Raw genomic sequence first — 55,775 nt, 5'->3', positions numbered from 1 at the left:
CGTCCTCGCCAGGTCGCCCCGCGGGTAGGCGGCGACCGACGGAAGGAGCCCTTGTGAACCTCGGACCGCTGGAGATCGGCCTCGTCCTCCTGGCCATCCTGCTGCTCTTCGGCTACAAGAAGCTCCCCGACGCCTCCCGTTCTCTGGGGCGCTCGCTGCGGATCTTCAAGGGCGAGATGAAGGGCATGAAGGACGACGACCGGCCCCGGCCGGCCGACGCCCCGGCGCTCCCGGCGGGAACGCCGGCCGGCGTCGACGGGAACGGCCGGCTCCCGGGCGCGGAGCACCACACGCCGTCGCCCGACGCCGGGCGCTGAGCGGGACCGCGAGGGCGAGGGCGACGGTGACACGCCGTCGGCTGCCCGGACGGCGGCGGCCGCCCAGAGACCCGTCGGGCGACATGACGCTCGTCGCCCACGTGCGCGAGCTGCGGGCCCGGCTGGTCAAGGCGCTGCTGGCACTGGCGCTGGGCACGGCCGTCGGGTTTCTCTGGTACGACCGCGGCCTGCTCGAGTTCCTGAGCGAGCCGTACTGCGCCCTCCCGGCCGAGCTCAGGTTCGAGGGGGACGGTGAGTGCCGCCTCGTGGTCCTGGACGTCTTCGGCGGGGTGCTGCTGCGACTGAAGATCGCCGTCGTGGCAGGCGCCGTCCTGTCGGCGCCGCTGTGGCTCTACCAGCTCTGGGCCTTCATCACTCCCGGCCTGCGCCGGGGGGAGCGGCGCTACACCGTCGCCTTCGTCGCGGCGTCGAGCCTGCTGTTCGCCCTCGGCGCCTGCCTGGCGTACCTGACGCTGCGGAAGGGGCTGGAGCTGCTGCTGTCGCTGGCCGGCGACGAGGTGGCCTTCCAGCTCACCGCACCCGACTACGTCGGGTTCGTGCTCAGCCTGCTCGTCGCCTTCGGGCTCTCCTTCGAGCTGCCCCTGATCGCCGTGGCGCTCAACCTCGTCGGGGTTCTCTCCCATGCGGCGCTGGCGGCGTCCCGCCGGTGGATCTTCTTCCTGACGATCGTGTTCGCCGCCTTCATCACGCCCACGCAGGATCCGTTCACGATGCTCGCCATGGCCCTCCCGATGCTGGTCCTCTTCGAGGGGGCGATCCAGCTGGCGCGCGTGGTGGACCGGCGCCGTGCCCGCCGGGAGGCGATCGAGTCCTTCCACGACATCGGGGACGACGAGGCCTCGCCGCTGGACGCCGCGCCGTCGGAGGTCGCGGCGCCCTCCTGGGCCGAGCTGCACCGGTACTAGCGGACGTTCCGGGTCCGGTTGTTCCGGTGCTGTTCACCGCGAGGTGGTGACCGGGCACTCGGACCGTCGTCTTCACCCGGTCGGGTGGACCTGCACCGCCCATCGAGACAGGGAGATCCACCGTGACATCCACGCATTCCCGCCGCGGCTTTCTCGGCCGCGGCGCCGCGGTCGGCCTCGGCATCACCTTCGCCGGGAGCATCGACGCCATCGCGGGGACCGCGGCCAATGCCGCTACCCGCAGCGCGCAGGGCTACGGCCCGCTCGTGCCCGACCCGGCAGGGATCCTGTCGCTTCCCGAGGGCTTCTCCTACCGGATCCTGGCCACGTCGGGGGAGACCCTGATGGAGGACGGCGCACCCACGCCCGCCGACATGGACGGCATGGCCGCCTTCGCCACGGGGTCCGGTACGGCTCTCGTCTACAACCACGAGATCAGCGGCTCGGAGGCGCCGCCCGTGCCGGACGTCCCGGGCCTCACCTACGACCCGAAGTCCAACGGCGGCACGACGACCATCGACCTGGACCGCGCCGGCAACCGGGTCCGCGAGTACGTCAGCGTCGCCGGCACGGAGAACAACTGCGCCGGCGGGGTCACCCCCTGGGACACGTGGCTCACCTGCGAGGAGACGGAGCGGCGGGCCGCCACCACGGGCAGCAACCTCCGGGACAAGGACCACGGGTACGTCTTCGAGGTCTCGCCGGTGCAGAGCCAGAACCCGGGCAACGCCAACGTCCCCCTGAAGTTCCTCGGCCGCTTCGCGCACGAGGCCGTCGCCGTGGACCCGGCCACGAACACGATCTACGAGACCGAGGACGCCGGCGGTCCGAACGGCCTGTACTTCCGCTGGGTGCCGCCGCAGGCCTTCACCGGCGGCCTGCACGCGCTGGTCGACCTCGCCCGCTCGCCCGGCGGTGACACGGCCGGCCTCCTGCAGGCCATGAGTTGCTGGCGAGGCAGCCGGCACATCGGCGACCTCTCCGAGGCGACGCAGCCGGGCACCCAGTACAAGGTCACCTGGGTCGACGTCCCGGACCGCGACGCCCGCACCGTCTCGGTCCGCCGGCAGTTCACCGACGACCAGGTCACCCGCTCCCGCAAGCTCGAGGGCCAGTGGTGGGCCGACGGCGGGGCCTACTTCGTGGCCAGCTTCGCGCGCCTCTCCGACGGCAGCCGGAACGAGCACGACGGCCAGGTCTGGTTCTACGACCCGGCCAAGGAGACCGTCACCCTGACGACCATCTTCGGCGTCAACCCGGACCCGGACGTCGACGCCGACAACTACGACGGGCCCGACAACATCACGGTCAGCCCCTACGGCGGCGTGATCCTGGCCGAGGACGGCAACGGGGTGCAGCACCTCGTGGGCGTCACCGACCAGGGCAAGTCCTACGCGATGGCGCGCAACGACCAGGGCGGCAGCGAGTTCACCGGCCCGGTCTTCAGCCCCGACGGCACGACCCTGTTCGCCTGCATCCAGTCCGGGCCCGGCCGGGTCTTCGCGATCACGGGTCCGTGGGGCCGGCCGAGCAACGCCCGCTGACGGACCACCCGGCTGCGCCCTCCCCGGAACCGGAGCGATCGGCGCGGCCGGAGCGCGAGGTGGTCACCGCCTGCACCCCGCGGTGGCCACCTCGCGTCGCCCGACCTTCCCGGCCCGCCCTGGGGCGGCTTCCCCCTGAGGAGAACGATGTCCCACCGTCCCGACGGACGCGCACCGCGGGTGCTCGTCGCCTTCGCCAGCCGGCACGGCAGCACCCGGGAGATCGCAGCCGCGATCTCCCGCGGCCTGACCGGCAGCGCGGCCGGGCGCGCCACCGGGCTGACCACCCGCCTGGCCCCTGTCGAGCAACGGCCGGACCCAGTGGGCTTCGACGCCGTGGTCCTGGGCAGCGCCGTCTACGACGGGCGCTGGCTGGAGCCCGCGGTGTGCTACGCACTGGAGGCCGCCCCGGTGCTGCACGGCCGCTCCACCTGGCTGTTCTCCAGCGGTCTGGCCGCCGGTCCGGCCCGGCTCCCGCAGGGGGTCGCCGACGCGGACCGGCTGGCGGTGGAGGTCGGCGCGCGAGGGCACCGGCTGTTCGCCGGCCGGCTGGAGCGGCACGTGCTGTCGGCCGCCGAGCGGGCGGCATGGCACGCGCCCCTGACGGGCGCGGGGGACTTCCGCGACTGGCCCGCCATCGGCACCTGGTCCGAGCAGGTCGCGGCCGACTGCGCGTTGGGGGCAGCTCTGCCCGTGGCCGGGTGACTGCGGGATGTTCAGCTCCATCGGCTGGGGGGAGATCGTCGTCCTGCTCCTGGCGGCCCTGTTCATCTTCGGGCCGGAGCGGCTCCCCGACCTCGCCAAGGACGCCGCGGTGGGGCTCCGGCGGGCTCGGGGGGCGATGAGCGGGGCGCGGGACGGGCTGCACGAGACCCTCGGCCCCGAGTTCGACCACCTCAAGGGCATCGACCTGCGCGAGTACCACCCGAGGTCGCTGCTCCGACGGGCCCTGCTGGAGGAGACGGAGGCACCGGGCCCGGCGGAGGCCGCCCCGGACCACCTGGCCGGGGGACGGGCCCGGGTGATCGGCGTGCGGCCGGACCGCCCGGACGCCGGCTGAGCCCGCTCGCCTGGCCGACACCGGGCACCTGGGTGATCATGGCCGTGGGGGCCGTGGTCATTCGGGACGGCGGCGCCACAGGGACAGCCCCCACCGCGCGAGTCGACCCGACGCGCGCGTCCCGGGCTGACACGGAGGGGAGCCATGGCCGACTCGAGCACTGCGGACCTGGGCAAGGGCAAGCGCATCACCGGCGGCGACCGGAGCACGCTCGCCGACGAGCTGCGCAAGCGGTACGACGGCGGCGAGAGCATCCGTTCGCTGGCCGAGTCGACCAAGCGCTCCTACGGCTTCGTCCACCGGCTGCTCTCCGAGTCCGGCGCCACCCTGCGCAGCCGCGGTGGGGCGAACCGGAATAGTAAGAAGGCGTGACCTCAGCGAACACGAACGACGGATTCGTCCGCACCGCTCAGGACGGCGCCGTCCTCACCGTCACCCTCGACCGCCCCGAGCAGCTCAACGCCCAGACGCCGGCCACGTGGTCGGCGCTGGCCTCGGTGGGCGACTCGCTCGGCGACGACGTGCGGGTGGTCGTGCTGCGCGGCGAGGGCCGGTCCTTCTCCGCCGGCCTGGACCGCAGCATGTTCAGCCCGGAGCCGGGGACGACCGGCGGACTGGGTGACCTCGGCCGACGCCCGGCCGAGGCGGCCGAGGAGCAGATCCGGGAGTACCAGCGCGGTTTCCGCTGGCTGCGCCGGCCCGGCATCGTCTCGATCGCCGCCGTCCAGGGCCACGCGATCGGCGCCGGCTGCCAGCTGGCTCTCGCCTGCGACCTGCGGGTGCTCGCCGAGGACGCCCAGCTCCGGCTGCCCGAGCCCACGCTCGGCCTGGTGCCCGACCTGACCGGCACCAGCAACCTGGTGGAGCTGGTCGGCTACTCGCGGGCCATGGAGATCTGCCTGACCGGCCGCCCGGTCGGCGCCGCCGAGGCGCACGCGATGGGGCTGGCCAACGTCGTCGTGCCGCGGGAGCAGCTCGACGACGCCGTCGCCCAGCTGACGCAGGCGCTGCTCGGCCCCCCGGTCGGGGCGAGCCGAGCGACCGCCGCGCTGGTGCGGTCCGCGGTGCGCAACGACCCCGAGACGCAGGACGCCGCCGAGCGCCGGGCGCAGGTGCTGCGCCTGCAGGAGCTCGCCGGCGGGCGCTGAACCGTCGGTAGCTGCTGAGAGGCTGGACCGGTCGGGCCGTTCCGGCCCGCCGGAACAGCTCCGTGCCCGAGCACGTTCGGCCGGAGGCCGACGTCGGGGACGTCGCGGCAGAAGGAGGCAGCACCAGGTGAGGTCAGAACCATGAACCCCAACATGACCTCCATGGCGGCGATGCGGTCGTTCCGCCGCGACCCGTCGGTGGTCGGCCGCCGGCTCCCCCCGGGCACGGTGCGCCGGATCCTGGGCGTCGCCCGCCCTTACCAGCGTGACCTGGTGTTCTTCCTGCTGCTCGTGGTCGGCTCCTCGCTGATCGGCGTCATCACCCCGCTGCTCGCGGGCAACATCGTCAACCGGATCGCCTCGCTCGACGGGACCTCCGGCGACATCGTCCGCATCGCCCTGTTCATCGCCGGGCTGGCCGTCGTGGACGCCGCGATCTCGCTGGGCACCCGCTGGTACTCCGCCCGCATCGGGGAGGGGGTCATCTACGACCTGCGCAGCCGGGTGTTCGCCCACGTGCAGCGCATGCCGGTGGCGTTCTTCACCCGCACGCAGACCGGTGCGCTGGTCAGCCGCCTGAACAACGACGTCGTCGGCGCCCAGCAGGCGTTCACCTCGACGTTGTCCGGCGTCGTCTCCAACGTGATCGGCCTGGTGCTGACCGCCGGCGTCATGCTCACGCTCTCCTGGCAGATCACCCTGCTCTCGCTGGTGCTGGTGCCCCTGTTCGTGCTGCCCGCACGGCGCATCGGCAGCCGCCTGCAGGAGATCACCCGGGAGTCCTACGAGCTCAACGCGTCCATGAACACGTCGATGACCGAGCGGTTCAACGTCGCCGGAGCGCTGCTGGTCAAGCTGTTCGGCCGGCCCGAGGCGGAGGAGCGGTCCTTCAGCGACCGAGCCGCGCGGGTCCGCGACATCGGCGTCCTGTCGGCCATGTACGGCCGGTTTTTCTTCACCGCGCTGACCCTGGTCGCTGCCCTCGCGACCGCGCTGGTCTACGGGCTCGGCGGGTACCTGGCGTTCACCGGCTCGCTGAGCCCCGGTGACGTCGTCGCCCTGGCCCTGCTGCTGTCGAGGCTCTACGGCCCGCTCACCGCCCTGGCCAACGTCCGGGTCGACGTGATGAGCGCGATGGTGAGCTTCGACCGGGTCTTCGAGGTGCTCGACCTTCCCCCGATGATCCGCGAGGCCGACGACGCGGTCCCGGTGCCCGCCGGCGACCGCTCGATCGAGTTCGACTCCGTCGCCTTCAGCTACCCCGCGGCCGAGGACGTCTCGTTGCCGTCACTGGAAGAGGTGTCGCTGCCCGAGCACGGCGGTCCGGTGGACGTGCTGCACGACGTCTCCTTCCGGGTCGAGCCCGGGCACCTGGTGGCACTGGTCGGTCACTCCGGCGCCGGCAAGTCGACCATCGCGAGCCTGGTCTCCCGGCTGTACGACGTCACCGGCGGCTCGGTACGGGTGGGCGGCGTCGACGTGCGGTCGGCGACGATGGCCTCGCTGCGCGACGCCATCGGGGTCGTCAGCCAGGACGCGCACCTCTTCCACGACACGATGCGCAACAACCTGCTCTACGCCCGCCCGGAGGCGACGGAGGAGCAGCTCTGGTCGGCGCTCGAGGGAGCGCACATCGCCGAGTTGGTGCGCTCGCTGCCCGACGGCCTGGACACCGTCGTCGGCGACCGCGGGCACCGGCTCTCCGGCGGCGAGAAGCAGCGGCTGGCCATCGCCCGGGTGCTGCTCAAGGCGCCGGGCATCGTGATCCTCGACGAGGCGACCGCGCACCTGGACAGCGAGTCCGAGGCCGCCGTCCAGCAGGCCCTGGACGCGGCGCTGACCGGGCGCACCTCGCTGGTCATCGCGCACCGGCTCTCCACCGTGCGCAACGCCGACCGGATCCTGGTGATCGACGGTGGTCGCATCGCGGAGTCGGGCACGCACGCTGAGTTGCTGGCGCTCGGGGGGCGCTACGCGGACCTGCACCGCACCCAGTTCGCCGACGGCGAGCGTCGACCGGTCGCCGCGACCTGACCACTACCGTCACATCCGTGACATCCGCGCATCCGCACGACGCCCAGGTCCGATCCCTCTACGCCGCCTACCTGGACGGCTGGAACCGGCGCAGCGGTGCGGCCGTGGCGGCCTGCTTCGCGGACGACGGCGACATCATCGGCTACGACGGCACCCACCACCACGGTCGCCTGGCCATCGCCGCCGACCTCCGCCAGATCTTCGGCAGCCACCAGACCGCGGCGTACGTCGCGGTGATCCGCTCGGTGCGCGCGGTCGCGCCGGGGACGGCGCTGCTCATCGCGCACGCCGGGATGATCCCGCCGGGCGCCAGCGACGTCGAGGACAGCTTCCACACCGTGCACACGCTCGTCGCGGTCGACGAGGGTGCCGGCCGCTGGCGGATCCAGTTGCTGCAGGCCACGCCCGCCGCCTGGCACCAGCACCCCGAGGCGCGCGCCGCCCTGACCGAGGAGCTGCGCGGACTCCTGGCCCCCCAGTGAGCGTGCTGGTCTCCGCCGCGGAGCTGCTGGCGGCGGCGGAGCGGCCGGTGCTGCTCGACGTCCGCTGGGCACTCGGCGACGCCTCCGGGCGGGAGAAGTACCTGGCCGGTCACCTGCCCGGAGCGGTGTACGTCGACCTCGAGACCGAGCTCGCCGACCCGCCGAATGCGTCGCTCGGACGGCACCCGCTCCCGTCGTTGCAGCGACTGGAAGCAGCAGCGCGACGCTGGGGGATCACCGCCGGCCGCCCCGTGGTCGCCTACGACGACGCCGGTGGTCTGGCCGCCGCGCGTGCCTGGTGGCTGCTGCGCTGGGGCGGGCTGGGCGAGGTCCGGTTGCTCGACGGCGGCCTGGCCGCCTGGGTTCGCGCCGGCGGAGCGCTGGAGTCCGGGGACGTCGTGCCGCCGCCGGGCGATGTGGACCTGCCCGGCGGCGGGCTGCCGGTCGTGGAGGCCGACGCCGCCGCGGCGCTGCCGGGTCGCGGGGGCGTCCTGCTGGACGCCCGGGCGGCCGAGCGGTACCGCGGCGAGGTCGAGCCGGTGGATTCGCGGGCCGGGCACGTCCCGGGCGCGACCAGCGCGCCGACGACGGCGAACCTGGCCGGCGACGGCACCTTCCTCCCGGCGGAGGACCTGGTTGCCCGGTTCGCCGCGCTGGGCGTCCGGCCCGGCACCCAGGTGGGCGTCTACTGCGGCTCCGGCGTCACCGCCGCGCACGAGGTCGCCGCGCTGGCCGTCGCGGGCGTCGAGGCGGCGCTGTGGCCGGGCTCGTGGTCGCAGTGGTCGGCCGAACCGGACCGTCCGGTGGCGACCGGCGGGAGCTAGCGGCCGCGCACCAGGCTGTCGATGGAGAGCTCGTCGGACTGGGTGACCGAGGCGGTCCCCCCGGTGCGGGCGACGTCGGCCACCACGCCGCCGGAGACGTTCAGCGCCACCTCGAGGTCGGTCGGCGGCCCGATGGCCAGCACCTCGTACGGTGCCGAGAGCGCCCGGCCGTCCACGGTCAGCTCGCCCGGGGTGCCGCCGACGTAGCTGGACACCACGACCCGGACGCCGTCGATCTCGATCGCCTCGGCCCCGGCGCCGCGCAGCTCCTGGATGGCGTCGAGCAGCACGGCGGGGGTGACCGCACCGTCGGGGTCCTCGACGACCAGCCGCAGACCGGGTCCGCGGGCGGGCAGGGTGCCGTTGAGGATGCCGATCGTCTCGGCCCGCCGCTGCGCCTCGGCCAGCGCCGAGCCGGACTGGTTGCGGGTGCCGCTGAGCTCCTCGACCGCCTGCTCGCGCTCGGCGAGCTGCGAGCGCAGCTGCTCCTCGCGGGTGTCGAGCTCGTCGAGGATGCGGACCAGGTCCTCCTCGGTGGCCCCGGTGATCTCGGCCTCGCCGGTGCTGCGGATCTGCACGACGAGCCCGAATCCCAGGGCGAGCGCCAGTCCCGCGGTGACCATCGCCGACACGGTGCGGTTCCACCGGCGGCCACCCGACGGCGTCGTCGCGGGGATCGGCTGAGCGGGCTCCGCCGGCTCGGGGGTCGCGACGGGCTCCGGGCGCTGCTCGTCGGGGGAGTCGGTCATGACGACCCGACCGGGGCGGTGCCCGCCGCCGTGGCGACGGCGGCGTCGTAGCGGTCCAGCAGGACGGCGGCGATGCGGGGATCCGGCAGCAGGGGAGCGGTGACCAGGTCCGCGCCGGCGCCGGCCAGCTTGTCGTGGAAGTGGCCCGGCGCGAGCAGGTAGGCGGCCAGGACGACGCGCTCGGCTCCTGCGGCGCGGGCCGCGGCGACGGCGTCGGGCACCGGAGGCCGGGCGGCGGAGCCGTAGCCGGTGGTCACCGGTCCGGCCCAGGAGCGCTGGAGGAGGGCGGCGGTGCGCTCGACGTCGGCGACCGCCCGCTCGTCGCTGGACCCGGCGGCCGCCACCACGACCGCGGTGCCCGGATCCTGCGGGTCGGCGCCGGCCTGGACGAGCCGGTCGTGCAGGACGGCGGCCAGCCGCGGGTCCGGCCCCAGCGGCCGCGCCGCCACGGTGCCGTCGGCGCCGGCCACGGCGCCCGCGATGTCGACGTGCACGTGGTAGCCGCCGGACAGCAGCAGCGGCACCACGACCGCGGGACGGCCCCCGGCGGCCAGCTCGGCCACGACGTCGACCACCGTGGGCGGCTGGACGTCGACGAACGCCGCCGTCGTCACCAGGCCGGGGCGGAGCTCTCTCGCGGCCAGCGCCAGCTCGGCGATCAGCCGGCGGCCGGTGGGGCTGCGGGTGCCGTGCGCGCAGGCGACGAGGACCGGATGTGCACTCATCGGGGCATCCTGCTCCGGGAGACCCCGGAACGCGCACGGTCGGTGCAGGTTGCTCTCACAGCGCCCGGGTCATGCCGCCGTCGACGGCGATCATCGTGCCGCTCAGGTAGGAGGCGGCGGGGGAGAGGGCGAACGCGGCGACCCGGCCGAACTCCTCCGGCCGGCCGACGCGGCGCAGCGGGATCCCCGCCTCGGTGCGGGCGCGGGCCTTCTCGGGGTCACCGGACGCCGCCTCGATCTCGGCGATCCGGTCGGTGGCGATCGTGCCCGGCAGCAGCCCGAGCACGCGGATGCCGCGGGGGCCGAGCTCGTCGGCCAGCGCTTTCGCGGTCATCGCCAGGCCGGGGCGCAGCCCATTGGAGATGGCCAGGTGCCCGATCGGCTGCTTCACCGAGATGGACAGCACGAAGCCGATCGCCGCCCCCTCGCCCAGGTGCGGGACGAGGGCGCGGACCAGCCGCAGCGGCCCGAGCAGCACCGACTCCACCCCGGCCCGCCAGGCGTCCTCCGGGGTCGAGAGCACGGTGCCGGGTGCGGGGCCGCCGACCGAGATCAGCACCCCGTCGACGGTGCCCAGCCGTTCGCACGCCTCGGTGACCAGCCGCTCGGCGGCGTCGTCGTCGGCCAGGTCGGCGGCGATGCCGGCCGCCGCCGGCGCCCCACCGAGGGAGGCGACGGCGGCGTCCACGGACTCGACGGAGCGCGAGCTGATCAGCACCCGCGCCCCGTCGTCGACCAGGGCCCGGGCGGTCGCGAAACCGAGCCCCCGGCTCGCGCCGGTGAGCAGGTATCCGCGACCACCCAGGCCCAGGTCCATCTGTTCAGCCCTCGATCAGGCCGCGGTGCCGCGGAGCGAGCGCAGCACGTACTGCATGATCCCGCCGTTGCGGTAGTAGTTCGCCTCACCGGGGGTGTCGATCCGGACGCGCGCGTCGAATTCCACGTCGCCGGCCTTCACCTTGACCGTGCGGGGCACCGAGCCGTCGTTCAGCGCGGTGATCCCGGTGATCGTGAACTCCTCGTCGCCGGTCAGGCCGAGCGACTCCGCGGTCTGGCCCTCGGGGTACTGCAGCGGCAGCACACCCATGCCGATGAGGTTGGAGCGGTGGATGCGCTCGTAGCTCTCGGCGATGACCGCCTTGACGCCCAGCAGCGCCGTGCCCTTGGCCGCCCAGTCGCGCGACGAGCCGGAGCCGTACTCCTTGCCGGCCAGCACGACCAGCGGGATGCCGGCGTCGATGTAGGCGCGCGAGGCGTCGTAGATCGTCGTCGTCTCGCCGGTCAGGTGGTTCTTCGTGACGCCGCCCTCGGTGCCGGGCACCAGCTGGTTGCGCAGCCGGATGTTGGCGAAGGTGCCGCGGATCATGACCTCGTGGTTCCCGCGGCGGGAGCCGTAGGAGTTGAAGTCGCGGCGGTCGATGCCGTGCTCGCGCAGGTACTTGCCGGCGGGGCTGTCGGCCTTGATGGAGCCGGCCGGGGAGATGTGGTCGGTGGTCACGGAGTCGCCGAGCACCGCGAGGGTGCGGGCGCCGGCGATGTCCTCGACCGGGGTCGGCTCGGCCGGCATGCCGTCGAAGTACGGAGGACGACGGACGTAGGTGCTGTCCTCGGCCCACTCGAAGGTGTCGCCGGTCGGGGTGGGCAGGTTCTGCCACTGCTCGGTTCCGGCGAACACGTCCTCGTAGCTGCGGCCGAACTGCTCCGCGGAGACGGCGTGGTCGATGACCCGCTGGACCTCCTGCGGGGACGGCCACAGGTCGCGCAGGTAGACGTCGTTGCCGTCCGGGTCCTGCCCGAGCGGGTCGTTGTTGAGGTCGACGTCCATCGAGCCGGCCAGGGCGTAGGCGATGACCAGCGGCGGCGAGGCCAGGTAGTTCATCTTGACGTCGGGGTTGATCCGGCCCTCGAAGTTGCGGTTGCCCGAGAGCACCGAGACGACGGCGAGGTCGGCCTCGTTGACCGCCTGGCTGACCGGCTCGGGGAGCGGGCCGGAGTTGCCGATGCAGGTCGTGCAGCCGTACCCGACCAGGTAGAAGCCGAGCTTCTCCAGGTAGGGGGTGAGCTCGGCCTTCTCGTAGTAGTCCATGACGACCTTGGACCCGGGGGCCAGCGTCGTCTTCACCCACGGCTTGCTGGTCAGCCCGCGCTCGACGGCGTTCTTCGCCAGCAGCGCGGCGCCGATCATCACCTGCGGGTTCGAGGTGTTGGTGCAGGAGGTGATCGCGGCGATCACGACGTGGCCGTGGTCGACGAAGGTCTCGGTGCCGTCCTCCATGACCACGCGGGTCGGCTTCGACGGGCGCTCGGTGTCGTGCCCGTTCACCGCGGTGTGCGGCTTTCCCGCCTCGCCGTTGCCGTGCTCGGAGGGGGCGGCCGGGTCGGACGCCGGGAAGGACTCCGCCGACGCCTCGTCCACCGAGGAGACGACGCCGAAGGGCTTCTCCTGCGCGGGAACACCCGGCTTGCGGTCCTCGCCGCCGGTCTCGTCGGCCGCCACGTAGTCCACCAGCGCCTCGCGGAACGCCTCCTTCGCCTCGGTGATGGCGACGCGGTCCTGCGGGCGCTTCGGGCCGGCGATCGAGGGGACGACGCTGCCGAGGTCGAGCTCCAGGTACTCGGAGAACGCGGGCTCGCGGGAGGCGTCGTGCCAGAGGCCCTGCTCCTTGGCGTAGGCCTCCACCAGCGCCACCTGCTCGGCCGAGCGGCCGGTGAGCTCCAGGTAGGTGATGGTCTCCTCGTCGATCGGGAACATCGCCGCGGTGGAGCCGAACTCCGGGCTCATGTTGCCGATCGTGGCGCGGTTGGCCAGCGGCACCGCCGAGACGCCCTCGCCGTAGAACTCGACGAACTTCCCGACCACGCCGTGCTCGCGGAGCATCTCGGTGATCGTGAGGACCAGGTCGGTCGCGGTGGCGCCGTCCGGCAGCTGGCCGAAGAGCTTGAAGCCCACGACGCGGGGGATGAGCATCGAGACCGGCTGGCCGAGCATCGCGGCCTCGGCCTCGATGCCGCCGACGCCCCAGCCGAGCACGCCCAGGCCGTTGACCATCGTGGTGTGCGAGTCGGTGCCGACGCAGGTGTCGGGGTAGGCGATCGTGCGGGTCGTGCCGTCGGCCTGCTCCTCGGCGCGCGGGAAGATCACGCGGGCCAGGTGCTCGATGTTGACCTGGTGCACGATGCCGGTGCCCGGGGGGACGACCTTGAAGTCGCTGAAGGCGCCCTGGCCCCAGCGGAGGAACTGGTAGCGCTCGCCGTTGCGCTCGTACTCGATCTCGACGTTGCGCTGGAACGAGTCCTCGGTGCCGAAGATGTCGGCGATGACCGAGTGGTCGATGACCAGCTCGGCGGGGGCGAGCGGGTTGATCTTCTGCGGGTCGCCGCCGAGCTCGGCCATGGCCTCGCGCATCGTGGCGAGGTCGACGATGCAGGGGACGCCGGTGAAGTCCTGCATGACCACGCGGGCCGGGGTGAACTGGATCTCCTGGTCGGGCTCGGCCGACGGGTCCCAGTTGGCGATCGCCCGGATGTGGTCGGCGGTGATGTCCGCGCCGTCCTCGGTCCGCAGCAGGTTCTCGAGGAGGACCTTCAGGCTGAAGGGCAGCTTCTCGGAGCCCTCCACCGCGTCGAGTCGGTAGATGTCGTAGTCGGTCCCCTCGACGCTGAGCGTCGACCGGGCTCCGAAGCTGTCCTTGCTGGCTGCCACTCTTCTGCGCCTACCCCTCGATGGTTCGTCGCGGCTGGTTCGTCGCGCTCGTGTCCACCCCCGATCATCCCATTTCGCGCAACCACGCACCGGGTGAGGCGACCCTTACCGTGGACGACGTGACCGGCACCGTCCCCGAACCCCTGCCCGACTGGCTGACCGAGGCCACGCGGATCACCGCGCTGACCGGAGCGGGCATCTCGACCGACAGCGGCATCCCGGACTACCGGGGGCCGCAGGGCGTGTGGACGCGCGATCCCGACGCCGAGAAGCTGGTGACGCTCTCCTACTACCTGTCCGATCCCGACATCCGCCGCCGGGCGTGGCTCATGCGCGGGGAGCTGTCCGCACGGGCGCGCCCCTGCCCAACGCCGGCCACGCCGCGCTGGTCGATCTCGAGCGCCAGGGCCGGCTGCGCACGATCGTCACCCAGAACGTGGACGGGCTGCACCAGGCGGCGGGCTGCTCCCCGGACCGGGTGGTCGAGATCCACGGGACGGTGCACGAGGTCGAGTGCCTCGGTTGCGGCGACCGGACGACGATGCGGTCCGCGCTGGAGCGGGTCGCGTCCGGTGAACCCGACCCGGCCTGCCTGGTCTGCGGCGGGATCCTCAAGTCGGCGACGATCAGCTTCGGGCAGGAGCTCGACGCCCGTGCCGTGACCGCCGCCGTCGCCGCGGCCCGGGACTGCGACGTCTTCCTCGCCGTCGGCACCTCGCTGCAGGTGTGGCCGGTCGCCGGGCTGGTGGAGGTGGCGCTCCGGTCCGGCGCGCAGGTCGTCATCGTCAACGCCGAACCGACGCCGTTCGACGACCTGGCCTCCCTCCTGGTCGCCGAGCCGATCGGCGCGTCGCTGCCCCGGCTGCTCACGGCCGGCTGACCCGCTCACCGGGCCCGGCGGCGGGTGCCGTGGCAGCGTGCACGGGTGCCCCCCACTCCCGACGACCTGCCCGACGACCTCACCGACGCCCTCGACCGCGTGGCTGCCGAGGCCCGCCCGCTGGCCGAGGACGACGAGGTCGCCCAGCCCGGGGCCGGGCCCGAGCGGTTCGCCCTGGCGCTGTGCGAGCTCGACGGCACCGAGCACGTCGCCGGCGACGCCGACGTCGGCTTCCCGGTGCAGAGCGTGGTCAAGGTGTTCACGCTGACCGCGGCGCTCCAGCAGGTCGGCGAGGACGTCTTCCGCCGGGTGGGGAGGGAGCCGTCGGGGGATCCCTTCGACTCCCTGATCCAGCTCGAGCACGAGCACGGGATCCCGCGCAATCCGTTCATCAACGCCGGCGCCGTCGTCGTGTGCGACGTGCTCGTGGGGGCGACCGGGTCGCCCGAGGCGGCCGTGGCCGCGGTCACCGACCTGCTGTCCGGCCTCGTCGGGGAACGCCTCGAGCCCGATCCCGCGGTGCTCGCCGACGAGCGCGCCACCGCGGACATGAACATGGCGATGGGCCACCTGATGAGCTCGTTCGACAACCTGACCCACCCGGTGGCCGAGGTGGTCGACGCCTACGCGCAGCTGTGTGCGCTGACCGTGACCACCCGGGAGCTGGCCCGGGCCGCCCGGTTCCTCGCCTCCGACGGGGTGGACCCGCGCACCGGCGACCGGGTGCTGGCCGAGCCGCTGGCCCGGCGGGTCAACGCGGTGATGATGACCTGCGGCACCTACGACGCGGCCGGCCAGTTCGCCTACGACGTGGGCTTCCCCTGCAAGAGCGGGGTGGCCGGTGCCGTGATGGGCGACGTGCCGAACAGGTTCGGCGTCTGCGCCTGGTCCCCGCCGCTGGACCGGGCCGGCAACTCCCGTGCGGGCCGCGCGGCGCTGCACCTGCTCAGCGAGCGGCTGGGGCTCTCCCTGCTGTAGTGCCCCGGGGACGGCTAGCGTGACGGCCACCACGTCGAGCGGCCGGTGCGAGCCGGCCGCGCACCCCAGGGAGCCGGCATGCGCGTGCCCTTGACCACCCGCGACTTCCTCGAACGAGCCGAGCTCGTCTACGGCGACCGGATCGGCATCGTCGACGAGCCGACCCAGCCGGCGCCGTCCTTGGGCGGGCTGAGCTACCGCGAGGTGGCCCGCCGCGGCCGGGCGCTGCAGGCGGCGCTCGACGAGCTCGGCATCGCCGAGGGGGAGCGGGTGGCGATCGTCAGCCACAACGCGGCCCGGCTGCTGGAGGTGCTGCTCGCCGTCCCCGCCTCGGGACGGGTCGCGGTGCCGATCAACTTCCGGCTCTCGCCGGAGGAGGTCGAGTACATCGTCGGCCACTGCGGCGCGCGGGTGCTGTTCGTGGACCCGGAGCTGGAGTCCTCGCTGAAGGGCGTGCGGGCCGCGCACCGCTTCGGCACGGGGGAGGAGTACGAGCAGCTGCTGCGGTACGACGTCGAGCCGCGGCCGTGGGCCGAGCCGGACGAGGACGCGACGGCGACGATCAACTACACGTCGGGGACGACGGCGCGGCCGAAGGGCGTGCAGATGACCCACCGCAACCTGTGGATCAACGCGGTCACGTTCGGCATGCACATGCAGGTCAGCGACCGCGACGTCTACCTGCACACGCTGCCGATGTTCCACTGCAACGGCTGGGGCCTGCCGTACACGATGGCCGGCGTGGGGGCGCAGCAGGTCGTCCTGCGCAAGGTCGACGGCGCCGAGATCCTCCGCCGCGTCGAGGAGCACGGCGTCACGATCATGGCCGGCGCCCCCGCGGTGTGGAACGCCGTGCTGGAGGCGGCGGCGGACTGGGAGGGCGAGATCCCCGGCCGGGACAAGGTGCGCATCATCGTCGCCGGCGCACCGCCGCCGTCGAAGACCATCGCCCGCGTCGAGGCCGAGCTCGGCTGGGAGTTCAACCAGATCTACGGCCTCACCGAGACCGCGCCGCTGCTCACCATCAACCGGCCGCGTGCCGAGTACGACGACCTCGAGCCCGAGGAGCGGGCCAAGCGGCTCTCCCGCGCCGGCGTCCCGGCGCTGGGGACCCGGATGTCGGTCAGCGAGACCGGCGAGGTGCTGGCGCAGGGCAACACCGTGCTGGCCGGCTACTGGGAGAACCCCGACGCCTCGGCCGAGGCCCTGGAGGGCGGCTGGTTCCACACCGGCGACGGGGGCACGATCGACGACGGCGGCTACCTCACGATCTCCGACCGCAAGAAGGACGTGATCATCACCGGCGGCGAGAACGTCTCCTCGATCGAGGTGGAGGACGCCGTGTTCAGCCACCCGGCGGTCGCGGAGGTCGCCGTCATCGGGGTCCCGGACGACAAGTGGGGCGAGAGGGTCACCGCGATCGTCGTCGTCGCCGAGGGCGAGCAGGTCACCGAGGCCGACATCGTCGCCCACTGCCGCGGGAAGATCGCCGGCTACAAGATCCCGAAGCGGGTCGAGTTCCGCGACGAGCTGGCGCGCACCGCCACCGGCAAGATCCAGAAGTTCAAGCTCCGCGAGTCGTTCTGGGAGGGCTCCGAGCGGCAGATCAACTGAACGGAACCGCCCGCGTCACCCGCCGGTGGCGCCTCACCCCTCGGGGTGAGGCGCCCTCAACGGCGCCGTCCGACCGACCGATGCCCTCTGTGGTGGCACCCCTCCGGGTGCCCGCCGTCGAGCAGCCGGAAGAGGTCGCGACGTGGACAGCGGTACCCCGAACAGCCCGGTGCGAGCGACGTGGGGTCGCCGCGCGCTGCGCGTGGGCGGGACGGCGATCGCCGCCGCGGTCCTCCTCGGACTGACCCCTGCGGTCGCCGACGCCACACCCCGCCGGCCCAGTGACGGCGAGATCGCCGCCGCGCAGAGCCAGGCCGACGCCGTGGCTGCGCGGATCGGCGAGCTCAACGAACGACTGGCCGCAGCCGGCGCCGGCGTGGAGACCGCGCGCACCGATGCGCTCCTCGCCCTCGACGAGTTCCAGGCCACCGAGGCCGCCGCCGAGGCCGCCCGCCAGCAGGCCGAGTCCGCCGCGGCCGAGGCCGCGCGGAAGACCGCCGAGCTGGGCGTGGCCCGCGACGACGTCATCGCCTTCGCCCGCCGCAGCTACATGGAGGGCAGCACCAGCCCCGGGGCCACGGCCCTGCTCACCGCGGGCAACCCGTCCCAGCTGATCGAGCGCGCCGCGCTGCTCGAGGCGGCCGGGTCGCACCGCACCGACGTGCTGGGCACCGTCACGGTCCTCCAGCAGCAGGCCACCGCGGCCGAGGTCATCGCCCGCACCGCCGTCGTCGAGGCCGACGGGCTGCAGCAGGAGGCCGCCCGTCAGCTCGAGGTGGCCACGGCCGCCGAGCAGTCCGCCCGTGCCCAGGCAGCGGAGGTGGCGTCCCAGCAGGCAGTGGTGCAGGCGGATCTCGACGCCGCGCAGAAGCAGCTGACCACCCTCGTCGGCGCCCGCGCCGCCGCCGAGCGCGCCGCAGCCGAGCAGGCCGCCGCGGCCGCGCGGGCCACCACCGTCCAGCGGGTCGCGCCCCCCGCCTCGTCGTCCTCGTCCCCCTCGACGCCGGCCGGCCGGCCGACGGCGACCCCGCCGGTCGTCCAGAACCCGGGCGTCCAGAACCCGGCCGGCCCGGGATCCGCCTCCGACGCGCAGACCGCCATCGCGGCGGCGCGGCGCTACATCGGTACCCCGTACGCCTGGGGTGGTGGCGGCCGTCGCGGCCCCGGCCCCGGCCAGGATCCCGACGAGGGTGTCGTCGGCTTCGACTGCAGCGGCCTCACCCAGTACGCCTACGGCCAGGCGGGCATCTCCATCCCGCGCAACAGCCGGGACCAGTACGCCGCGTCGCCGAAGGTCGCCCGCGGGTCGCTGCAGCCCGGCGACCTGGTCTTCTGGGCCACCGACCCGGGCCGGCCCTCGACGATCCACCACGTCGCCATCTACCTCGGCGGCGACCGGATCATCGAGGCCCCGGAGAGCGGCAAGACCGTCCGGGAGACCGCCATGCGGTGGGGCGGCTACATCGGCGCGGTGCGTCCCAGCGCCTGACAGCCGGCCCGGTGACCCCGCCGGCGCGCACGAGAAAGGCGTCGGGCAGCCACGGGGGGAGCTGCCCGACGCACCTCCGAGGCTAGCAGTCGAGAGCCTCCTGGGGCAGCCGTCGCGCGCGCCCTGATCGTGATCGGCCGCGGCATGCAGGTGCCGCCCAGGAAGGTGTAGGACACTGGCGCTGGGGACGGCTGCGCCGCCCCGTCGACGGCCTCCTCAGCCCGGGGGTCGCGGCCCGGCACGACCAGGGAGCCCCGTGACGAGCGCTGCCAGCACGCCGACCGAGAACGCGCCCGCCCAGGCGGGCGGCCCGGTACCGCCGGCGGTCGACGCCGCCCGGCTGGAGCGGGTGCTGTTCGAGATCAAGCGCGTGATCGTCGGCCAGGACCGTCTGATCGAGCGGATGCTGGTCGCCCTGCTGGCCCGCGGGCACGTGCTGCTCGAGGGCGTGCCGGGCGTGGCGAAGACCCTCGCCGTCGAGACGCTGGCCACCGTCGTCGGCGGGAAGTTCGCCCGCCTGCAGTTCACCCCCGACCTGGTGCCGGCCGACATCATCGGTACCCGCATCTACAAGTCCGGGCAGGACGCCTTCGACACCGAGCTGGGCCCGGTCTTCGCCAACTTCGTGCTCACCGACGAGATCAACCGCGCGCCGGCCAAGGTGCAGTCGGCGTTGCTGGAGGTCATGGCCGAGCGGCAGGTCTCCATCGGCGGGGTCACCCACCCGCTGCCCGATCCCTTCCTCGTGCTGGCCACGCAGAACCCGATCGAGTCCGAGGGCGTCTACCCGCTGCCCGAGGCGCAACGCGACCGCTTCCTCATGAAGGTCCTCGTGGACTACCCGAGCCCGGAGGAGGAGCGCGAGATCATCTACCGGATGGGCTCCGAGCCCCCGGTCGCCGAGACGGTGCTGGGCCCCGACGAGCTGCGCCGGCTGCAGAAGACCGCCTCCCAGGTGTTCGTGCACCACGCCCTGGTCGACTACGTCGTCCGCCTCGTGGTGGCCACCCGCACGCCGCGCGAGCACGGCATGGAGGACGTCGCGACGTGGGTGTCCTACGGCGCCAGCCCGCGGGCCTCGCTCGGGCTGATCGCGGCCAGCCGGGCGCTCGCGCTGGTGCGCGGCCGCGACTACGTGCTCCCGCAGGACGTCCTCGACATCACCGCCGACGTGCTCCGCCACCGGCTGGTGCTCTCCTACGACGCGCTGGCCGACGGTGTGCCGGCCGACCACATCGTGAAGCGGATCGTGCAGACGGTGCCGCTGCCTCAGGTGGCGCCCCGGCAGAGCGCCGGCGGCTTCGGGCCCGGCGGCGGACCTCAGGTGCCGCAGTACGGCCCGCCGCAGGGCCAGCCGGTGCAGCAGGGCGCGGGTCCGGGTGCGACGGCCTACGGCGCCCCGGGTCAGGGTGCGACGGCCTACGGCGCCCCGGGCCAGGGCGCGCAGGGCGGTCCGGGCTCCAACGGGCACGGGCCGCACCCGGCGTGATCCGCCGCCGCCGCAGCGCCGACTCGTCCCCGGCGAGCCCGGCCCACCCGGGGCTCCTGCTGCACGACACGGGGGAGAGCCCCGGCGCGGACAGCGGCGCCCCGCCGCGGTTCACCGACGGCCCGACCGACGTGCTGCTCCGCCGGCTGGAGCTCACCGTCCGCCGCAGGCTCGACGGACTGCTGCAGGGCGACCACCTGGGGCTGGTGCCGGGCTCCGGCTCCGAGGCCGGCGATTCGCGCACCTACCACCCGGGTGACGACGTCCGCCGCATGGACTGGCACGTGACCGCCCGCACCCAGATGCCGCACGTCCGCGAGACGATCGCCGACCGCGAGCTGGAGACGTGGGCCGTGGTCGACCTGTCCGCGAGCCTGGACTTCGGCACCGCCCACTGCCTGAAGCGCGACCTCGCCATCGCCGGGCTGGCTGCCGTCGGGCACCTCACCGTGCACGGGGGGAACCGCCTCGGGGCGGTCGTGACGACGGGGGAGCAGGTGGTCCGGCACCCCGCGCTGCCGGGCCGGGTCGCCGCCGAGCGCCTGCTGCGGTCCGTCGTCGCCACCCCGCGGGCCGCCGGTGGGCGCCGCGGTGACCTGGCCGCCGCGCTGGAGACGCTGCGCCGTCCGGAGCGCCGGCGCGGGCTGGTCGTGGTCGTCTCGGACTTCCTGGGCGACAGCGACTGGGAGCGGCCGCTGCGTGCGCTGGGCACCCGGCACGAGCTGCTGGCCATCGAGGTGGTTGACCCGCGGGAGCTCGAGCTGCCCGACGTGGGGCTGCTGACCGTCGTCGACCCGGAGACCGGGCAGACGCTGGAGGTGCCCACGGGCAACGCCGAGTTCCGCGCGCGGTTCGCGCAGGGGGCCGCGGAGGAGCGGGCCCGGATCGCCGCCGCGCTGCGCCGCGCGGGCGCCGGGCACCTGCAGCTGCGCACCGACCGGGACTGGCTGATGGACGTCGTGCGATTCGTCGGCGACCAGCGACGAGCAGGCAGCGGAGGAGCGTCGCGATGACCTTCCAGGCACCCCTCTGGCTGCTCGGCCTGGTCGTGGTCGCGGCGCTGATCGCGTTCTACGTCGTCCTGCAGCTGCGCCGGAAGGCGTACGCGGCACGGTTCACCAACGTCGCCCTGCTCGGCTCGCTGGTGCCCAAGCGGCCGGGCTGGCGCCGGCACGTCGCCTTCGGCCTCGTCGCCGCCGGGATCGCGACGCTGGTCGTCTCGCTGGCGCAGCCGAGCACCGAGGTCCGGGTCCCGCGCGAGCGGGCGACGGTGATCATGGCCGTGGACGTCTCGCTGTCGATGGAGGCCCGCGACGTCGAGCCCAACCGCTTCCAGGCCATGCAGAAGGCGGCCAAGGAGTTCGTCGACGTGCTGCCCGAGCGGATCAACCTGGGGCTGGTCACCTTCGCCGGGACGGCGACGACGCTGGTGCCGCCGACCACCGACCGCGAGCAGGTGCGGGGCGCGATCGACAACCTCGAGCTGGCGGAGTCGACGGCGATCGGCGAGGCGATCTTCACCTCGCTGACCGCGATCCAGAACTTCCAGTCGACGCTGGAGGACGCCGGCGAGGAGGCGCCGCCGGCCCGGGTGGTGCTGCTCTCCGACGGCTACCCGACCGTGGGCCGCCCGGAGACCCAGGCGATCGCCGCCGCGAAGGACGTCTCCATCCCGGTCTCCACGATCGCCTTCGGCACCGACTACGGCACGCTCGACCTGGACGGCGACACCGTGCCGGTGCCGGTGGACCGGGCGACCCTGGAGCGGATCGCCGACGAGACCGGCGGCAGCTACAGCGAGGCGGCCAGCGCCGAGGAGCTCGAGGAGGTGTACGCCGACCTGGGCAGCCAGATCGGGTACACGACCGAGCCCAAGGACATCAGCCCGCGGTTCGTGCGGGTCGGCGTCCTGGTGCTGCTCGTCGGCGCCGCCCTCAGCCTGCTCTGGACCAACCGGCTCGTCTGAACCGCACGTCCTGCACCGGAAGTCCGGGTAGTGACCGGACTTCCGGTGCAGGAAGTCCGCTACCGGCTGGGGTCGAGGACGAGCTTGCCGGTGGTGCGGCGGGCGAGCAGGTCCAGGTGGGCGTCGCGGACGTTGGACAGCGGGTAGCGGCCGCCGGCGATGGGCGTGAGCGAGCCGTCGGCGGTCATGGCCAGCAGGTCGGTCATGGCGGCGTCGAGCATGTCGGGGCGGGCCATGCAGTGGGCCAGCCAGAAGCCGATGACGGCGCGGCTCTTCTGCATGAGCGCGCCCGGGGGCACCGACGGCGTCTCCTGGCGGGCGGCCATGCCGTAGGTGACCAGCCGGCCGAAGGGGGCCAGCGCCGAGAGCGAGCCGGAGAAGACGTTGCCGCCGGTCATCTCGAGCACGATGTCGACCGGCTTGCCCTCGTTGGCCTCGCGGAGGGCGGCGGCGAACTGCTTCGGGTCGTCGTCGGCGAGCGCGGGGTCGACGGTGGCGTGCGCGCGGAGCTCCTCGGTGAGGGCGCGCTTCTCCGGGCTGGAGGCGGTGGCGATCACGCGGCCGGCGCCCCAGCGGCGGGCCAGCTGGACGGCGATCGAGCCGACCCCACCGGCGCCGGCGATGACGACGACGGACTCGCCCTCGGCCAGGTGCGCGCTGGTGCGCAGCAGGTGCCACGCGGTCGAGCCCTGCAGGACCAGCGACAGCGCCTGCTCGTCGGTGACGCCGTCCGGCACGGCCCAGGTGAGCCGGTCGTTCGCGGCCACCCGCTCGGCGTAGCCACCGCCGTCGAGCAGGCCGACGACCCGCTGCCCGCCGCCGACCGGCGTGCCGACGAACTCGGCGCCCGGGATCAGCGGCAGCTGCTGGGCGGCCAGGTAGGAGTTCTCGATCTGGTGGGTGTCGGCGTAGTTGACGCCGGCCGTGGAGACGGTGTGGACGGTCTGACCGGGCCCCGCCTCCGGCTCGGGGACGTCGACGACGTCGAGGACCTCGGGACCGCCGAAGCGGGTGATCTGGACTGCGCGCATGGGGGTGAGGCTATGACCTGCGCACGCCCGGACGTCGTTCCGGCCGGCCCCGCCGGGTCAGCCGCCGGCGAGCCGCTGCAGCCGGGTGGCCAGCGCGGCCCGACGGTCGGCGTTGCCGTGCAGGTCCACGTACCGCTGCCCGAAGCCGGCCAGCAGCGTGTCGTCGAGCCGGCGCACGGCACCCGGGGGATAGCGGTAGTCCATCCGGGCGGTGATGCCGCTGTCGTCGACGCCGCGCAGCACCTCGCCCAGCTCCACCAGGCTGGTCACGCCCAGTTCGAGCAGCAGGCCGGAGATCCACGTGTAGTGGTCCGGGCGCGACCAGTCGGCGTCGGCGTACTGCCCGGCCAGGAACGCAGCCAGTTCCCGGGGCGCGATGCGGGGGTCGTCGGGGTCGGTGTCGTCGGCCTCGTCGCCGGGAGCCGGCGCCCGGAGGCGCTCGCGGATCGCGGTGAACTGCTGATCGGCCAGCTCCAGCAACCCGGCGGCCAGGGTGAACCGGCGGTCGAACTCGGAGGCGTGCTCGTCCGGCACCGTGCCCTTGTAGCGGATGTCGTGCTCGAACTCGGCCCACGCGTGCTGCAGCACCGTGCGCACCTGGACCTGCACCACGCGCCCGACCAACTCCGGCAGCTCGGCCGCCCGACCTGGGTCCACGCCGATCAGCAGGTGCCGGCTGGAGTAACCGAACCGGCCCTGCTGCGCGGTCCGCCGCCCCATGTCGCGGTCGTCGATCACCTGCACCTGCGCGGCCAGCAGCTCGGCGACCGCCTCCACGTCGCTCTGCACGTAGGTGATCACGCGCACGCCGATCTGGTCGGTGATGTCCCGCGCCGGGTCCGGATAGAGAGGCACGCCGTCGACCGCGCGAGCCGCCTTCTCCGCGAACGAGGCGACGGTCTTGGTCCGCCCGGTCACCGACAGGTAGTTGATCCCGGCGTCGTCGAGCAGCCCGGTGACGAGCGCGAGCGCCCGTTCCCCGGCGACCAGGGTCTCGGGCCGGCTGTCGGCGTACGCCTGGATGGCCTGCTGCACCTGGTCGGGCGGGGATGCGGCGACCCGGGGGCCGGGCTGCAGGTCCGGCGGCAGGGTCGGGGTCACGATGGCGCCGCCGGCCGCGTCGCCGTAGGTGGTCACCTCGTCCGGGCGCCGCACGGCGATCCATCCCACGTAGGCGCACACCACGGCGTCGACCTGGTCCTCCGCCACCCGCAGCTCGCTCTTGCGGGTGGCGGCCTGCACCTGCTGCCGCAGCGCGGCGAAAGCTTCACCGAGCTCGAGCTCGCCCACCGCGCCCAGCAGGTCGGTGAGCAGCAGCAGCTCGGCGCGCATCTGCTCGAGCGTCCGGCCCGGCTTGTTCTTGTACTTCAGCGTGCGGCCCAGCCGGAACAGCGCCACCGTCGCCGCGTGCGGGTAGACCTCGATCGCCCGGCGGTCGCGGCCCGAGCGGGGGTCGAGGTCCAGCCCCAGGCGCCGGCCGATCCGTCCGCCGCGGGTGTCACCATCGGTGAACTCGGCTTTGCCGGTGTTCGTCGGGTGCGCCCCGGCCTCGAACCTCGCGAAGTCGGCGTTGAGCGCCCGCTCGGCGGCCCGGTTCCCGGTGGCGTTGGTGACCACCAGCGGGGCGTCGATCGCCACGATGCACGGGCCGGCAGTGAACGGGGCCAGCGCGGTCTCGATCTGCTCGTCGGTGCGCACCGCGCTGACGTGCACCAGCCGGCCGGCGTCGTCCAGCACGGCGAGGCCGGTCGGTTGCCTGAGCCCCCAGGCGAGGTCGATCCCGATGTGCTGCACGGGGTCAGCTTGCCCTGCCCCGCACCTCGTCGGGGCCCGTCCCGCGGGATCTGCCGGGCGTGTGCGGGTGACGGTCTGCCCGAGGTCGCTCGGATGAGCGCCGTTCCACTGGCCGGCCTGTTCTCCGGGTGGACGGACGCGACCGCCCGACGGTGACCACGGTGGGTGCAACCGGGACAGCCCCGCCCCGGGCTCGGGGCCGGGGAGGGCGGTCCAGGACGTCGTTCTCCAGTTCCGCCCAACGGCGGACCCGCGCGCGGACCACTCGTGCGGAAGAGGGGCCCGGGCCGCACCTGCGGGCCGCGGTGCCCCGGTCGCCCTCCGTAGCCTGGCGTCGTGCCCCCTTCGAGCCGGGACCGCAGCCGGCGGATCGCCCGCCTGCCGGACCGGGCGCGGAAGGCGATCGCCGGCTCCGGCCCACCCACGGCTCCCTTCGCACTGCGCGCCCAGCCCAGCCGGGTCGACGCGGCCACCGCGCGCTCGGCGTTGAATCTGGCCCTCCGCGTGGGGGAGTCGATGATGGCGGTCGGGGCGTCGGCCGCCGACGTGACCGCCATGGTGCTGCGAGTGGCGGCGGCCTACGGACTGACCGACTGCCAGGTCGACGTCACCTTCACCTCGCTGACGATCAGCTACGACCCGGAGGACGTGCCCCCGCTCGTGCTGATGCGCATCGTGCGCCCCCGCGGACTGGACTACACCCGGCTGCAGGGCATCACCGAGCTGGCGGCCGCGATCAAGGCGGAGGGTCTCGATCTGGCGGACGCCCACCGCCGGTTGGACGACGTGCTGTCCGCGCCGCACCCCTACCGCCGGCCGATCCACGCCCTCGGCTGGTCGGGGGTGGCGAGCTGCGTCGCGTTCCTGCTCGGCGGCGGCTGGCTGGTGGCACTGGTCGCGGCGGTCACCACCGCCGCCATCGAGCTGACGATCCGCGCGCTCGATCGGCGCGGGCTCCCGATGTTCTTCCAGCAGGTGGTCGGTGCTGCGGTGGCCACGGGGGCGGCCGTCTTCCTCGTCGTGCTGGAGGTCGAGGTCCGCACCTCGTTGGTCGTCGCCGCGGGGATCGTGGTGCTCCTGGCCGGCCTCTCCTTCGTGGGCGCTGCCGAGGACGCGATCAGCGGCTTCCCGGTCACCGCCGCGGCGCGGACGTTCGAGGTGCTGACGTTGACGACCGGCATCGTCGTCGGGATCGCGGGGGTCCTGGACCTGGCGCGGCGGGCGGAGGTCCCGCTCCGCGTGCTCGACCCGTCGACGTTCACCGTGCCCTTCGCCGTGGCGGTGGTCGCGGCGGCCGGCATGGCCGGCTTCTGGGCGGTGGCCTCCCATGCCCGCCCGCTCGCCGTCGGCGTGGCCACGGTGGCCGGCGCGCTGGCCTGGACGACGTCGTCCACGGTGGCCTCGTTCGGTGTCGGCCCGGCGGTGGCCAGTGCGGCGGCGGCCGTGGTCGTCGGGTTCAGCGGTGAGGCGCTGACCGACCGGCTGCGCATCCCACCCCTGCTCCTGGCCATCTGCGGGATCGTCCCGCTGCTGCCGGGGCTCGCGATCTACCGGGGCCTGTTCGGGGTCGTCGTGGAGGACGACGTCCCGGGCGGGGTGAACGCGCTCGTGGGGGCCGCGGCGATCGGGCTGGCGCTCGCCGCCGGTGTCGTGCTCGGCAAGTACTTCGGCCGGCTGCTCGGCGGCGGCCAGGACCGCTTCGACCGACGGGTCCGACGCCGGGGGACCATCAGATCCTGAGACCGGAGCAGCAGCTCGGCCGAGGACCGCCCCCGGGCCCGGTCGCGCAGGCAGCGCGACCGGCACCTCAGGTCATCGGGTCGTCTGCGCCTCGCGCCGGGGCAGCACCCAGTCGGGCCGCACGTAGTGGCAGGTGTAGCCGAACGGGATCTTCTGCAGGTAGTCCTGGTGCTCCTCCTCGGCCTCCCAGAACGCGCCGGCCGGCTCCACCTCGGTGACGACCTTGCCGGGCCAGATGCCCGAGGCGTCGACGTCGGCGATCGTGTCGAGCGCCACGAGCCGCTGCTCGTCGCTCGTGTGGAAGATCGCCGAGCGGTAGCTCCGGCCGATGTCGTTGCCCTGCCGGTCCTTCGTCGACGGGTCGTGGATCTGGAAGAAGAACTCCAGCAGCTCCCGGAACGAGATCACCTCGGGGTCGAAGACGATCTCGACCGCCTCGGCGTGGTCGCCGTGGTTGCGGTACGTGGCGTTCGGGGTGTCGCCGCCCGAGTAGCCGACGCGGGTGGACAGCACTCCCGGGCGCTTGCGCAGCAGGTCCTGCGCGCCCCAGAAGCAGCCGCCGGCGAGGATCGCGGTCTCAGTGGTCACGTGTGCCTCCTTCTTGTCCAGCACGATCGGTGAACACCGCGACCCCGCCCGGTGTTTCCGGCGACGTCACGCACGCGGCGACGTCAGGACGGGGCGCCGAGCGGCGGGCGGTCGAGCACCCGGGGCCGGTACTCGACCAGCTGGATGCCGCCGTCGAAGGTCCGGTGCTCGATCATCTCGAGGGCGACGTCCGGATACCCGTCGTAGATGCGTTCCTCTCCCGTGGCCCCGGTGATCACCGGGAACATCCCGACCCGGAACCGGTCGACGAGCCCGGCCGTCAGCAGGGACCGGCACAGGCTGACGCTGCCGATCGTGCTGAGGATCCCCGGGGCGCTCTCCTTCAGCGCGCGGACGGCGTCGACGGCGTCGCCGCGGACGAGCGTGCAGTTGGCCCACGCCAGCGGCTCCTCGAGCGAGGAGGAGAACACCACCTTGGGTGCCTGCGTGAGCTCGTCGACCGACGCCTCCTCCTCGGGCCGGAACTCCGTCAGACCCTCCGGGACCTCGCCGGCGCGGCGAAGCCCGACATCAGGCGGTAGGTGTTCGCGCCCATCAGGTAGGTGACCTCGGGCTGCTCGGCGAGCCAGGCGAGGTACTCGGGGCTCTCCAGGCCCCAGAACCCGGGCCAGCCGTGGCCCGATGCGTAGCCGTCGAGGGAGGTGATGAAGTCGACGAGGAGCTCTGCCATGGTCGGGTCCCTCCTGGGTGGGTGTCAGGACCTCGGACCGGCGGGGAGCTCCGAACTCATCGGCCGCGCCGTGGGAGCCGTGCCCGTGAACCGGGCGCGGTAGGACGACGGGGTCGTGGCGTAGGCCGCGACGAAGTTCTGCCGGAACGTCACCACGCTCGCGAAGCCGCAGGCAGTGGCGATGCGCTGCAGGGTCCAGGTCGTCGTCTCGAGCAGGCGGCGCGCCTCGTCGAGACGGCTCGCGAGGATCCAGCGTGCGGGCGTGGTCCCCGTGACCTCCGCGAAGCGGCGGGTGAAATGACGGCGGCTCATGCCCGCCCGGGCGGCGAGGTCGTCGACGGACAACCGCCGGTCGAGATTCGCCAGCGCCCAGTCCAGCGTCGATCCGAGGTGGCCGGCATGCGCCGACTCGGGCACGGGGCGGGCGATGTACTGGGCCTGTCCGCCCTCGCGGTACGGCGCCACGACGAGGGAGCGCGCGACGTCGGTGGCAGCGGCCGAGCCGAGATGCGCCCGGACGATGTGCAGGCAGGCGTCGATGGCGGACGCGGTACCGGCCGAGGTGAGCACGTCGCCGTGCTCGACGAAGAGAGCGGCGGCGTCGACCTGCACCTCGGGGCGCCGTCGCTGCAGGGCGTCGGCAGCCCCCCAGTGGGTCACCGCAGCCCGGCCGTCGAGCAGGCCGCTGTCCACCACGGGAAAGGCACCGCGGCACAGGCCGGCGACGCGACCTCCGCGCTCCCGGGTGGCGCGGATCGCCGAGATGAGGCCGGCGTCGGCCGGTGGCAGGTGCGCGGGCCACGACGGGAAGACGGCGAGGTCGGCATCCGCGAGGACGTCGGGCCCTCCGACGTCCTCGATCCGGGGGCCCTCGGCGGTCCGGATCCCGCGGCCGTCGTCGGTCCACACCGTCGGGTCCCACCCGCCGGCGATGCCCTGGCGGCCCACCTCGCCGAAGACCAGCAGGGGTGCCGCGAGATGGAACATGGTGATGCCGTCGAAGGCGTGGACCGCGATGCGCATGAGGCCCGATCCCATCGGTAGGTGTCTTCCAGGCCACTCACCGTAGGCCGCCGCGGGCGAGCAGGGTGGTCTCCGACAGTTCCGGGATCCACCGAGGGAGAGACATGGCCGCGCCGCGCCGAGCACTCGTCGTCATCGACGTCCAGCAGGAGTACTTCGACGGGATCCTCCAGATCCAGGCCCCGCCGCGGGAGGCGACGCTGGCGAACGTCGTCCGCGCGCTCGAGGTCGCCGAGCGCGAGGGGATGCCGGTCGTCGTGGTGCAGCACGAGCTGCCCGAGGGTGCGCCGGTCTTCGCGGTGGGGTCGGACAGCTGGTCGCTGCACCCGGAGATCGAGCGACGCGCGATGCCCACGTGGAAGCGGGTCACCAAGAACAAGGGGAGCGTCTTCGCCGGCACGGACGTCGCCGAGTGGCTGGCCGGTCAGGACGTCGACACCATCACGCTCGTCGGCTACATGACCAACAACTGCGACATCGCGACCGCCGTGGGCGCCGAGGAGCGCGGGCTGGCCGCCGAGGTGCTGTCCGACGCCACGGGCGCGATCCACCTCGCCAACGAGGCGGGCAAGGTCTCCGCGCAGCAGCTCCACGAGGTGCTGCTCGTGCTGCTGCACTCGAACTTCGCGGCGGTGGCCAGCACCGAGGACTGGACCGCGGCCGTGGCCGAGGGGGAGGCCCTGCCGAAGAGCGACCTCGGGACCTCCGCCACGCAGGGGCGCGCCGCCTTCGCCGGCTGACGCCCCGACCCGCGCCCGTTCAGGCGAGCTGCCGGACCAGCTCCTCGGCCACCCGCTCCATGCCGAGCGCGTTCGGGTGGAACGACCCGGTGCTCGACGCGGGATCCGTCAGCAGACCCCTGACCCAGGGTTCGGCGGAGTCCAGGCAGTGCTCGCGGCTGAGGTCCGACATCCGGACGAGTTCGGCACCCGACTGCTCGGCGGCCCGGACGTAGGCACCCTCCAGTGCCGTCCTCATCCGGAGGAAGAGGTCGCGCTCCGCGTCGTCGAACCACGCTCCGCCGCTCGTTCCTCCGCCGACGACCGTCAGGTAGTCCACGAGCACGATGCGGGCGTGGTCGGTGCGGGCGGACACGCCCTCCACGATGCGGACCAGCCCCGACTGCGCCGTCTCGACCATCTCGGCCGAGGGCTCCTGCAGCCCGTCGGGGAACCTGGGCGCGAGGAACCGGCTCGTCGGGTGCGCGGGGTCCAGTCTCCGGAACGCGGCGAACAACATGGAGGCCGTGTAGGTCAGGTCGTTGCCGCCTGCGGTGATCGTGACGACGTCGGCGTCCCGCGGCACGCTCTCGATCTGCGGCGCGTACACCCTTCCGCTGGACGTCGTCTGCGGCTCGTCGAGGATCGTCGCGGTCGTCGCGCCCGACACGGTGAGGTCGACGAGCTCGGCGCCGAGACGAGCTGCCGCCAGCCGGGGATAGTTGCGGCCCGACCGTCCCGCCTCCGCGTCGACGATCGGCGGGATGAAGGGGCCTGCTGCGAACGAGCTGCCGAGGGACACCACGGTGAGCGTCATGGGCAGAGCTTCGCCCCCGTAGGTACGGGAAAGCCGGGTAGGGGTCCGGCATGTCCGATTTCGAGATCACCGCCCTCGTCCTCGCCGAGCACGAGATCTTCCGGCGCGAGTTCGCCGCGCTCGACGACCTGGCCGGCGAGGAGCTCGCCACCGCGTGGGAGTCGCTGCACGCCAGGCTCGAGGTGCACGCCGTCGCCGAGGAGCAGTTGTTCTACCCGTTGCTCGCCCAGGAGGCGGACGGCGAGCAGGAGACCGCCGAGGGCGTGCACGACCACAACGAGATCCGGCACGCCACGGCGGCGGTGGCGGAGCACGAGGTCGGCAGCGAGGTGTGGTGGGAGGCGGTGCGCAACGCGCGGCAGGTCAACGCCGACCACATGGCCGAGGAGGAGACGGACTTCTTCCCTCCGTTCAAGGAGGCCGTCGACGACGAGCAGCGCGAGGCCCTCGGGCTGCGCTGGCTGGCCTTCCACGACGACCACGAGGAGGGCGAGGGGCTCTCCGGCGCGGACGCGGAGGTGGCCGAGGTGGTCGCGACCGAGGTGCCCGAGGGCGAGCCGTCCCGCTAGGGGGCGTGCCCGGACGGCGGACCGAGGCCGCCGGTGAGGGTCAGGCGACGTCGGTGCGGGCGCCGGCCAGGTAGTCGCGCACGGCCGGCTCGGGGACCCGGAAGGACCGGCCGACGCGCACGGCGGCGAGCTCACCGGCGTGCACGAGGCGGTACACGGTCATCTTCGAGACGCGCATGATCGCCGCCACCTCGGTCACCGTGAGGAAGCTGACCGGGCGCGGGGCGGGCCGCTGCATCACCGGGCCGGCGGTCATCGGCTGGCCGGGCGCCGGGCGCATCGCCATGGGGTGCGCAGCCAGAGGACGAGCGGTCATCGGACGCTGGCCGTAGCCGACCGGGCGGGCAGGGGTGGCGGTGCGCTGGGGCATGGACACGTCGGTCTCCTCGTGGTGGTCCTCGACGCGGAGCCGGCTCAGTGCCGACGACGGTGCGCGCCTGTGTTGCTACCGACGGTAAGCGAGATGTCGGCATGTCGATGCGGCTGGCGGGGACGAGACGGACCGGTCCGGTTCGTCAGATGTTGCCCTTGGGCCGCGCGTGGCCTGCGGGCCGACGCTCGACCGGCGTGCCGAGTTCGCGGGCACCGACGCCCGCTGCGTCGGCCCGCCGTCAGGGCCGGGCGACGGCGTGCGGCGCGACGAGGCCCAGGAACGTGCTCGTCAGCCGGCGGCTGAACTCCTCGTCGACCGGCAGCCCGGTGAGCGCGACCCGCGCCAGCAGTGGTGAGAGGAGCAGCTCGACCAGCATGCCGACGTCGGTCTCCGCCGGGAGCTCGCCGCGGGCGATCGCCCGCTCGAACGGCAGCCGCATGAAGGCGGTGTCCTGCTTGGCCAGCTCGTGCAGCCCGGCGCGCAGTTCGGGGTCGTCGGCCGTGGCGCGGGTCTGGACGAAGGCGACGGTCGTCGGGTCCCGGAACAGCCGGGTCAGGCCGCGGACCAGCGCCTCGACGTCGGCCGCCAGGCTGCCCTCGTCGACCCGCGGATAGTGCTCGAGCTCGCCGGCGACGAGCACGTCCCGGACGAGCTGGGCCTTCGTGGCCCACTGGCGGTAGAGCGTGGACTTGTGGACGCCGGCGACGGCGGCGACGTCCTCGAGCCGCATCGCGGCGTACCCGTCGGTGACCAGGAGGCGGCGGACGGCGGCGTGCACGTCCTGGCGGACGCGCTCGCTCAGTCCCCGCGGCCGTCCGCGGCTCCCCGTCTCGCTCACCGGGGCAGCGTCGCACGCGGAACGGCCGACTCCAATCTTTTCTGCGACACACCGTTGCAGAAAATGCTCTCCGCTCGCTAGCTTCAGCGGGAGCGAGGCGCCGGTGGACCTGCCACGGGGCAGGTCCGCGCCGGCGCCCGTCGCCACCGTCGTCCGAACCAGGGGAGTACTCCGTGCAGCTCGAGAATGTGTCCGCGATCGTCACCGGAGGCGCCTCCGGTCTGGGAGCGGCCACCGCTCGCGCCCTCGCGGCGCGGGGCGCCAAGGTCGTCGTCGCCGACATCGCCGACGACAAGGGCAATGCGCTCGCCACCGAGATCGACGGCGCGTTCGCCCACGTCGACGTCACCAAGACCGACGACATCATCGCCGCCACCGAGCTCGCCAAGACCCTCGGCCCGCTGCGCGTGCTGGTGAACTGCGCCGGCATCGGCTCGGCCAGCCGCACCGTCGGCCGCGGCGGCTACGACACCGCCTTCAACCTCGACACCTTCCGCCGGGTCCTCGAGATCAACACCGTCGGCACGTTCGACTGCATCCGCATCGTCGGCACGGCCATGGCGGAGAACGAGCCGCTGGAGGACGGCGAGCGGGGCTCCATCCTCAACACCGCCTCCGTCGCCGCGCTCGACGGTCAGATCGGCCAGGCCGCGTACTCCGCGTCCAAGGGTGCCGTCGTCTCGATGACGCTGCCGATCGCCCGCGACCTCTCCGCCATCGGCGTGCGCGTGAACACCATCGCCCCCGGACTCATCGACACCCCGATCTACGGCTCGGGCGAGGCCTCCGAGGCGTTCAAGGACAAGCTCAAGCGCGACGTGCTGTTCCCCAAGCGCCTGGGCTACTCCGAGGAGTTCGCGACCCTCGCCGTCGAGGTCATCGCCAACAGCTACATGAACGCCGAGCTGATCCGCCTCGACGGCGGCGCCCGCCTCCAGCCGAAGTGATGCCGGACCGGGGGCGCACGCGTTGCGCCCCCGGTCGGTACCCCGCCCCACCGCACGACATCCGCGAACGAACGCTCACGACCGAGGGAGAAGCTGTGTCCGACGAGGTGCTCCTGGACCGCCGTGACGGCGTCCTCATCATCACCATCAACCGTCCGGAGGCGCGCAACGCCCTGAACAAGGCGGTCGCGGACGGCGTCGCGGCGGCGGTCGACGAGCTGGACTCGTCCGACGACCTGCGCGTCGGCGTCCTCACCGGTGCGGGGGGCACCTTCTCGTCCGGCATGGACCTGAAGGCCTTCGTGCGCGGCGAGACCCCGAGCATCCCCGGTCGCGGGCTGTGCGGGATCACCGAGACCCCGCCGAAGAAGCCGCTGATCGGCGCCGTCGAGGGATGGGCGCTGGCCGGTGGCTTCGAGCTGCTGCTCGCGTGCGACCTCATCGTCGCCGCGGAGGACTCCCGGTTCGGCGTGCCCGAGGTGAAGCGCTCGCTGGTGGCTGCCGGCGGTGCCGCGCTCGCGTTGCCGCGGCGCATCCCGCAGTCGATCGCCCTGGAGCTGCTCCTCACCGGCGACCCGATCAGCGCCCCTCGGGCCGCTGAGGTCGGCCTGGTCAACCGGGTGACGGCGACGGGTGAGGCCCTCGACGGAGCGCTCGCCCTGGCCGCCGTCATCGCGGCGAACGGGCCGCTCGCCGTCGCCGCCACCAAGCACCTCGTCCGCTCGGCTCCGGACTGGACGTTCCGGCAGGGCTGGGACGAGCAGAGCAAGGTCATCGCGCCGGTCTTCGCCAGCGAGGACGCCCGCGAAGGGGCGACCGCCTTCGCGGAGAAGCGCGCCCCCCAGTGGAAGAACCGCTGAGGCAGGCCCTCGCCCGGTCGCGCGTACGCGGGGCGGCCCCACCAGCCTCGCTGTAGGACCAGTGAGGCCTGACCTGCGGGCGCTCGTGCATGAACGTCACTGGCTGGGAGTGACGCTACGCGCCTTCCTCCTCGTCGGCGGGTGGCACCGGAGTCGGTGCCACCCGCCACCCGTCACCCGCCCTCGGACCGCGCCTGGCGGTCGCACCGCGCCGCGTCGCACAATGGACGGGACATCCGGTTGCGTCCAACCTGGATGGCGCAGGTGACGCCGAGGACGGGAGACAGAGCACGGTGTCGGCGGAAGCGATCCCACCCGGCGACCTGCCCGGCGTCGCCGCCTACCTCGCCGCGACCACCGAGCTCGCGGTCCGGCTCGTCCCCGGCGTGACGGCGGCGTCGGTCACGGTGCTGTCCGCCGCGCAGGCGCAGACCCCGGCCTTCACCGGGCACCTGGCCTTCGAGCTCGACCAGGTGCAGTACGAGCTGGGGAACGGGCCGTGCATGCACGCCGCCTCGACGGGCAGCCCGGTGGAGATCGTCGACGCCCGCGCCGACGAGCGGTGGCCCGACTACGCCGGAGCCGCGGCCGCCCGCGGTGCACGGAGTTCGCTGTCGATCCCGCTCAGCATCGCCGGTGAGTCGACCGGCGCGCTGAACCTGTACGGCGAGCGGGTGGCGGCCTTCACCGACGAGCAGGTCCGCCGGTCGGCCGGTTCCGTGGGGAGCGCCGCCGCGGTCGGTCTGACGGCGCTGCTGGACCTGGCGACCGCCGCCGACCGGGCCGGCAACATGGAGTCGGCGATGGTCTCGCGCGCGGTCATCGAGCAGGCGAAGGGGATCATCATGGAGCGCCGGCGGGTGACCGCGGACGCGGCGTTCGAGGTGCTCAGGACCGCGTCGCAGACGACCAACCGGAAGCTGCGCGACGTCGCCGAGCACCTGGTGGTGAGCGGCGAGCTGCTCGGTCAGTGACGAGCGCGCGGGCTCGGTGGACACGCGCACGAACTGCTGGTGCAGCAGGCGATGAGACCAACGACCCTGGCGCCGGGCTGCCGGGCGTGCTGGCCTGGATCCGTGCGACCGCGCACGAGCGGCCGCACCCGCACCAGCACGTCGGTGGGAAGAGGCAGCCATGCGCGAGTCCACGCCCGACACGGGGAAGCGAGCGCCAGGATCGGCGGTGATCTCGCCCGCCGAGAAGATCATGTGCGAGTGGGAGGCGCGGCACGACGTCGCCGCGCGCGGCCGGATCGCCGACCCCGCAGCGGCGCTGCAGCGATACCTGACCCGCAGCCGGCTCGAGGAGGAGCGGCGGCACCGGGAGTCCGCGACGCCGCGGCCTCCCGCGCCGGGTGCGCACCGCGCGGCACGCTCGGACCCGTTCGCGGCGGAGCACCCGCTGCTCGCGTCCTGGCTGCGGTGGGGCGAGGACCGGCGCTGACCTGCGCCCGGACGCCTGATCGGAGCGCCCGCCGGAGGGGTGGGGAAACGCCACTGGACGGGGCCTGTTGCCCAAGATGGTTCGAGTGTGAAACCGTCCGGATGTTGTCGGGGTCACTCCCGGCGTCATCCGTCGTGTAACCGTCTAGGAGGCGTCGTCTCGTGTCAGTGAGTCACCAGGAGGCCGTGGCACAGCTCACGAGCCCAGGGCAGATGTTCGAGCTCGAGCCCTGGACCCGGCCGGATGGGGGGACCTACCAGGTCTTCCGCCACGCCCCGCCGAGCATGCGCGAGGTCTTCGCGATGGCCCGGGCCCACGGTGACGCGCCGTACCTCGTCTTCGGGGACGAGCGGCGCAGCTTCAACGAGACCTTCGCCGAGGCGGACGCTTTCGCCGCCGCGCTGGTCGAGCGCTACGGCGTGACGAAGGGCGACCGCGTCGCGATCGCCATGCGGAACTTCCCCGAGTGGGTCGAGGCCTTCATCGCGATCCTCTCCATCGGCGCGATCAGCGTCTCGATGAACGCGTGGTGGACCGAGGACGAGCTGGACTTCGCCCTCGAGGACTCCGGCAGCACGGTGATCGTCGCCGACGAGCAGCGGGCGAAGCTCGCTGCCGCGTCCGCCCAGCGGCTGGGCGCCCGCATCGTCGTCGTCCGCTCGTCGGCCCCGATCGAGGGCGCGGACAGGTGGGAGGACGTCGTCGTCCCCGGCGCGGCGCTGCCCGACGTGGCCGTGGGCCCGGACGACGACGCGACGATCCTCTACACCTCGGGCACGACCGGTCGCCCCAAGGGCGCCGTCTCGACGCAGCGCGCGCTGGTGAACACGGTCATGGGCTTCCTGGCCCGCGGCATGGTGGCCGCGCTGGTCACGCCGCCGGAGGACCCCGACGCCCCGCCCGGTGGCGCGATCCTCGCCGTCCCGCTGTTCCACGTCACCGGCTGCGTCGCGGTGATGCTGGGTTCGCTCGTGGCCGGCCGGAAGCTCGCGATCATGTACAAGTGGGACCCGGAGGCGGCCCTCCAGCTCATCGAGAGCGAGCGCCTGAGCGCCTTCGTGGGCGTGCCGACGCAGAGCATCGACATGCTGCAGCACCCCCGGTTCGCCGAGTTCGACACCTCGAGCCTGGTGTCCGTCGGCGGCGGTGGCGCACCCACGCCGCCGGCCCTGATCGCCAACATCGACAGCTCGTTCAAGGCCGCGAGCCCGGGCTTCTCCTACGGGATGACCGAGACCAACGCGCTCGGCCCGAGCCTCGCCGGGCAGGACGCGCTGGACAAGCCGATGGCCGCCGGCCGCGTGCCGCTGCCCATGGAGGCCGAGATCCGCGACCCCTCCACCTTCGACGTGCTGCCCGTGGGTGAGCGCGGCGAGATCTGGTTCCGCGGCGCCAACCTCATCCGCGGCTACTGGAACCGCCCCGACGCGACCGCCGAGACGATCGTCGACGGGTGGCTGCGCACCGGCGACATCGGCCACCTCGACGAGGACGGCCTCGTGTACGTCGACGACCGGCTCAAGGACATGGTCCTCCGCGGTGGCGAGAACGTGTACTGCGCCGAGGTCGAGGCCGCGATCTACGAGCACCCGTCGGTCATGGAGGCCGCCGTCCTCGGCGTCCCCCACGAGCGGCTGGGCGAGGAGGTCGCCACGGTGATCGTGCTCAACGACGGCGCCTCGCTCACCCGGGACGAGCTGGTGGAGTTCCTCTCCGCGCACCTGGCCTCGTTCAAGATCCCGACCGTCATCGACATCCGCACCTCGCCGCTGCCGCGCAACCCCGCCGGCAAGTTCCTCAAGCGGGAGCTCCGCGGCGAGCTGGAGCCCCAGCAGGGCTGATCGCCGCACCGCACGACCGCGCTCGGGCCGGACTCCTCATCGGGGTCCGGCCCGAGCCGTGTCCGGCGCGGCCGGGTCCGGTGTCCGCAGCGAGCGGGCGGCGGGCGATGCTGTGCGTGCGCGGCCCCGGCCCCGGGGATGCGCCCGATCGAGTTGGTGGAGGTCCGCGGTGGACGCGATGCCCGAGGCGCTGCTGCCCGACGCGCTGCTGGACGAGGCGACGCGGATCGCCGACCTGCTGGTCGAGGTGCAGACGCGGGTGAACGCGCAGATCGACGCCGCGCTCGTCGAGCTGCTCCCGGAGGTCGCCCAGCAGCTGGGGGTCGCCGACGTGCCGCCGGTCGACCTCTCCGGCCTGGTGAACGCCCGCATCACCGCCCTCAGCGTCGTCGTCACCCCGGCGGCCGTGGCGTCCGTCGTCCCGCTGACCGACGCGTCCGTGGCCACGACCCGGGCGGCCCGCCGCGCGGTCACCGACGTCCTCGCCGGCGAGGACGACCGCCTGGTCGTCATCGCCGGCCCCTGCTCGATCCACGACCCGGCGGCGGCGCTGGAGTACGCCGGCTTCCTGGCCCGCATGCGGGAGCGGCACGGCGACGACCTCGAGATCGTCATGCGCACCTACACCGAGAAGCCGCGCACCGAGGTGGACTGGAAGGGGTTCGCCTACGACCCCTTCCTCGACGGCTCCAGCCGGATCAGCGTCGGCCTGGTCGCCACCCGCATGCTGATGTGCCGGATCACCGAGCTCGGCGTGCCCGTCGCGGCCGAGCCGCTGAACGCGCTCACCCCGCAGTACGTCAACGGGCTGGTCACCTACAACGGCGTCGGCGCCCGCAACGTCACCGACCAGACCGCGCGCGAACGGGTGTCGGGGTTCTCCTCCGTCGTCGGCTTCAAGAACTCCCCGGAGGGGAGCATCGACGCCGCGATCCAGGCGATCGTGGCCGCCCGCGCACCGCACGAGTTCCTCGGCGTCGACGCCCACGGCGTCAGCGCCCAGCTGTCGACGACGGGCAACGACACCGGGCACGTCATCCTCCGCGGCGACAAGGCCGGGCCGAACTACTCGGCCGCCCACATCGCCGCGACGCGGGCGAAGCTCGCCGCCCGAGGGCTGCCCGAGGTGATCGTGGTGGACGCCTCGCACGGCAACAGCCAGAAGGACCACCGCCGCCAGGTCGAGGTCGTGCGCGACCTCGCGGCGCAGATCGCCGGCGGGGAGCCGGCGATCCGCGGCGTCATGGTGGAGAGCAACCTCGTCGAGGGGCGGCAGGACCTCGACCAGCGGCACCCCGAGCGGCTGGCCTACGGCTGCAGCGTCACCGACGCCTGCGTCGACCTGGCGACGACGGAGGACCTGCTGGCCGGCCTGGCCGCGGCCACCCGGGCCCGCCGCGAGCGCGGCTGACCGCCCGGGTCACGCGGCCTGCAGGGAGCGCTTGGACAGGCCCATCCAGAAGCCGTCGATCGTGAAGTCGCGCGGCGCCTCGGGGTCGGTCGCCGCGCCGAGCGTGACGAACAGCGGCGTGAAGTGCTCGACCGTGGGGTGGGCGTAGGGCATGCCGGGCGCCCGGCGCTGGTAGTCGGCCAGCGCGTCGACGTCACCCCGGGACAGCTGCTCGGCCGCCCAGGTGTCGAAGTCCGTCGACCAGCCCGGTGTCGTCTGCCCCAGCCAGTCCGACCGGGTCAGGAACGGCAGCCCGTGGGTGGTGAAGCCGGAGCCGATGACCAGGACCCCCTCCTCGCGGAGCGCCCGCAGGCGGGCGCCGAGCCGGAGCAGCTCGTCCGGATCGGACGTCGGCAGGCTCAGCTGCAGCACCGGGACGTCGCCCTCCGGGTACATGACCTTCAGCGGCACCCACGCCCCGTGGTCCAAGCCGCGGTCCTGCTGCTGGTGCACCGGCTGCCCACCGCCGAGTGCGCCCAGCACGCGGGCACCGAACTCCGTGGCGTCGGGGGTGTCGTAGCGCATCCGGTAGTACATCGGGTCGAAGCCGCCGAAGTCGTAGACCGGCGTCACGTGCGCGTCGGTGCTCGACAGGCTCAGCGGCGCCGCCTCCCAGTGGGCCGAGACGATCAGGATCGCCCGCGGCCGCGGCATGGACCGGGCCCAGCTGAACAGCTGCGTCATCCAGGCGGTGTCCTCGAACAGCGGCGGCGCGCCGTGGCTGAGGTACAGCGCCGGGAGGGCGCCGGAGGCCGGCGTCCAGGCGTCGTGGGTACCCGCGGCGGCGACCCGCGCGAGGTGCCCGGCGAAGGGGTGGCTCGGGGTGGCGGTCATGGCCCGACCGTAGGCGCGAATACTTGAACGGTCAACTATCGAGGCGCCCGGGACGGGGCCGATCGGGATGGGGGTGGTGGTGGCGGCCCGACCGGGGTAGACCGGCTGCATGGCATCGACGCTCGTGCGGCCCCGGTCCGGCAGAGTCCTCGCGGGGGTCTGCGCCGCGCTGGCCGACCGGTTCGGGATCTCCCGCGGCCTCGTGCGCGTGGCGTTCGTGCTCTTCGGCCTGTTCGGCGTCGGAGAGCTCGTCTACCTGGCGCTGTGGATCATGATCCCGAAGGCGCCCTGAGCGTCTGGGTCACCCACTCCGCGGCCAGCCGGCGGGCGTGGTCGAGCGGGTCGTCGGCCGGCAGGTCCGGCGTCGTGGCCGTCCGGGCCAGGCGGTTCAGCGCGCCGTCGTAGAGCAGGAGCAGCGTGTCGGCCACGTCGTCGGGATCCGTCGCGCCCGCCTCCACGGCGAGGGTGCGCAGCCGGTCGAGCAGCAGCCGGGAGTCGGCCTCCAGCCAGCGCTGCCCCGGGTGGGTCGCGGGCAGCTCGATGGCGGCGGCGAGGAAGCCGCAGCCGCGGCCGTTGCCCTGGCGGCTCCGGTAGCGGTCGACGGCGTCGAACACCGACAGCAGCCGCTCGGCCGGGTCGGTCTGCTCTGCGAGGACGTCGTCCCAGGTCTGCCGCCATCCCGCGTGCCGCTGCTCGAGGTAGGCCGCCACCAGGGCGTCCTTGCCCGCGAAATGGGCGTACATGGTGGCGGGGGAGACCCCGGCTCGGCGCAGCACGGCGTCGACACCGGTCGCGGCGATGCCGGCCCCGTAGAACAGCTCGGCGGCCGCGGCCAGCAGCCGCTCGCGCGCGGGTCGAGATGCCGGGTCCGCCGTCACGGATCTACTGTAACGATCGTTATGGAGCAGCGGTCGGCACGCCACGGAAACGCCCTGGTCGCGGCCGGCCTCGCGGTCATCGCGGTCACCTACGGCCTGGCCCGCTACGGCTACGGGCTCTACCTGCCCGAGTTCCGAGCCGCCTTCGGGCTCTCCAGCGGGACCGCCGGCGTCATCGCGGCGGGCAGCTACGCCGGGTACTGCGGAGCCGCCGTCCTGGCCGGCCGGCTGGTCGGCAGCGGCCGGGCGCGCGCCGCGCTGTGGTGCGCCGGTGCCGTCGCCGCCCTCGGCTGCCTCCTGGTCGCCGCAGCCTGGAGCGGCCCGGTGCTCGCCGCCGGCGCGCTGCTGGCGGGCAGCGGCGCGGGCGCGGCGACGCCGGCGACGGTCGCCGCCGTCGCCCGGACGGTCCCGGCGACCGGGGTGCCGCGTGCCCAGGGCGTGGTGAACAGCGGCACCGGGGCGGGCGTCGTCGCCGGTGGTCTGCTGGTGCTGTCCGTCCCGGGCGCGTGGCGCTGGGCGTGGGTCGGGTTCGCGGCAGCGGCGCTCGCGGCGACGGCGTGGGCGGACCGGAGCGCCCGCTGGGGTGGGGGAGACGGGCCGGTGCCCGGTGTCGGACCGGAGGAGGAGGAGGCCCGAGTCCGGCTGGCCCGGCCCCTCGTGGCCGCCGTCCTCGCCGGCGCGGGGTGCGCCGGGGTGTGGACCTTCGGCCGCGACCTGCTGGCCGATGACGGCGGGCTGCCCGACCGTCTGACCGGACTCCTGTGGTGCGTGCTCGGTGCCGCCGGTCTGCTCGGCGGGATCAGCGGCGTGCTCGTGGTCCGCGTGGGCGTGCGGGCCGCCTGGATCGCCACCGTCGCCGCCGCTGCCGCGGGCACCGGGGTCCTCGGGGTGTCGGCGGGCTCCCCGGTGCGAGCGGCGCTGTCGCTGGCCCTCTTCGGCGCCGCCTTCGTGGCGCTGAGCGGTGTGCTGCTCGCCTGGGGGGCGGCGCGCGCCCCGGGGACCGCGGCGTCGGCGGCGGCCTCGCTGTTCATCGGGCTGACCGTCGGCCAGGCCGTCGGCGCGGTCCTGCTGGGCCGGGTGGCCGACGCGACGAGCGCCCCGGTGGCCTTCACCGCCGCCGCCGGGGTGCTGCTGCTCGCCGCGGGAGCCGCCGAACGACGTCCGCGGATCCGGCGGCCCGCGGGGCTGCCCGGCCCTCTCGGGCAGCGCACAGGAGCGCGTCGGCCCATGGTCTAGGGTGAGCGGGATTCTAGAATTCAGGAGGCGCTCGTCGTGTGGACCCGGGACACCCCGCCCCCCCGCCCTGGCGACCCGCTGAGCGTGACCGAGCGCGCCACCCTCGTGCTCGCGCCCAACGCCAACGCCTGGACGTTCGAGGGCACCAACACGTGGCTGCTCGCCGAGCCCGGCAGTGACGTGTGCGCCGTCGTCGACCCCGGTCCGGACGACGACGCGCACCTCGCCGCGATCCTGGACGCCGCCGGCGAGCGCCGCATCGTGGCCGTGTGGGTCACCCACGCCCACCACGACCACGCCGAGCTCGCGCCCCGGCTGGCCCGCGTCACCGGTGCCACCCTGCGCGCCGCGAACCCCCGGCTCTCGGACCAGCCGTTCACCGACGACGAGGTCCTGCGGGTCGGCGCGCTCGAGGTCCGGGTGCTCTGGACGCCGGGCCACACGGGCGACTCGGTCTGCTTCCACCTCCCCGCCGAGGGCAGCGTGCTCACCGGCGACACCGTGCTCGGCCGCGGGTCACCCATCGTCAAGCCCGGCCGGCTCGGCCAGTTCTTCGCCAGCCTCGACCGGCTCGGCGAGGTGCTCGCTCCGGCCGGGTCGGTGATCCTTCCCGGGCACGGTCCCGCGCTCCCGCACCCCGTGCCGGAGCTCGAGCGCCGGCGCCAGTCCCGCATGCGCCGCCTCGACCAGGTCGCGCAGGCCATGGCGGAGGGCGTGACCGAGCCCGAGGCGCTGGTCGAGCGCATGTACCCCCACCTCGGCCCGGAGCTGCGCGACGCCGCGCGGATCTCGGTGGAGGCCTCGATCGTCCACGTCCAGACCACGCACGTCCCCGCCTTGTCCGATCCCGTTCCCAACTGAGGAGAGCCACGCCGGTGCCGCCACCCACGAAGCCCGCCCCCGTCCCCACCCCGGAGACCCTCCCGTTCTGGGAGGGCTGCGCCGCCGGTGAGCTGCGCATCCAGCGGTGCACCTCCTGCGGCAAGCACGTCTTCTACCCGCGGCCGGCCTGCCCGTTCTGCTACTCCACCGACCTCGAGTGGGTGGTCAGCGACGGCACCGCCACGCTGCACTCCTACGTCATCAGCCACCGGGCCGCCCCCGGGTTCGCCGAGGAGGTGCCCTACGTGATCGCGATCGTGGAGCTGCCCGAGGGCGTGCGCATGATGACCAACCTCGTCGAGGTCGAGGCCGACCCCGAGAAGCTGCCGCTGGACATGGCCCTGCGCGTGGTCTTCGAGCCGCGCGGCGACGTCCACCTGCCGCTGTTCGCACCTGCCGGGAGTGCCGCATGAGCGCCAAGGACGACATCGTCATCATCGGTGCCGCCGAGACCGACGAGCTGGGCAAGCTGCCCGACATGTCGACGACGGCCCTGCACCTGCAGGGCGCGCGCAACGCGCTCGCCGACGCCGGGATGACCCCCGCGGACATCGACGGCATCGCCACGGTCCAGACGCCCGGGCCGGTGGCCATCGCCCACGCCATGGGCATCGAGGCGAGGTGGCTCGACGGCACCGGCGTGGGCGGGACCTCGTTCCTCTTCCACGTCCGGCACGCAGCCGGCGCCATCCGCGCCGGCCTGGCCGAGACCGTGCTCATCACCCACGGCGAGTCCGGCCGGTCCCGGGTGGACCCTGCGGCCTGGGGGCGCAGCCCGCAGTCGCTCAACGGCCAGTTCGAGGCGCCCTACGGCGTCTTCGGCCCGCCGACGGCGTTCACGCTGACCGCGCTGCGCTTCATGCACGAGACCGGCACGACGCTCGAGCAGCTCGCCGAGGTCGCCGTCGCCCAGCGCCGCTGGTCCAGCCGGAACCCGCGGGCGGCCATGCAGGACCTGGCCACCGTGGACGACGTCCTCGCGTCGAAGATGATCGCCTGGCCGTTCACCCTGCTCATGTGCTGCCTGGTCACCGACGGCGGTGGCGCGCTCGTGGTCACCACGCGGGAGAAGGCGGAGGCGCGCGGCTACGACAAGCCGCTCGTGCACCTGCTGGGCGCCGGCGAGGCCGCGGACTCCCCGATGGTCAGCCAGATGCCGGACATGACCTCGTTCGGCGGCTTCAAGCGCTCGAGCGCGGCGGCCTTCGCCGAGGCCGGCATCACGCACGCCGACGTCGACCACCTGATGATCTACGACGCCTTCGCGCACGTGCCCCTCTACGGGCTCGAGGACGCCGGCTTCGTGGGTCGGGGCGAGGCCGGTGCGTTCGTCGCCGAGGGCAACACCTCCCCGGGCGGGCGGCTGCCGATGAACACCAACGGCGGCGGCATGTCCTACACCCACACCGGGATGTACGGCATGTTCGCCATCCAGGAGGCCGTGCGCCAGGTGCGTGGCGAGGCCGCGGCGCAGGTCGAGGGCGTCGAGCGCAGCGTCGTCATGGGCAACGGCGGCATGTTCATGGCCGGCGCGACCCTCGTGCTGGGCCGGTCGCCCCGCTGATCCGTCGGCCGGTCGCCGCTCCGCAGGGAGCGGCGACCGGCCCTGGGCCCCGCCGGCCCCGCGTGGCGAGGCTCTCGCCCAATCGGGGCCGCAGGGGCCGCGCGGTGCCCTAGGCTGTTCTAGAACGACGTTCTAGCCCGCCCGGAGGGAGATCCGATGCCACGCGACCCCGGCCCCGCTCCCGGGCGCAGTGCCTGGAAGTGGAGCCGCACCGGGGAGACCCGCCGGGTCCTGCTGGACGCCGCCCGCGAGGTCTTCGCCGAGCGCGGCTTCGCCGAGTCCAGCGTGGCCGACGTCGTCGAGCGCGCCGGCTCCAGCGTCGGCAGCCTCTACCACCACTTCGGGGGCAAGAGCGAGCTGTTCCTCGCGCTCTGGGAGGAGTGGAAGGACAGCCAGGAGAAGCGCGCCGCCGAGGCGGTCACCGCCGCCCGCAGGGCGGGGGAGACCCAGCCGCTGGCCCTGTTCGTGGCCGGCGCGCGCGGCTTCCTCCGCGGCTCCTGGGAGGGCCGCGCGGTCGGCAGCCTGTTCGTCGACAAGGACGGCCCGCCCGGGTTCGAGCTCCTGCGCCGCACCCGCGGGCACGAGTGGATCCGGCAGAACTCCCTGCTGCTGCAGGCCCCGGACGACGCCATCGGCCGGGTGACCGTCTCCGTGCTGACCAACGTCATCGGCGAGGCGGGCCGCGAGGTCATGAGCAGCCGGACCCGGCGCGAGGCGCAGGCGATCGTCGACGCCGCCGTCGTGATGATCGAGCGGCTCGGCGTCCTGGTCGAGGACGTCGAGCCGACCGCGGAGCAGGCCATCGCGCCGGCCGAGGGACCGGCCGTCGAGGTGCCGCAGTCAGGCGCCGGCACGGTGATCGCCGGCGCCTGACCCCGGATCACTCGGGGGCGCCGACCTCCGCGCGGCCGCGGTCGATGACGACCGTGCCGTCGCCCCGCAGGGTGCGGAACAGCAGGGCGCCGTCGGCCCCGCCCTCGTGGCGCCAGATGCGCACGGTCAGCGCCTCACCGGGCAGGACCGGCGAGCTGAACCGCCCGGACATCGCCCGGAACTGGCCCGGGTCGCCGCCCATCGCCGACATCAGCAGCGCGCGGCCGGTGATGCCGTAGGTGCACAGCCCGTGCAGGATCGGCCGCTCGAACCCGGCCCGCGCCGCGAACGCCGGGTCGGAGTGCAGCGGGTTGCGGTCGCCGTTGAGCCGGTAGAGCAGCGCCTGCTCCGGCCGGGTCTCGAGCGTGACCTCCCAGTCCGGCGCGCGATCGGGCTGCGCCCAGTCGTCCGCCGGCGCCGTGTGGTCGGACTCGACCTGCTCGCCGCGGATGAAGATCGAGCTGCGCGTGGTGATCAGCGGCGCGCCGTCGGCGTCGACGGCCGTGGACGACGTGGTGACCAGGGCGCCGCTGCGCTTGCCCTCCATCGACTCGACGCGGGCCTGCGCGCGCAGGGTGCCCTCGACCGGCAGGACCCGGTGCAGCCGGATCTCCTGCTCGGCGTGGACCAGCATCGCGCGGTTGAACTCACCGATGCTCACGCCGGGTGCCTGGGCCAGCAGGACGCCGAACGTCGGCAGCACCTGCTGCTCGACCCCGTGGCTGTTCTCCGTGGTGAAGCTCAGCTCCTGGCTGGGGTCGCCCAGCCCGGCGCCCACCCCGACGGCGTAGAGCAGGGCGTCCTTCGACGTCCAGCTGCGCTCGTGAACGGTTCCCTCGCGGCCGACGGCCGACAGGTCCAGTGGCATGGGGTTGAAGCCTCTCCTCGACGTGGTGGCGCTGCACTGCGCCGCCCGGCCAGCATGCCCCACCGCCGTCCTCAGCTCTAGAGCCCTGTTCTAGGATTGCTCGGACAACGGGGGGTGCGAATGTCCTGGTCGACCGCGGCGCGTCCGGACGGGCTCGAGCAACCGGTCATCGGCACGTCGGGCGCGACGGACAGTCCGGAACCGGCCTTCCCTGCGGTGCCCCCGTCGGAGCCGGCGACGTCCCGGGACGACCCGGCGGTCATGCGCGAGGCCTGGCGGACGCTGTCCGTCGTCGGGTTGGCGAGCATGTTCTCCGGCCTCTCGAACAGCGCTCTCAACGTGGCGCTGCCCGCGGTGGCGCGCGAGTACGACGCCTCGGCGACGGCGTCGAGCTGGATCCTGCTGTCGTTCATGCTCACCCAGACGCTGCTCATGGTGTCCTTCGGGCGGCTGGCCGACCTCTTCGGCCGCCGGTCGATGTACCTGACCGGCCTGGCCGTCTTCACCGTCGGCAACCTGCTCGCGGGCTTCGCCCCGGACGCGTGGTGGCTGGTCGCCTGCCGGGTGCTGCAGGCGGCGGGTGCGGCGATGCTGCTGACCAACAGCGCGGCCCTGGTCACCGGCGCCTTCCCGCGGCACCGGCTGGGGCAGGGGATGGGCATCTACCTGGCCTCGTTCTCCGTCGCCCAGCTCCTCGGCCCCACCCTCGGCGGGTTCCTCGCCGAGCACGTCGGCGTGCAGTGGCTCTTCTGGTCCAACGTGCCGGTCGGCATCGGCTGCCTGGTCTGGGGCGTCGTCGCGCTCCGCCCGGTGCCCCGCTCGGGTGAGCGGCTGTCGCTGGACGTCCCCGGCAACCTGCTGGCCTTCCTGGGCCTGGGCTGCGGGCTGGTCGCGCTCTCGCAGGTCACCTCGCTGGGCTGGTCGGACCCGCTGGTGATCGGCGGGCTCGTGGCGTTCGCCGTCCTGCTGCCCACCTTCATCCTGGTGGAGCGGCGGGTGCGCGACCCGCTGATGGACACCCGCCTGTTCGAGGACCGCAGCTTCTCCTGGGGGCTGAGTGCCTCGTTCCTCAACGCCATCAGCAACTTCGGGGTCGTCCTGCTGGTGTCGCTGTACCTCCAGGCCGGGGGTGGGGAGGACGCGCTGTCGGCCGGGTGGAGCGTGCTCCCGCTCGCGGTGTCGGCGCTGATCTTCTCCGCGGCGTCCGGCTTCTTCCAGCGCTGGATCGAGGCGCACACCCTCACCGTGCTCGGCAACGCCGCCACGGCGGCGGGCCTGGCCGTGCTGCTGCTGCTCACGGGCGCCGAGGTGAACGACGCCGCGGTGATGGCCGCCCTGATCCTCGTGGGCGCCGGGTCCGGGCTGTTCATGCCCTCCAACACCCAGGTGCTGCTGGCCACCATGCCCAGCGAGCGGCTGGGCATCGCCAACGGCATGCGGCTGATGCTGCAGAACACCGGTGCGGTCCTGGGCACCGCGGTGATCCTCACCGTGCTGACCACCCCGCTGCCGTTCGAGCTGAGGCGCTACGTCTTCTCCGGCACGATCTCCGAGGTCTCCGCCGAGGGCCGGCTCGACCTCGTCACCGGCTACCACTGGACGGCGTTCACCCTCCTGCTGGTCTGCCTGGGGGCGATGGCGTGCTCCCTGGGCGCCCGCCACGCCGGCCTCCGGGCGAGCCGCAGGGGCTGACCGGCCGGTCCCTGAGGGGACAGCTCAGCGCGGGCCGATCGGGCGGACCATCCCCTCCTGGGCGACGGTCATGACCAGCCGGCCGGCGGCGTCGAAGACGCGGGCATGGCAGAGGCAGCGTCCACCGGCGGCCCAGCTGCTCTCCTGCTCGAAGAGCAGCCACTCGTCGACCCGGACCGGCCGGTGCAGCCAGACGGCGTGGTCGAGGCTGGCCGCGGCCACGTCCGGGGCGCCGACGGCGCGGGCGTGCGGGGCCAGGGACGTGGACAGCAGGAGCATGTCCGAGGCGTAGGCGAGCGCGGCGGCGTGCACCAGGGGCTCGTCGGGGAGCGCCTCGCCGGCGCGCAGCCAGAAGCGCTGTTGCGGCGGGGCGCTCTCCCCGCGGGCGGCCGCCACCCGGGGCAGCTCGCCGTCGAACCGGAGCTCGAAGGGGTGCCGCCGGAACAGGCTGCCGAACCAGCTGCGCAGTGGCTCCGGCGCCTCGGCGGCGGCCTCCTGCACCGTGGGCAGCGACTCCGGAGACGGCGCGTCCAGCGCGGGCACCTGGTGGGCGAACCCGGTCTCGGCGACCTGGAACGAGGCGGTGAGGTCGAGGATCGCCCGGCCGTCCTGCTCGGCGGTGACCCGGCGGGTGCCGTACGAGCGGCCGTCGCGCACGCGGTCGACGCGGAAGTCGGTGGGGGAGGAGGCCTCGCCGACGCGGAGGAAGTAGGCGTGCAGCGAGTGCACCCGCCGGTCGGGGTCGACCGTGGCACCCGCGGCCAGCAGCGCCTGCGCGACGACGGAGCCGCCGAAGGAGCGCTCCGGGTTCTGCCGCCGCGGCCCTGCGCGGAAGGTGTCCGCACCGGTCGGTGAGACGGAAAGCACGCCCGCGAGGTCACCGTCGTTGCCCCGTGCGTCCTGTGACGAACCCTCGACCTGCATGAATTCTCGACTCCTTCGGTCCAGCCCTCTTGACCTGTTAAGTGAATCACTATTCAATTCGTGGTGTGGGACGCATCGCAGGCGCAACGGGCGCACAGACACGGGAGCGGCTGCTGCGTGCTGCCGCCGACGTGTTCGCCCGCCGCGGCTACGACGGCACGCGGGTCGCCGACATCGCGACCGAGGCGGGGCTGAGCAACAGCGCCCTGTACGCGTACTTCGCCTCGAAGGCCGAGCTGCTCGTGGGTGCGCTGCGCACGCACGGCCGGCGCCCGATGGCCGAGATGCTGGCGGCCGACCCGGACCGCTCGATCGTCGACCTGTTCATGCGCGCAGGTGTCGGCCTGACCGAGCCGCCGGACGCCGACCGGTACCTGGTCATCGAGGCCCTCATCGCCGCCCGCCGCGACCCGGAGGTGGCCTCGGCCATGACCGGATACGTGCGGGAGCGGGCCGAGTGGATGACCGGTCTGGTCGAGCAGGCGCAGCTCCGCGGGGAGATCGACGCGACCGTCTCGGCCAAGGCGATCGCGCACCTGGCCACCTCGCTGGCCATCGGCAGCACGCTGCTCACCCCTGATCTGCACGACGTCGACGACGAGGACTGGACAGCCCTGCTGTCCCGCGTCGTGACGAGCATCGCCCGTACCGAAGCACAGATGGGAAACCGCACATGAAGGTGCAGATCGACTCGAAACTCTGCCAGGGCCACGGCCGCTGCTACGACCTCGCCCCCGATCTGTTCGGCGAGGACGACGAGGGCTACGCCACGCTCACCGCGCTCACGGCCGACGGCAACGTGCCGGAAGGCCGGGAGGGCGACACCCGTCTCGCTGCAGCCAACTGCCCCGAGTCCGCCGTTCTAGTGTTCGAGGAGGCTCTGAAATGACCGTCGATGACAGGTTCACCGAGGATTTCCGCAGTAAGGAACCTCAGGAGGGTCTCGGTGTTCGCAGCGAGGTGGTGACCGGGCCGGTCTCCGACTGGACCACGGACTTCTCGCACTTCGAGGAGGAGTACGCCGAGCGCGCCATCGAGATCTGGGACGACCTGCGCGGTCGCTGCCCGGTCGCGCACACCGACCGCTTCGGTGGGGCCTGGCTGCCCACCCGGTACGAGGACGTCCAGGCCATCGCCTACGACACCGAGCACTTCTCGTCCCGCGCGATCATCGTCAGCAACTACCGGCCGCCGCTGGACCTGGCGCCGGTCGGCGGAGTCCCCCCGATCTCGTCCGACCCGCCGTTCCACCACGACGCCCGCAAGCTCCTGCTGCCGGCGTTCACCAAGGCGAACGTCGCGAAGCAGGCGATCACCACCGAGGCGTACTGCCACTCGCTGATCGACGGCCTCGCCGGCCGGGACGTCGTGGACGCCGCGACCGAGTACGCGATGCACATCCCGATGCGCGTCATCTCGGACATGCTGGGCTTCCCCCCGGAGGACGGGCCGAAGTTCGCCGAGTTCGTGGAGAGCGCCCTCGAGGGTGCCAACGGCACGCCCGAGGAGCGGCAGGAGAGCGGCGCCCAGCTGTTCGACTACCTCCTCGAGCAGATCCGCGACCACATCGCGAACCCGCGTGAGGACCTGACGACGTACCTCATCAACGCGGAGCTGTACGGCCAGAAGCTGGAGCCGCAGCACGTCGCCGGCACCATGGCCCTGCTGCTCATCGCCGGCATCGACACGACGTGGAGCGCCATCGGCTCCTCGCTGTGGCACCTGGCCAAGAACCCCGAGGACCGCAAGCGCCTGGTCGAGGACCCCTCGCTCCGGCCGGCCGCCGTGGAGGAGTTCCTCCGCGCGTACGCCCCGGTCACCATGGCCCGCCTGGTCAAGGAGGACGTGGTCATCGGTGCGGCCGAGATGAAGAAGGAGGACTGGGTCCTGCTTCCCTTCCCGGCCGCCAACCGCGACCCGGAGCGCTTCGAGGACGCCGACAAGGTGATCATCGACCGGCAGGTCAACCGGCACGCGGCCTTCGGCCTCGGCATCCACCGCTGCGTCGGGTCGCACCTGGCCCGCATGGAGCTGCGCGTCGCGCTCGAGGTGTGGCTGGACCGCATCCCCGAGTTCAGCCTGGTCGAGGACGAGCCGACGCGCTGGTCCGTCGGTCAGATCCGCGGCCCGCGCGCTCTGCCGATGCGCATCGGCTGACGCCGCGTCGGAGCCCCGGTGGTCGTGCACACGACCGCCGGGGCTTCGGCACGTCCGGCACCAGAACGCCTGAGGTCGCAGTCCTACTCACCAGCAGGGGGTCCTACCCGTGTCCAGCCAGACCGTCGTCGTCGTCGGCTCGTCCGTCGGCGGGGTGCGCGCAGCGCAGGCGCTGCGCCGCGAGGGCTTCGCCGGCCGCATCGTGCTCGTCGGCGAGGAGTCGGCCGAGCCCTACGACAAGCCGCCGCTGTCCAAGCAGTACCTGGCGGGGGAGTGGGCGCTGGACCGTCTCGCACTGCTCACCCCGGAGGCGACGGCCGCCGCGGACCTCGAGCTCCGCCTCGGCGTCGCCGCCGTCCGGCTCGACGTCGCCGCCTCCCAGGTGGTGCTCGCCGACGGCACGACGCTCGACTACGACCACGTCGTCATCGCCACCGGCGCGACCGCCCGGCCCTCGCCGTGGCACGCCGGCTCCGGGGTGCACGTGATCCGCACCCTGGCCGACGTCGACGGTCTCCGCGCCGACCTCGCGGCCGGCGGGCCGGTCGTCGTCGTGGGCGGTGGCGTCATCGGCGCCGAGGCGGCGGCGACCATCCGCACGCTCGGGCACGAGGTGGTCATGGTCGACCCGCTCGCGACGCCGCTGGCGCGCCTGGTCGGCCCGGAGGTCGGCCGGCCGCTGGAGGAGCTGCACCGGCGGCGGGGCGTCGACACCCGCTTCGGGGTCGGCGTGGAGGGCATCGACGGCTCGGCCGGGAACCTGACGGTCCGGCTGACCGACGGCGCCGTGCTGAGCGCGGCCACGGTGCTGGTCGGCATCGGCGCGGTGCCGAACGACGCATGGCTCGCCGACTCGGGGCTGCTCATCGACAACGGCGTCGTCTGCGACCGGTACTGCCGGGCCGTGGACTCCGACCGCGTCTGGGCGGTGGGCGACGTCGCCCGCTGGCAGGACCCGCGGTATCCCGCCGAGGTGCGCGTCGAGCACTGGACCAACGCCGTCGAGCAGGGGGCCGCGGTCGCGCACAACATCGTGCACGCCGACGACCTGCAGCCCTACAGCCCGCTCGAGTACGTCTGGAGCGACCAGTACGACTGGAAGCTGCAGATCGTCGGGCACGCCGCCCGCGGCGGCCGGTTCGAGGTCGTCGGCGACCTGTCCGTGGACCCGGCGAAGGGTGCGGTCCTCTACTCCGACGACGACGGCCTGCTGACGGGCGTCGTGGCGGTCAACTGGCCCAAGCCGCTGGTCACCGGCCGCCGGGCGCTGAACGCCGGCGCGGCGGACTTCGAGGAGTTCGTCGCCCAGATGAGGGCGCTGTTCGCCAAGGTGTCGGCTCCGGCGGCTCCCTGACCGCACCCGGCCCGGACGCACCGGAGCCCGGGGACCGTGCGGTCCCCGGGCTCCGGTCCGTCTGCTGTGCGGGTCAGCCGTGCAGCAGCGTGCGGAACTTCCCGCAGGTCTCCTCGACCGCCGCCATCGCGGCGGGGGAGAGGGCGCCCATGTCGAAGAACCCGTGGATCATGCCGTCGTACCGGGTCACCTCGACCGGCACACCGGCGGCCCGCAGCGCCTCGGCGTAGGCCTCGCCCTCGTCCCGCAGCGGGTCGAACTCCGCGGTGACGACGACGGCCGGCGGCTGCCCGGTGAGGTCCGGGTGGTGCAGCGGGGCCAGACGCGGATCCTTGGTGTCCTCCCAGCTGCCCGCGTAGTGGCCGTAGAACCAGTCCATGGTCGGCTGCTCGAGGAAGTAGCCCTGCGCGTTCTCCACGCGGGACGAGTACTCGCCGGCGGCGTCGACGGCCGGGTAGATCAGCAGCTGCGCGGTGATCGGCGTGCCCTCGGCGTGCAGGGTCTGCGCGACGACGGCGGCCAGGTTGCCGCCCGCGCTGTCGCCGGCGACCCCGAGCCGGTCGTCCCCGCCGAAGCGGTCGCGGTTCGCGGCGATCCAGCGGGCGGAGACCACGGCGTCGTCCGCGGCGGCCGGGAAGGGCGCCTCCGGTGCGAGCCGGTAGTCGACGGAGACGACGACGGCGGAGGCGTCGCGGCAGATGTGCCGGGCCATGTTGTCGTGCGTCTCGAGGTCACCGATGACCCAGCCGCCGCCGTGGAAGAACGCGACGGTCGGGAACGGGCCCTCGCCCTCGGGTCGGTACACGCGCGCCCGCAGGTCGCCGTCGCCGCCGGGGACGGTGATGTCCTCGGTGCTCGCCACGGGCACGACCTGCTCCGGGCCGCGCAGTCCGGTGGTCATGGCCAGGTACTGCGCCCGCCCGGCCTCCGGCGGCCCCTCGTACATCGGGGGCAGGTCGGACTGCTGGGCCATGGCGAGCAGTGCGGCGAGGTGCTGGTCGACCGGCACGGGGTCTCCTGTTCTCGGGGCGGGTGGGGAAGGCGGATCAGCGGTAGACGAGGCCGTCGTCGAGGTCGGCGGAGGGCAGGAGTTCCCGCTCCTCGGCGTACTCCTTGTGGTGGGTCCACGGCTCCCGGTCGCCGCGCTTGTACATCCGGTGCTGGGAGCGCATGACGTAGCCGGGGTTGAAGTTCTCCGGGTCCGACCAGTCCAGCAGGGGCATGTCGGCGTCCTCCGGCCGCAGCTGCGGGACGACGACCGGGGTGCCCTGCTCGTCCATCTTGGCGAGCAGCCGGCAGACGAACTGGCTGACCAGGTCGGCGCGCAGCGTCCAGCTGGCCCGGAAGTAGCCGAAGACGTAGGCCATGTTCGGCACGCCGGTGATCATCAGCCCGCGGTAGGTGACCTGCCGGGTGAAGTCGACCGGCTCGCCGTCGACGGTGAAGGCGACGTTGCCGAACACCGACAGGTCGAAGCCGGTCGCGGTGACGACGACGTCGGCCTCCAGCTCCTCGCCGGAGGTGAGCCGGATGCCGGTCGGGGTGAACCGCTCGATGGTGTCGGTGACGACGGAGGCGTTGCCCTCGCGCAGCGCGGTGAAGAGGTCCCCCTCGGGCACCGCGGCCAGGCGCTGCTGCCACGGCCGGTAGGTGGGGTTGAAGTGCTTGTCGATGTCGAAGCCCTCGGGGAGCAGCGGGCGCATCGACTCGATGAGGAACTCGCGCAGCACGTCCGGGGTCTCCTTGGACATGCGGTGGAGCTCCTCGCCCTGCACGAACGAGGCGCGGCGCATGATCTCGTGCGTCCACTCGTCGGGGATCTCCAGCGCCCGCAGCGTCGCGGCCAGCTCGGCGACCTTCGGGCGGGAGATGAAGAAGGTCGGCGAGCGCTGGAGCATCGTCACGTGCTTGGCGTTCTCGGCGATCGCCGGGATCAGCGTCGCCGCGGTCGCGCCGGAGCCGATGACGACGACCCGCTTGCCGGTGAGGTCGAGGTCCTCGGGCCACTGCTGCGGGTGCACGATCTGCCCGCCGAAGTCGTCCATGCCCTCCCATCGCGGCTGGAAGGGCTTGTCGTGGTCGTAGTAGCCCTGGCACATCCAGAGGAAGTCGGTGGTGAAGCGGAGCTGCTCGCCGGTGTCCTCGCGGGTCACCTCGACGGTGTACCGCTTCTCCTCGGACGACCAGCTCGCGGCGGTGACGCGGTGCCGGTAGCGGATGTGGTCGGCGAGGTGGTTCTCCTCGATGACCTCGTCGAGGTAGGTGAGGATCTCGTCGGCGGTGGCGATCGAGGGCCCGCGCCACGGCTTGAAGCCGTAGCCGAAGGTGAACAGGTCGCTGTCGGACCGGGCGCCCGGGTAGCGGTGGGTCCGCCACGTGCCGCCGCGGGTGTCGAGCGCGTCCAGGAGCAGGAAGCTGCGGCCGGGCTGCTGCTGCTGCAGGTGGTAGGCGGCGCCGATGCCGGAGATGCCGGCGCCGACGATGAGGACGTCGACGTGCTGGACGTCGCTGGTGGGGGTGCGGCCGGCGGGGGCCTGCATCGTGGTCATGGAGAACTCCTCGCAGGCGCGTGACGTACGTCGCAGAACGTACCGGCGCGAGGGGCGTATTGCTAGAACGCCGCTCTGGTTGGGCCGGCCCGACCCGGGTGGTCGCATCGAGAGGTACGTGGACGTCCTACTAGTTGGGGCCGTACGGTGCGGGCATGCACGAGCCCGCGCATCCGGTGCGCTTCGTGACCGCCGCGAGCCTGTTCGACGGGCACGACGCGTCGATCAACATCATGCGGCGGATGCTGCAGAGCCAGGGCGCGGAGGTCGTCCACCTCGGCCACGACCGCAGCGTCGACGCCGTCGTCCGCGCGGCGCTGGAGGAGGACGTCCAGGGCGTCGCGATCTCCTCCTACCAGGGCGGGCACGTCGAGTACTTCGGCTACCTCGTCGAGCGGCTCGCCGAGGCCGGCGCCGGGCACGTGCAGGTCTTCGGCGGGGGCGGCGGCGTGATCGTCCCCGAGGAGATCGCCGCGCTGCGCGAGCGCGGCGTCCGGATCTTCGCGCCCGAGGACGGCCAGCGCCTCGGCCTGCCCGGGATGATCGACGAGCTCGTCCGGGCCTGCGACGTCGACCTCGCCGCCGAGGGGCCCGACGTCGACGCGCTGCTCGCCGGGAACCCGGCCGCGCTGGCGCGGGCGATCACCGTGCTGGAGGGCGGCCGGTCACCCGAGCTGGCCGGGCAGGTGCGGGCGGCGGCGGCCGGGCGCCCGGTGCCCGTCCTCGGCATCACCGGCACCGGGGGCTCGGGCAAGTCCTCGCTGACCGACGAGCTCCTGCGCCGCCTGCGGCTGGACCAGGAGGACAAGCTGCGGGTCGCGGTCCTGGCGATCGACCCCACCCGGCGGCGCGGCGGCGGGGCGCTGCTCGGCGACCGGATCCGGATGAACGCCCTGGATTCCGGAGGGGGCGACCCTCGCGACGGTTCCCGCACCTTCTTCCGTTCGATGGCGACCCGCAGCGCCGGCGCCCAGGTGCCCGAGCACCTCGACGACGTCCTGGCGGCGGTGCGGGCGGCCGGCTACGACCTGGTGATCGTGGAGACGCCGGGCATCGGGCAGGGCGACGCGGCGATCGTGCCGTTCAGCGACGTCTCGCTCTACGTCATGACGCCCGAGTTCGGTGCCGCCTCGCAGCTCGAGAAGATCGACATGCTCGACTTCGCGGACGTCGTCGCCATCAACAAGTTCGAGCGCCGCGGCGCCGAGGACGCGCGCCGCGACGTCGCCCGCCAGCTGGTGCGCAACCGGTCGGCCTTCGGCGTCCCGTGGGAGGAGATGCCGGTCTACGGCACCAGCGCCGCCCGGTTCAA

General features: G+C 73.5%; 57 protein-coding genes and 1 pseudogene (1 of these 58 only partly in view). 39 read left to right on the top strand and 19 right to left on the bottom strand.

Translation table 11 applies throughout. From position 1 onward, the window contains the following. Window positions 1–53 precede the first annotated feature (53 nt). The 10 genes from tatA to CRP29_RS12740 all read left to right on the top strand — a co-directional run bounded on the left by tatA (window position 54) and on the right by CRP29_RS12740 (window position 8,335). Window positions 54–317 carry a Sec-independent protein translocase subunit TatA gene (gene tatA, locus CRP29_RS23295; protein WP_097195390.1) on the top strand — a complete coding sequence of 88 codons (264 nt, stop codon included), beginning with the start codon at window positions 54–56 and terminating at the stop codon, window positions 315–317. An 83-nt stretch (window positions 318–400) separates the two neighbouring features. Beyond that, a complete protein-coding gene (gene tatC / locus CRP29_RS12780; protein ID WP_097195389.1) occupies window positions 401–1,243 on the top strand; it encodes a twin-arginine translocase subunit TatC in 843 nt (280 codons plus the stop codon). Window positions 1,244–1,365: 122 nt separating this feature from the next. Continuing rightward, on the top strand, window positions 1,366–2,787 hold the full coding sequence (locus CRP29_RS12775) for an alkaline phosphatase PhoX (protein WP_097195388.1): 1,422 nt from the start codon (window positions 1,366–1,368) through the stop codon (window positions 2,785–2,787). A 147-nt stretch (window positions 2,788–2,934) separates the two neighbouring features. After that, the gene (locus CRP29_RS12770; protein ID WP_097195387.1) at window positions 2,935–3,492 is read left to right on the top strand and encodes a flavodoxin domain-containing protein; all 558 of its coding nucleotides are present in this window, start codon (window positions 2,935–2,937) and stop codon (window positions 3,490–3,492) included. Window positions 3,493–3,499: 7 nt separating this feature from the next. After that, entirely contained in the window at window positions 3,500–3,847 is a 348-nt protein-coding gene (locus tag CRP29_RS12765) for a twin-arginine translocase TatA/TatE family subunit (RefSeq protein ID WP_097195386.1), read from the top strand. 144 nt (window positions 3,848–3,991) lie between these two features. Continuing rightward, window positions 3,992–4,219: a helix-turn-helix domain-containing protein gene (locus tag CRP29_RS12760; protein ID WP_091983578.1), complete on the top strand. Its 228-nt coding sequence runs from the start codon at window positions 3,992–3,994 to the stop codon at window positions 4,217–4,219. Next, a complete protein-coding gene (locus CRP29_RS12755; protein WP_097195385.1) occupies window positions 4,216–4,995 on the top strand; it encodes an enoyl-CoA hydratase/isomerase family protein in 780 nt (259 codons plus the stop codon). Before CRP29_RS12760 ends, CRP29_RS12755 begins: the two co-directional genes overlap by 4 nt. Window positions 4,996–5,136: 141 nt before the next feature. After that, entirely contained in the window at window positions 5,137–7,029 is a 1,893-nt protein-coding gene (locus CRP29_RS12750; protein WP_097195384.1) for an ABC transporter ATP-binding protein, read from the top strand. A gap of 17 nt (window positions 7,030–7,046) precedes the next feature. Beyond that, a complete protein-coding gene (locus tag CRP29_RS12745; protein ID WP_097195383.1) occupies window positions 7,047–7,511 on the top strand; it encodes an SgcJ/EcaC family oxidoreductase in 465 nt (154 codons plus the stop codon). Next, window positions 7,508–8,335 carry a sulfurtransferase gene (locus CRP29_RS12740; RefSeq protein ID WP_097195382.1) on the top strand — a complete coding sequence of 276 codons (828 nt, stop codon included), beginning with the start codon at window positions 7,508–7,510 and terminating at the stop codon, window positions 8,333–8,335. Before CRP29_RS12745 ends, CRP29_RS12740 begins: the two co-directional genes overlap by 4 nt. On the opposite strand, the gene CRP29_RS12735 is transcribed toward CRP29_RS12740, so the two are convergent. Genes CRP29_RS12735 through CRP29_RS12720 form a run of 4 tightly spaced genes read right to left on the bottom strand, consistent with a single transcriptional unit; the run spans window position 8,332 to window position 13,512 of the window. Beyond that, window positions 8,332–9,084, bottom strand: a complete 753-nt coding sequence (locus tag CRP29_RS12735; protein ID WP_097195381.1) for a DUF881 domain-containing protein — start codon at window positions 9,082–9,084, stop codon at window positions 8,332–8,334. The two genes, CRP29_RS12740 and CRP29_RS12735, sit on opposite strands and share 4 nt — an antisense overlap. Continuing rightward, window positions 9,081–9,809 (bottom strand): sirohydrochlorin chelatase, encoded by a 729-nt coding sequence (locus CRP29_RS12730; RefSeq protein ID WP_097195380.1) that lies wholly within the window; start codon window positions 9,807–9,809, stop codon window positions 9,081–9,083. Before CRP29_RS12730 ends, CRP29_RS12735 begins: the two co-directional genes overlap by 4 nt. 55 nt (window positions 9,810–9,864) lie before the next feature. After that, on the bottom strand, window positions 9,865–10,626 hold the full coding sequence (locus CRP29_RS12725) for an SDR family oxidoreductase (RefSeq protein WP_097195379.1): 762 nt from the start codon (window positions 10,624–10,626) through the stop codon (window positions 9,865–9,867). A gap of 15 nt (window positions 10,627–10,641) precedes the next feature. Beyond that, on the bottom strand, window positions 10,642–13,512 hold the full coding sequence (locus tag CRP29_RS12720; RefSeq protein ID WP_097195378.1) for an aconitate hydratase: 2,871 nt from the start codon (window positions 13,510–13,512) through the stop codon (window positions 10,642–10,644). 20 nt (window positions 13,513–13,532) lie between these two features. Here CRP29_RS12720 and CRP29_RS23575 point away from each other — a divergent pair. The 8 genes and pseudogenes from CRP29_RS23575 to CRP29_RS12685 form a co-directional block, all read left to right on the top strand. Continuing rightward, window positions 13,533–13,772: pseudogene (locus tag CRP29_RS23575) on the top strand (Sir2 family NAD-dependent protein deacetylase); the annotation flags it as partial. A gap of 62 nt (window positions 13,773–13,834) precedes the next feature. Continuing rightward, a complete protein-coding gene (locus tag CRP29_RS23570) occupies window positions 13,835–14,392 on the top strand; it encodes an SIR2 family NAD-dependent protein deacylase (RefSeq protein ID WP_281256800.1) in 558 nt (185 codons plus the stop codon). A gap of 45 nt (window positions 14,393–14,437) precedes the next feature. Further along, window positions 14,438–15,370: a glutaminase A gene (gene glsA, locus CRP29_RS12710; protein ID WP_217991576.1), complete on the top strand. Its 933-nt coding sequence runs from the start codon at window positions 14,438–14,440 to the stop codon at window positions 15,368–15,370. 78 nt (window positions 15,371–15,448) lie between these two features. Beyond that, window positions 15,449–16,984, top strand: coding sequence for a long-chain-fatty-acid--CoA ligase (locus CRP29_RS12705; protein WP_097195377.1), 1,536 nt, complete (start codon window positions 15,449–15,451; stop codon window positions 16,982–16,984). Between the two features lie 142 nt (window positions 16,985–17,126). Beyond that, entirely contained in the window at window positions 17,127–18,473 is a 1,347-nt protein-coding gene (locus tag CRP29_RS12700; RefSeq protein ID WP_245852765.1) for a C40 family peptidase, read from the top strand. A 256-nt stretch (window positions 18,474–18,729) separates the two neighbouring features. Beyond that, on the top strand, window positions 18,730–19,962 hold the full coding sequence (locus CRP29_RS12695; protein ID WP_245852764.1) for an AAA family ATPase: 1,233 nt from the start codon (window positions 18,730–18,732) through the stop codon (window positions 19,960–19,962). Further along, entirely contained in the window at window positions 19,959–20,975 is a 1,017-nt protein-coding gene (locus tag CRP29_RS12690; protein ID WP_097195376.1) for a DUF58 domain-containing protein, read from the top strand. The genes CRP29_RS12695 and CRP29_RS12690 overlap by 4 nt, the downstream gene beginning before the upstream one ends. Continuing rightward, window positions 20,972–21,928 carry a VWA domain-containing protein gene (locus CRP29_RS12685; RefSeq protein ID WP_097195375.1) on the top strand — a complete coding sequence of 319 codons (957 nt, stop codon included), beginning with the start codon at window positions 20,972–20,974 and terminating at the stop codon, window positions 21,926–21,928. The genes CRP29_RS12690 and CRP29_RS12685 overlap by 4 nt, the downstream gene beginning before the upstream one ends. Window positions 21,929–21,987: 59 nt before the next feature. Here CRP29_RS12685 and CRP29_RS12680 read toward each other — a convergent pair whose 3' ends face one another. Together CRP29_RS12680 and CRP29_RS12675 are read right to left on the bottom strand one after the other, a co-directional pair. After that, window positions 21,988–22,959: a quinone oxidoreductase family protein gene (locus CRP29_RS12680; protein WP_097195374.1), complete on the bottom strand. Its 972-nt coding sequence runs from the start codon at window positions 22,957–22,959 to the stop codon at window positions 21,988–21,990. 57 nt (window positions 22,960–23,016) lie between these two features. Beyond that, window positions 23,017–24,753 carry a DUF429 domain-containing protein gene (locus tag CRP29_RS12675; RefSeq protein WP_097195373.1) on the bottom strand — a complete coding sequence of 579 codons (1,737 nt, stop codon included), beginning with the start codon at window positions 24,751–24,753 and terminating at the stop codon, window positions 23,017–23,019. A gap of 336 nt (window positions 24,754–25,089) precedes the next feature. On the opposite strand from CRP29_RS12675, the gene CRP29_RS12670 reads away from it, so the two are divergent. Further along, entirely contained in the window at window positions 25,090–26,493 is a 1,404-nt protein-coding gene (locus CRP29_RS12670) for a threonine/serine exporter family protein (protein ID WP_245852763.1), read from the top strand. A 72-nt stretch (window positions 26,494–26,565) separates the two neighbouring features. Here CRP29_RS12670 and msrA read toward each other — a convergent pair whose 3' ends face one another. From msrA to CRP29_RS12655, 4 genes are all read right to left on the bottom strand, one after another. Beyond that, window positions 26,566–27,081, bottom strand: a complete 516-nt coding sequence (gene msrA / locus CRP29_RS12665; protein ID WP_097195372.1) for a peptide-methionine (S)-S-oxide reductase MsrA — start codon at window positions 27,079–27,081, stop codon at window positions 26,566–26,568. Window positions 27,082–27,164: 83 nt separating this feature from the next. Further along, window positions 27,165–27,515 (bottom strand): dihydrofolate reductase family protein, encoded by a 351-nt coding sequence (locus CRP29_RS23290; protein ID WP_245852762.1) that lies wholly within the window; start codon window positions 27,513–27,515, stop codon window positions 27,165–27,167. 56 nt (window positions 27,516–27,571) lie between these two features. Beyond that, window positions 27,572–27,772, bottom strand: coding sequence for a dihydrofolate reductase family protein (locus CRP29_RS23285; RefSeq protein ID WP_245852761.1), 201 nt, complete (start codon window positions 27,770–27,772; stop codon window positions 27,572–27,574). 24 nt (window positions 27,773–27,796) lie between these two features. Next, window positions 27,797–28,795, bottom strand: a complete 999-nt coding sequence (locus CRP29_RS12655) for a GlxA family transcriptional regulator (protein WP_097195567.1) — start codon at window positions 28,793–28,795, stop codon at window positions 27,797–27,799. A 104-nt stretch (window positions 28,796–28,899) separates the two neighbouring features. Here CRP29_RS12655 and CRP29_RS12650 point away from each other — a divergent pair, with 104 nt between their 5' ends. Beyond that, window positions 28,900–29,535: an isochorismatase family protein gene (locus tag CRP29_RS12650; protein WP_097195371.1), complete on the top strand. Its 636-nt coding sequence runs from the start codon at window positions 28,900–28,902 to the stop codon at window positions 29,533–29,535. Window positions 29,536–29,554: 19 nt separating this feature from the next. On the opposite strand, the gene CRP29_RS12645 is transcribed toward CRP29_RS12650, so the two are convergent. After that, the gene (locus CRP29_RS12645; protein WP_097195370.1) at window positions 29,555–30,331 is read right to left on the bottom strand and encodes an SGNH/GDSL hydrolase family protein; all 777 of its coding nucleotides are present in this window, start codon (window positions 30,329–30,331) and stop codon (window positions 29,555–29,557) included. A gap of 50 nt (window positions 30,332–30,381) precedes the next feature. Between CRP29_RS12645 and CRP29_RS12640 the strand changes: the two genes are divergently transcribed. After that, window positions 30,382–30,900: a hemerythrin domain-containing protein gene (locus tag CRP29_RS12640; protein ID WP_097195369.1), complete on the top strand. Its 519-nt coding sequence runs from the start codon at window positions 30,382–30,384 to the stop codon at window positions 30,898–30,900. A 40-nt stretch (window positions 30,901–30,940) separates the two neighbouring features. On the opposite strand, the gene CRP29_RS23280 is transcribed toward CRP29_RS12640, so the two are convergent. Further along, a complete protein-coding gene (locus CRP29_RS23280) occupies window positions 30,941–31,270 on the bottom strand; it encodes a helix-turn-helix domain-containing protein (protein ID WP_245852781.1) in 330 nt (109 codons plus the stop codon). Between the two features lie 241 nt (window positions 31,271–31,511). Further along, entirely contained in the window at window positions 31,512–32,111 is a 600-nt protein-coding gene (locus CRP29_RS12630; protein ID WP_217991574.1) for a TetR/AcrR family transcriptional regulator, read from the bottom strand. A 173-nt stretch (window positions 32,112–32,284) separates the two neighbouring features. Between CRP29_RS12630 and CRP29_RS12625 the strand changes: the two genes are divergently transcribed. The 6 genes from CRP29_RS12625 to CRP29_RS12600 all read left to right on the top strand — a co-directional run bounded on the left by CRP29_RS12625 (window position 32,285) and on the right by CRP29_RS12600 (window position 38,613). After that, the gene (locus CRP29_RS12625) at window positions 32,285–33,058 is read left to right on the top strand and encodes an SDR family NAD(P)-dependent oxidoreductase (protein WP_097195368.1); all 774 of its coding nucleotides are present in this window, start codon (window positions 32,285–32,287) and stop codon (window positions 33,056–33,058) included. Between the two features lie 95 nt (window positions 33,059–33,153). Then, entirely contained in the window at window positions 33,154–33,918 is a 765-nt protein-coding gene (locus CRP29_RS12620) for a crotonase/enoyl-CoA hydratase family protein (RefSeq protein ID WP_097195367.1), read from the top strand. A gap of 293 nt (window positions 33,919–34,211) precedes the next feature. Continuing rightward, window positions 34,212–34,892: a GAF and ANTAR domain-containing protein gene (locus CRP29_RS12615; RefSeq protein WP_097195366.1), complete on the top strand. Its 681-nt coding sequence runs from the start codon at window positions 34,212–34,214 to the stop codon at window positions 34,890–34,892. Window positions 34,893–35,100: 208 nt separating this feature from the next. Continuing rightward, complete coding sequence (locus CRP29_RS12610) at window positions 35,101–35,361, top strand: hypothetical protein (RefSeq protein ID WP_097195365.1); 261 nt, start codon at window positions 35,101–35,103, stop codon at window positions 35,359–35,361. Between the two features lie 185 nt (window positions 35,362–35,546). Further along, window positions 35,547–37,202 carry a class I adenylate-forming enzyme family protein gene (locus CRP29_RS12605; RefSeq protein ID WP_217991572.1) on the top strand — a complete coding sequence of 552 codons (1,656 nt, stop codon included), beginning with the start codon at window positions 35,547–35,549 and terminating at the stop codon, window positions 37,200–37,202. A 178-nt stretch (window positions 37,203–37,380) separates the two neighbouring features. Beyond that, entirely contained in the window at window positions 37,381–38,613 is a 1,233-nt protein-coding gene (locus tag CRP29_RS12600) for a 3-deoxy-7-phosphoheptulonate synthase (protein ID WP_097195564.1), read from the top strand. A gap of 9 nt (window positions 38,614–38,622) precedes the next feature. Here the strand turns inward: CRP29_RS12600 and CRP29_RS12595 are convergent, their stop codons facing one another. Then, window positions 38,623–39,486, bottom strand: a complete 864-nt coding sequence (locus CRP29_RS12595) for a dioxygenase family protein (protein WP_097195363.1) — start codon at window positions 39,484–39,486, stop codon at window positions 38,623–38,625. 109 nt (window positions 39,487–39,595) lie between these two features. Between CRP29_RS12595 and CRP29_RS12590 the strand changes: the two genes are divergently transcribed. Beyond that, on the top strand, window positions 39,596–39,778 hold the full coding sequence (locus CRP29_RS12590; protein WP_097195362.1) for a PspC domain-containing protein: 183 nt from the start codon (window positions 39,596–39,598) through the stop codon (window positions 39,776–39,778). Here CRP29_RS12590 and CRP29_RS12585 read toward each other — a convergent pair. Next, complete coding sequence (locus CRP29_RS12585; protein ID WP_097195361.1) at window positions 39,756–40,364, bottom strand: TetR/AcrR family transcriptional regulator; 609 nt, start codon at window positions 40,362–40,364, stop codon at window positions 39,756–39,758. The two genes, CRP29_RS12590 and CRP29_RS12585, sit on opposite strands and share 23 nt — an antisense overlap. Window positions 40,365–40,385: 21 nt before the next feature. Here CRP29_RS12585 and CRP29_RS12580 point away from each other — a divergent pair, with 21 nt between their 5' ends. The 5 genes from CRP29_RS12580 to CRP29_RS12560 all read left to right on the top strand — a co-directional run bounded on the left by CRP29_RS12580 (window position 40,386) and on the right by CRP29_RS12560 (window position 44,919). Continuing rightward, window positions 40,386–41,600: an MFS transporter gene (locus CRP29_RS12580; RefSeq protein WP_097195360.1), complete on the top strand. Its 1,215-nt coding sequence runs from the start codon at window positions 40,386–40,388 to the stop codon at window positions 41,598–41,600. An 84-nt stretch (window positions 41,601–41,684) separates the two neighbouring features. Then, window positions 41,685–42,461 carry an MBL fold metallo-hydrolase gene (locus tag CRP29_RS12575; RefSeq protein ID WP_217991571.1) on the top strand — a complete coding sequence of 259 codons (777 nt, stop codon included), beginning with the start codon at window positions 41,685–41,687 and terminating at the stop codon, window positions 42,459–42,461. A 14-nt stretch (window positions 42,462–42,475) separates the two neighbouring features. Continuing rightward, a complete protein-coding gene (locus CRP29_RS12570) occupies window positions 42,476–42,895 on the top strand; it encodes a Zn-ribbon domain-containing OB-fold protein (protein ID WP_097195358.1) in 420 nt (139 codons plus the stop codon). After that, the gene (locus CRP29_RS12565) at window positions 42,892–44,046 is read left to right on the top strand and encodes a thiolase C-terminal domain-containing protein (RefSeq protein ID WP_097195357.1); all 1,155 of its coding nucleotides are present in this window, start codon (window positions 42,892–42,894) and stop codon (window positions 44,044–44,046) included. The genes CRP29_RS12570 and CRP29_RS12565 overlap by 4 nt, the downstream gene beginning before the upstream one ends. 156 nt (window positions 44,047–44,202) lie before the next feature. After that, window positions 44,203–44,919, top strand: coding sequence for a TetR/AcrR family transcriptional regulator (locus CRP29_RS12560; protein ID WP_097195356.1), 717 nt, complete (start codon window positions 44,203–44,205; stop codon window positions 44,917–44,919). Window positions 44,920–44,926: 7 nt separating this feature from the next. On the opposite strand, the gene CRP29_RS12555 is transcribed toward CRP29_RS12560, so the two are convergent. Continuing rightward, the gene (locus CRP29_RS12555; RefSeq protein ID WP_097195355.1) at window positions 44,927–45,787 is read right to left on the bottom strand and encodes a MaoC/PaaZ C-terminal domain-containing protein; all 861 of its coding nucleotides are present in this window, start codon (window positions 45,785–45,787) and stop codon (window positions 44,927–44,929) included. A 216-nt stretch (window positions 45,788–46,003) separates the two neighbouring features. Here CRP29_RS12555 and CRP29_RS12550 point away from each other — a divergent pair, with 216 nt between their 5' ends. After that, the gene (locus CRP29_RS12550) at window positions 46,004–47,479 is read left to right on the top strand and encodes an MFS transporter (protein WP_176522944.1); all 1,476 of its coding nucleotides are present in this window, start codon (window positions 46,004–46,006) and stop codon (window positions 47,477–47,479) included. Between the two features lie 24 nt (window positions 47,480–47,503). On the opposite strand, the gene CRP29_RS12545 is transcribed toward CRP29_RS12550, so the two are convergent. Next, entirely contained in the window at window positions 47,504–48,346 is an 843-nt protein-coding gene (locus CRP29_RS12545; RefSeq protein ID WP_176522943.1) for an acyl-CoA thioesterase, read from the bottom strand. Between the two features lie 122 nt (window positions 48,347–48,468). On the opposite strand from CRP29_RS12545, the gene CRP29_RS12540 reads away from it, so the two are divergent. The 4 genes from CRP29_RS12540 to CRP29_RS12525 all read left to right on the top strand — a co-directional run bounded on the left by CRP29_RS12540 (window position 48,469) and on the right by CRP29_RS12525 (window position 51,914). After that, on the top strand, window positions 48,469–49,080 hold the full coding sequence (locus tag CRP29_RS12540; protein ID WP_097195352.1) for a TetR/AcrR family transcriptional regulator: 612 nt from the start codon (window positions 48,469–48,471) through the stop codon (window positions 49,078–49,080). Beyond that, on the top strand, window positions 49,077–49,292 hold the full coding sequence (locus CRP29_RS12535; RefSeq protein ID WP_097195351.1) for a ferredoxin: 216 nt from the start codon (window positions 49,077–49,079) through the stop codon (window positions 49,290–49,292). Before CRP29_RS12540 ends, CRP29_RS12535 begins: the two co-directional genes overlap by 4 nt. Continuing rightward, window positions 49,289–50,560 carry a cytochrome P450 gene (locus tag CRP29_RS12530; RefSeq protein WP_097195350.1) on the top strand — a complete coding sequence of 424 codons (1,272 nt, stop codon included), beginning with the start codon at window positions 49,289–49,291 and terminating at the stop codon, window positions 50,558–50,560. The genes CRP29_RS12535 and CRP29_RS12530 overlap by 4 nt, the downstream gene beginning before the upstream one ends. A 109-nt stretch (window positions 50,561–50,669) precedes the next feature. After that, window positions 50,670–51,914 carry an NAD(P)/FAD-dependent oxidoreductase gene (locus CRP29_RS12525; protein ID WP_097195349.1) on the top strand — a complete coding sequence of 415 codons (1,245 nt, stop codon included), beginning with the start codon at window positions 50,670–50,672 and terminating at the stop codon, window positions 51,912–51,914. A 73-nt stretch (window positions 51,915–51,987) separates the two neighbouring features. Here CRP29_RS12525 and CRP29_RS12520 read toward each other — a convergent pair whose 3' ends face one another. Both CRP29_RS12520 and CRP29_RS12515 read right to left on the bottom strand, forming a co-directional pair. Then, window positions 51,988–52,923 (bottom strand): alpha/beta hydrolase, encoded by a 936-nt coding sequence (locus CRP29_RS12520; protein ID WP_097195348.1) that lies wholly within the window; start codon window positions 52,921–52,923, stop codon window positions 51,988–51,990. Between the two features lie 37 nt (window positions 52,924–52,960). Further along, complete coding sequence (locus tag CRP29_RS12515; RefSeq protein ID WP_176522942.1) at window positions 52,961–54,463, bottom strand: flavin-containing monooxygenase; 1,503 nt, start codon at window positions 54,461–54,463, stop codon at window positions 52,961–52,963. Window positions 54,464–54,618: 155 nt separating this feature from the next. Between CRP29_RS12515 and icmF the strand changes: the two genes are divergently transcribed. After that, window positions 54,619–55,775 carry the start of a fused isobutyryl-CoA mutase/GTPase IcmF gene (icmF, locus tag CRP29_RS12510; protein WP_097195347.1) on the top strand. Its footprint extends 2,080 nt past the window's final position, so only the first 1,157 of its 3,237 coding nucleotides appear in the window; the start codon lies at window positions 54,619–54,621; its stop codon lies off the right edge, out of view.

The sequence above is a fragment of the Blastococcus aggregatus genome (genome assembly GCF_900221005.1).
GTDB lineage: Bacteria > Actinomycetota > Actinomycetes > Mycobacteriales > Geodermatophilaceae > Blastococcus > Blastococcus aggregatus.
This window is presented reverse-complemented; position numbering and strand designations above follow the sequence as displayed.

Bases quoted from the DNA above. Each gene is read 5' to 3' on its own strand.
- tatC (WP_097195389.1), top strand. From the start codon at position 401: ATGACGCTCGTCGCCCACGTGCGCGAGCTGCGGGCCCGGCTGGTCAAG.
- CRP29_RS12770 (WP_097195387.1), top strand. From the start codon at position 2,935: ATGTCCCACCGTCCCGACGGACGCGCACCGCGGGTGCTCGTCGCCTTC.
- CRP29_RS12765 (WP_097195386.1), top strand. From the start codon at position 3,500: ATGTTCAGCTCCATCGGCTGGGGGGAGATCGTCGTCCTGCTCCTGGCG.
- CRP29_RS12760 (WP_091983578.1), top strand. From the start codon at position 3,992: ATGGCCGACTCGAGCACTGCGGACCTGGGCAAGGGCAAGCGCATCACC.
- CRP29_RS12750 (WP_097195384.1), top strand. From the start codon at position 5,137: ATGAACCCCAACATGACCTCCATGGCGGCGATGCGGTCGTTCCGCCGC.
- CRP29_RS12735 (WP_097195381.1), bottom strand. From the start codon at position 9,084: ATGACCGACTCCCCCGACGAGCAGCGCCCGGAGCCCGTCGCGACCCCC.
- CRP29_RS12730 (WP_097195380.1), bottom strand. From the start codon at position 9,809: ATGAGTGCACATCCGGTCCTCGTCGCCTGCGCGCACGGCACCCGCAGC.
- CRP29_RS12725 (WP_097195379.1), bottom strand. From the start codon at position 10,626: ATGGACCTGGGCCTGGGTGGTCGCGGATACCTGCTCACCGGCGCGAGC.
- CRP29_RS12705 (WP_097195377.1), top strand. From the start codon at position 15,449: ATGCGCGTGCCCTTGACCACCCGCGACTTCCTCGAACGAGCCGAGCTC.
- CRP29_RS12685 (WP_097195375.1), top strand. From the start codon at position 20,972: ATGACCTTCCAGGCACCCCTCTGGCTGCTCGGCCTGGTCGTGGTCGCG.
- CRP29_RS12680 (WP_097195374.1), bottom strand. From the start codon at position 22,959: ATGCGCGCAGTCCAGATCACCCGCTTCGGCGGTCCCGAGGTCCTCGAC.
- CRP29_RS23285 (WP_245852761.1), bottom strand. From the start codon at position 27,772: ATGGCAGAGCTCCTCGTCGACTTCATCACCTCCCTCGACGGCTACGCA.
- CRP29_RS12655 (WP_097195567.1), bottom strand. From the start codon at position 28,795: ATGCGCATCGCGGTCCACGCCTTCGACGGCATCACCATGTTCCATCTC.
- CRP29_RS12650 (WP_097195371.1), top strand. From the start codon at position 28,900: ATGGCCGCGCCGCGCCGAGCACTCGTCGTCATCGACGTCCAGCAGGAG.
- CRP29_RS12645 (WP_097195370.1), bottom strand. From the start codon at position 30,331: ATGACGCTCACCGTGGTGTCCCTCGGCAGCTCGTTCGCAGCAGGCCCC.
- CRP29_RS12640 (WP_097195369.1), top strand. From the start codon at position 30,382: ATGTCCGATTTCGAGATCACCGCCCTCGTCCTCGCCGAGCACGAGATC.
- CRP29_RS23280 (WP_245852781.1), bottom strand. From the start codon at position 31,270: ATGCCCCAGCGCACCGCCACCCCTGCCCGCCCGGTCGGCTACGGCCAG.
- CRP29_RS12600 (WP_097195564.1), top strand. From the start codon at position 37,381: ATGCCCGAGGCGCTGCTGCCCGACGCGCTGCTGGACGAGGCGACGCGG.
- CRP29_RS12595 (WP_097195363.1), bottom strand. From the start codon at position 39,486: ATGACCGCCACCCCGAGCCACCCCTTCGCCGGGCACCTCGCGCGGGTC.
- CRP29_RS12590 (WP_097195362.1), top strand. From the start codon at position 39,596: ATGGCATCGACGCTCGTGCGGCCCCGGTCCGGCAGAGTCCTCGCGGGG.
- CRP29_RS12580 (WP_097195360.1), top strand. From the start codon at position 40,386: ATGGAGCAGCGGTCGGCACGCCACGGAAACGCCCTGGTCGCGGCCGGC.
- CRP29_RS12565 (WP_097195357.1), top strand. From the start codon at position 42,892: ATGAGCGCCAAGGACGACATCGTCATCATCGGTGCCGCCGAGACCGAC.
- CRP29_RS12560 (WP_097195356.1), top strand. From the start codon at position 44,203: ATGCCACGCGACCCCGGCCCCGCTCCCGGGCGCAGTGCCTGGAAGTGG.
- CRP29_RS12555 (WP_097195355.1), bottom strand. From the start codon at position 45,787: ATGCCACTGGACCTGTCGGCCGTCGGCCGCGAGGGAACCGTTCACGAG.
- CRP29_RS12535 (WP_097195351.1), top strand. From the start codon at position 49,077: ATGAAGGTGCAGATCGACTCGAAACTCTGCCAGGGCCACGGCCGCTGC.
- CRP29_RS12530 (WP_097195350.1), top strand. From the start codon at position 49,289: ATGACCGTCGATGACAGGTTCACCGAGGATTTCCGCAGTAAGGAACCT.
- CRP29_RS12515 (WP_176522942.1), bottom strand. From the start codon at position 54,463: ATGACCACGATGCAGGCCCCCGCCGGCCGCACCCCCACCAGCGACGTC.